Origin of the sequence: Prevotella lacticifex (assembly GCF_019973375.1) — a bacterium.
Classification (GTDB): Bacteria; Bacteroidota; Bacteroidia; order Bacteroidales; family Bacteroidaceae; genus Prevotella; species Prevotella lacticifex.
In genome coordinates, this window is sequence record NZ_BPTV01000002.1 from 295,228 (window position 1) to 352,898 (window position 57,671).

Annotated in this window: 50 protein-coding genes, 1 pseudogene and 1 riboswitch (1 of these 52 running past the window's edge); of the genes and pseudogenes, 16 read left to right on the forward strand and 35 right to left on the reverse strand. The window is 44.5% G+C overall.

Translation table 11 applies throughout. The features are described 5' to 3' along the window. Positions 1-310: 310 nt before the first annotated feature. From LDN30_RS11655 to LDN30_RS11670, 4 genes are read right to left on the reverse strand one after another with little or no spacing between them, the layout of a single operon-like run. Positions 311-2,089, reverse strand: coding sequence for a GmrSD restriction endonuclease domain-containing protein (locus LDN30_RS11655; protein WP_223927750.1), 1,779 nt, complete (start codon positions 2,087-2,089; stop codon positions 311-313). A gap of 44 nt (positions 2,090-2,133) precedes the next feature. Continuing rightward, a complete protein-coding gene (locus LDN30_RS11660; protein ID WP_223927749.1) occupies positions 2,134-5,445 on the reverse strand; it encodes a type I restriction endonuclease subunit R in 3,312 nt (1,103 codons plus the stop codon). 3 nt (positions 5,446-5,448) lie between these two features. Continuing rightward, positions 5,449-6,594, reverse strand: a complete 1,146-nt coding sequence (locus LDN30_RS11665) for a restriction endonuclease subunit S (RefSeq protein ID WP_223927747.1) — start codon at positions 6,592-6,594, stop codon at positions 5,449-5,451. Beyond that, a complete protein-coding gene (locus LDN30_RS11670; protein WP_223929587.1) occupies positions 6,581-8,179 on the reverse strand; it encodes an N-6 DNA methylase in 1,599 nt (532 codons plus the stop codon). The genes LDN30_RS11665 and LDN30_RS11670 overlap by 14 nt, the downstream gene beginning before the upstream one ends. 157 nt (positions 8,180-8,336) lie before the next feature. Here LDN30_RS11670 and LDN30_RS11675 point away from each other — a divergent pair, with 157 nt between their 5' ends. After that, positions 8,337-9,641: an IS1380 family transposase gene (locus tag LDN30_RS11675; RefSeq protein WP_223928390.1), complete on the forward strand. Its 1,305-nt coding sequence runs from the start codon at positions 8,337-8,339 to the stop codon at positions 9,639-9,641. A gap of 515 nt (positions 9,642-10,156) precedes the next feature. On the opposite strand, the gene LDN30_RS11680 is transcribed toward LDN30_RS11675, so the two are convergent. From LDN30_RS11680 to LDN30_RS11705, 6 genes are all read right to left on the reverse strand, one after another. Then, positions 10,157-11,356 carry an IS4 family transposase gene (locus LDN30_RS11680; RefSeq protein ID WP_223925691.1) on the reverse strand — a complete coding sequence of 400 codons (1,200 nt, stop codon included), beginning with the start codon at positions 11,354-11,356 and terminating at the stop codon, positions 10,157-10,159. A 130-nt stretch (positions 11,357-11,486) separates the two neighbouring features. Next, entirely contained in the window at positions 11,487-13,547 is a 2,061-nt protein-coding gene (locus LDN30_RS11685; protein ID WP_223929588.1) for an N-6 DNA methylase, read from the reverse strand. Between the two features lie 42 nt (positions 13,548-13,589). Continuing rightward, positions 13,590-13,889, reverse strand: a complete 300-nt coding sequence (locus tag LDN30_RS11690; RefSeq protein WP_223929589.1) for a hypothetical protein — start codon at positions 13,887-13,889, stop codon at positions 13,590-13,592. A 97-nt stretch (positions 13,890-13,986) separates the two neighbouring features. Beyond that, a complete protein-coding gene (locus LDN30_RS11695) occupies positions 13,987-15,891 on the reverse strand; it encodes an IS1634 family transposase (RefSeq protein WP_223929590.1) in 1,905 nt (634 codons plus the stop codon). A gap of 110 nt (positions 15,892-16,001) precedes the next feature. Next, complete coding sequence (locus tag LDN30_RS11700; protein WP_223929591.1) at positions 16,002-16,709, reverse strand: hypothetical protein; 708 nt, start codon at positions 16,707-16,709, stop codon at positions 16,002-16,004. A gap of 2 nt (positions 16,710-16,711) precedes the next feature. Beyond that, complete coding sequence (locus LDN30_RS11705) at positions 16,712-17,947, reverse strand: AAA family ATPase (RefSeq protein WP_306421531.1); 1,236 nt, start codon at positions 17,945-17,947, stop codon at positions 16,712-16,714. A 150-nt stretch (positions 17,948-18,097) separates the two neighbouring features. Between LDN30_RS11705 and LDN30_RS11710 the strand changes: the two genes are divergently transcribed. Then, positions 18,098-20,002 carry an IS1634 family transposase gene (locus LDN30_RS11710; protein WP_223925324.1) on the forward strand — a complete coding sequence of 635 codons (1,905 nt, stop codon included), beginning with the start codon at positions 18,098-18,100 and terminating at the stop codon, positions 20,000-20,002. A 54-nt stretch (positions 20,003-20,056) separates the two neighbouring features. On the opposite strand, the gene LDN30_RS11715 is transcribed toward LDN30_RS11710, so the two are convergent. The 6 genes from LDN30_RS11715 to LDN30_RS11740 all read right to left on the reverse strand — a co-directional run bounded on the left by LDN30_RS11715 (position 20,057) and on the right by LDN30_RS11740 (position 26,240). Continuing rightward, a complete protein-coding gene (locus LDN30_RS11715) occupies positions 20,057-20,407 on the reverse strand; it encodes an ATP-binding protein (RefSeq protein WP_223929592.1) in 351 nt (116 codons plus the stop codon). Positions 20,408-20,458: 51 nt separating this feature from the next. Continuing rightward, the gene (locus tag LDN30_RS11720; protein WP_223929593.1) at positions 20,459-21,472 is read right to left on the reverse strand and encodes a helix-turn-helix transcriptional regulator; all 1,014 of its coding nucleotides are present in this window, start codon (positions 21,470-21,472) and stop codon (positions 20,459-20,461) included. 123 nt (positions 21,473-21,595) lie between these two features. Further along, entirely contained in the window at positions 21,596-21,808 is a 213-nt protein-coding gene (locus LDN30_RS11725) for a hypothetical protein (RefSeq protein WP_223927735.1), read from the reverse strand. Beyond that, positions 21,806-21,913, reverse strand: a riboswitch (SAM-I-IV-variant riboswitch). It overlaps the preceding gene by 3 nt. 282 nt (positions 21,914-22,195) lie before the next feature. After that, positions 22,196-23,041, reverse strand: a complete 846-nt coding sequence (locus tag LDN30_RS11730) for a hypothetical protein (protein ID WP_223927733.1) — start codon at positions 23,039-23,041, stop codon at positions 22,196-22,198. A gap of 371 nt (positions 23,042-23,412) precedes the next feature. Then, on the reverse strand, positions 23,413-25,608 hold the full coding sequence (recD2, locus tag LDN30_RS11735) for an SF1B family DNA helicase RecD2 (protein ID WP_223928319.1): 2,196 nt from the start codon (positions 25,606-25,608) through the stop codon (positions 23,413-23,415). A 203-nt stretch (positions 25,609-25,811) separates the two neighbouring features. Beyond that, positions 25,812-26,240, reverse strand: coding sequence for an Hsp20/alpha crystallin family protein (locus LDN30_RS11740; protein WP_223927731.1), 429 nt, complete (start codon positions 26,238-26,240; stop codon positions 25,812-25,814). Positions 26,241-26,571: 331 nt separating this feature from the next. Between LDN30_RS11740 and LDN30_RS11745 the strand changes: the two genes are divergently transcribed. Continuing rightward, positions 26,572-26,817 carry a hypothetical protein gene (locus LDN30_RS11745; RefSeq protein ID WP_223927729.1) on the forward strand — a complete coding sequence of 82 codons (246 nt, stop codon included), beginning with the start codon at positions 26,572-26,574 and terminating at the stop codon, positions 26,815-26,817. Positions 26,818-27,270: 453 nt separating this feature from the next. Here LDN30_RS11745 and LDN30_RS11750 read toward each other — a convergent pair whose 3' ends face one another. Then, a complete protein-coding gene (locus tag LDN30_RS11750) occupies positions 27,271-27,654 on the reverse strand; it encodes a hypothetical protein (protein WP_223929594.1) in 384 nt (127 codons plus the stop codon). A 245-nt stretch (positions 27,655-27,899) separates the two neighbouring features. Between LDN30_RS11750 and LDN30_RS11755 the strand changes: the two genes are divergently transcribed. Next, a complete protein-coding gene (locus LDN30_RS11755) occupies positions 27,900-28,298 on the forward strand; it encodes an ISAon1 family transposase N-terminal region protein (RefSeq protein ID WP_223926852.1) in 399 nt (132 codons plus the stop codon). Continuing rightward, positions 28,288-29,376, forward strand: coding sequence for a transposase (locus tag LDN30_RS11760; RefSeq protein ID WP_223929572.1), 1,089 nt, complete (start codon positions 28,288-28,290; stop codon positions 29,374-29,376). Before LDN30_RS11755 ends, LDN30_RS11760 begins: the two co-directional genes overlap by 11 nt. Here the strand turns inward: LDN30_RS11760 and LDN30_RS11765 are convergent. Together LDN30_RS11765 and LDN30_RS11770 are read right to left on the reverse strand one after the other, a co-directional pair. Beyond that, the gene (locus tag LDN30_RS11765; RefSeq protein WP_223929595.1) at positions 29,373-30,488 is read right to left on the reverse strand and encodes a hypothetical protein; all 1,116 of its coding nucleotides are present in this window, start codon (positions 30,486-30,488) and stop codon (positions 29,373-29,375) included. The two genes, LDN30_RS11760 and LDN30_RS11765, sit on opposite strands and share 4 nt — an antisense overlap. A gap of 29 nt (positions 30,489-30,517) precedes the next feature. After that, the gene (locus tag LDN30_RS11770; RefSeq protein ID WP_223925384.1) at positions 30,518-30,802 is read right to left on the reverse strand and encodes a hypothetical protein; all 285 of its coding nucleotides are present in this window, start codon (positions 30,800-30,802) and stop codon (positions 30,518-30,520) included. A 498-nt stretch (positions 30,803-31,300) separates the two neighbouring features. Here LDN30_RS11770 and LDN30_RS11775 point away from each other — a divergent pair, with 498 nt between their 5' ends. Then, positions 31,301-31,915 (forward strand): porin family protein, encoded by a 615-nt coding sequence (locus tag LDN30_RS11775; RefSeq protein ID WP_223927725.1) that lies wholly within the window; start codon positions 31,301-31,303, stop codon positions 31,913-31,915. A gap of 71 nt (positions 31,916-31,986) precedes the next feature. On the opposite strand, the gene LDN30_RS11780 is transcribed toward LDN30_RS11775, so the two are convergent. From LDN30_RS11780 to LDN30_RS11825, 10 genes and pseudogenes are all read right to left on the reverse strand, one after another. Next, on the reverse strand, positions 31,987-34,263 hold the full coding sequence (locus LDN30_RS11780; protein ID WP_223928318.1) for a type IV secretory system conjugative DNA transfer family protein: 2,277 nt from the start codon (positions 34,261-34,263) through the stop codon (positions 31,987-31,989). A gap of 209 nt (positions 34,264-34,472) precedes the next feature. Further along, positions 34,473-35,390, reverse strand: coding sequence for a conjugative transposon protein TraN (gene traN / locus LDN30_RS11785; protein ID WP_498043770.1), 918 nt, complete (start codon positions 35,388-35,390; stop codon positions 34,473-34,475). 23 nt (positions 35,391-35,413) lie between these two features. Continuing rightward, entirely contained in the window at positions 35,414-36,622 is a 1,209-nt protein-coding gene (gene traM / locus LDN30_RS11790) for a conjugative transposon protein TraM (RefSeq protein WP_223927722.1), read from the reverse strand. A gap of 25 nt (positions 36,623-36,647) precedes the next feature. Continuing rightward, a complete protein-coding gene (locus LDN30_RS11795; RefSeq protein WP_223927720.1) occupies positions 36,648-37,106 on the reverse strand; it encodes a hypothetical protein in 459 nt (152 codons plus the stop codon). 13 nt (positions 37,107-37,119) lie between these two features. Continuing rightward, positions 37,120-37,716 carry a conjugative transposon protein TraK gene (gene traK / locus LDN30_RS11800; RefSeq protein WP_223927718.1) on the reverse strand — a complete coding sequence of 199 codons (597 nt, stop codon included), beginning with the start codon at positions 37,714-37,716 and terminating at the stop codon, positions 37,120-37,122. A 162-nt stretch (positions 37,717-37,878) separates the two neighbouring features. Continuing rightward, the gene (locus tag LDN30_RS11805) at positions 37,879-39,210 is read right to left on the reverse strand and encodes a TraJ family protein (RefSeq protein ID WP_223927716.1); all 1,332 of its coding nucleotides are present in this window, start codon (positions 39,208-39,210) and stop codon (positions 37,879-37,881) included. Positions 39,211-39,272: 62 nt separating this feature from the next. Further along, positions 39,273-39,965, reverse strand: a complete 693-nt coding sequence (locus tag LDN30_RS11810; RefSeq protein WP_223927714.1) for a DUF5045 domain-containing protein — start codon at positions 39,963-39,965, stop codon at positions 39,273-39,275. Between the two features lie 53 nt (positions 39,966-40,018). Next, on the reverse strand, positions 40,019-40,702 hold the full coding sequence (locus LDN30_RS11815) for a hypothetical protein (RefSeq protein WP_223928317.1): 684 nt from the start codon (positions 40,700-40,702) through the stop codon (positions 40,019-40,021). Between the two features lie 5 nt (positions 40,703-40,707). Continuing rightward, positions 40,708-41,520: a hypothetical protein gene (locus tag LDN30_RS11820; RefSeq protein WP_223927712.1), complete on the reverse strand. Its 813-nt coding sequence runs from the start codon at positions 41,518-41,520 to the stop codon at positions 40,708-40,710. Next, a pseudogene (locus tag LDN30_RS11825) lies at positions 41,502-43,157 on the reverse strand (TraG family conjugative transposon ATPase); the annotation flags it as partial. The pseudogene LDN30_RS11825 and the gene LDN30_RS11820, both read right to left, overlap by 19 nt. A gap of 245 nt (positions 43,158-43,402) precedes the next feature. On the opposite strand from LDN30_RS11825, the gene LDN30_RS11830 reads away from it, so the two are divergent. Genes LDN30_RS11830 through LDN30_RS11840 form a run of 3 tightly spaced genes read left to right on the forward strand, consistent with a single transcriptional unit; the run spans position 43,403 to position 44,386 of the window. Continuing rightward, the gene (locus LDN30_RS11830) at positions 43,403-43,573 is read left to right on the forward strand and encodes a hypothetical protein (protein ID WP_223929596.1); all 171 of its coding nucleotides are present in this window, start codon (positions 43,403-43,405) and stop codon (positions 43,571-43,573) included. Next, entirely contained in the window at positions 43,573-44,187 is a 615-nt protein-coding gene (locus tag LDN30_RS11835; RefSeq protein ID WP_223929597.1) for a GNAT family N-acetyltransferase, read from the forward strand. The genes LDN30_RS11830 and LDN30_RS11835 overlap by 1 nt, the downstream gene beginning before the upstream one ends. Next, entirely contained in the window at positions 44,168-44,386 is a 219-nt protein-coding gene (locus LDN30_RS11840; protein ID WP_223929598.1) for a hypothetical protein, read from the forward strand. Before LDN30_RS11835 ends, LDN30_RS11840 begins: the two co-directional genes overlap by 20 nt. A 1,287-nt stretch (positions 44,387-45,673) precedes the next feature. On the opposite strand, the gene LDN30_RS11845 is transcribed toward LDN30_RS11840, so the two are convergent. From LDN30_RS11845 to LDN30_RS11870, 6 genes are all read right to left on the reverse strand, one after another. Beyond that, positions 45,674-46,495: a hypothetical protein gene (locus LDN30_RS11845; protein ID WP_223929599.1), complete on the reverse strand. Its 822-nt coding sequence runs from the start codon at positions 46,493-46,495 to the stop codon at positions 45,674-45,676. 50 nt (positions 46,496-46,545) lie between these two features. Further along, a complete protein-coding gene (locus tag LDN30_RS11850; RefSeq protein WP_223929600.1) occupies positions 46,546-47,394 on the reverse strand; it encodes a hypothetical protein in 849 nt (282 codons plus the stop codon). Next, on the reverse strand, positions 47,391-47,888 hold the full coding sequence (locus LDN30_RS11855) for an HAD family hydrolase (RefSeq protein WP_223929601.1): 498 nt from the start codon (positions 47,886-47,888) through the stop codon (positions 47,391-47,393). The genes LDN30_RS11850 and LDN30_RS11855 overlap by 4 nt, the downstream gene beginning before the upstream one ends. Positions 47,889-47,910: 22 nt before the next feature. Next, positions 47,911-48,879: a DNA-processing protein DprA gene (locus LDN30_RS11860; RefSeq protein ID WP_223929602.1), complete on the reverse strand. Its 969-nt coding sequence runs from the start codon at positions 48,877-48,879 to the stop codon at positions 47,911-47,913. A gap of 52 nt (positions 48,880-48,931) precedes the next feature. Continuing rightward, positions 48,932-49,627 (reverse strand): phosphoribosyltransferase, encoded by a 696-nt coding sequence (locus LDN30_RS11865; protein ID WP_223929603.1) that lies wholly within the window; start codon positions 49,625-49,627, stop codon positions 48,932-48,934. 67 nt (positions 49,628-49,694) lie between these two features. Beyond that, the gene (locus tag LDN30_RS11870) at positions 49,695-50,234 is read right to left on the reverse strand and encodes a phosphoribosyltransferase (RefSeq protein ID WP_223929604.1); all 540 of its coding nucleotides are present in this window, start codon (positions 50,232-50,234) and stop codon (positions 49,695-49,697) included. Positions 50,235-50,336: 102 nt separating this feature from the next. On the opposite strand from LDN30_RS11870, the gene LDN30_RS11875 reads away from it, so the two are divergent. The 7 genes from LDN30_RS11875 to LDN30_RS11905 form a co-directional block, all read left to right on the forward strand. Continuing rightward, complete coding sequence (locus tag LDN30_RS11875; protein ID WP_223929605.1) at positions 50,337-51,734, forward strand: tetratricopeptide repeat protein; 1,398 nt, start codon at positions 50,337-50,339, stop codon at positions 51,732-51,734. Further along, positions 51,731-55,240 carry a CHAT domain-containing protein gene (locus LDN30_RS11880; RefSeq protein ID WP_223929606.1) on the forward strand — a complete coding sequence of 1,170 codons (3,510 nt, stop codon included), beginning with the start codon at positions 51,731-51,733 and terminating at the stop codon, positions 55,238-55,240. The genes LDN30_RS11875 and LDN30_RS11880 overlap by 4 nt, the downstream gene beginning before the upstream one ends. A gap of 141 nt (positions 55,241-55,381) precedes the next feature. Beyond that, positions 55,382-55,594 carry a type I restriction-modification system subunit M N-terminal domain-containing protein gene (locus LDN30_RS11885; RefSeq protein WP_223929607.1) on the forward strand — a complete coding sequence of 71 codons (213 nt, stop codon included), beginning with the start codon at positions 55,382-55,384 and terminating at the stop codon, positions 55,592-55,594. Beyond that, positions 55,533-56,159 carry a hypothetical protein gene (locus tag LDN30_RS11890; RefSeq protein WP_223929608.1) on the forward strand — a complete coding sequence of 209 codons (627 nt, stop codon included), beginning with the start codon at positions 55,533-55,535 and terminating at the stop codon, positions 56,157-56,159. Before LDN30_RS11885 ends, LDN30_RS11890 begins: the two co-directional genes overlap by 62 nt. Positions 56,160-56,166: 7 nt before the next feature. Then, the gene (locus tag LDN30_RS11895) at positions 56,167-57,051 is read left to right on the forward strand and encodes a caspase family protein (protein ID WP_223929609.1); all 885 of its coding nucleotides are present in this window, start codon (positions 56,167-56,169) and stop codon (positions 57,049-57,051) included. A gap of 11 nt (positions 57,052-57,062) precedes the next feature. Then, on the forward strand, positions 57,063-57,623 hold the full coding sequence (locus LDN30_RS11900) for a sigma-70 family RNA polymerase sigma factor (RefSeq protein ID WP_223929610.1): 561 nt from the start codon (positions 57,063-57,065) through the stop codon (positions 57,621-57,623). A gap of 26 nt (positions 57,624-57,649) precedes the next feature. Continuing rightward, positions 57,650-57,671 carry the 5' end (the start) of an anti-sigma factor family protein gene (locus LDN30_RS11905; protein ID WP_223929611.1) on the forward strand. 716 nt of this gene lie beyond the right edge of the window, so only the first 22 of its 738 coding nucleotides appear in the window; the start codon lies at positions 57,650-57,652; its stop codon lies beyond the right edge, outside the window.

A 57,671-nucleotide genomic window follows, 5' to 3' on the forward strand; every position in this document is an offset into this window, starting at 1 on the left:
GCCGCAAAGATAAGCAATCCCTACGACATTGCTGTGTTCTACATTGCGATTTTGAGCAGTTTGACCACGCAAACCCCTATAAACACTGGAAAAAATTCTGAAAAAAAACATTAGAGCGTCAAACTTGGGCTAACATTTTTTCTCCAGTTCCTGGCTCTAGGCTCCAAAAACCAATATACTCCTTCTGAAAAGTAAAATCATAATAGTCCATAGGATAGCCATTTTGATTTTGTAATACTCAATATTTTGTACTATTAGTCAATTTTAGGAAGCCACAATACTTTGACAAAGCATTGTAGCTTTCTAAAACCTACTTAGACAATTCTTCATATGCCTTCTTAATCAGGCCAGCCATGAGCACACGTCTCTTGTTCAAGAAGACAGGGTACTCTAGCTTTTCGAAGTCTTCTGGAAGAGCATTCTGTTCACATGCTTTCTTGTAGCCTTCCTCACCGAACCTCTTTCTATATTTATCAACATAAGTATCAGGCGGATTATCTGATATGTCAATATTAGTCGAGTAATCGAGGTAAGTGAAGTTTGCTATCTGATTTCTGTCACGATCATCGCTATACCCAATCAATGTAAGGTAATTCTTTGGGAAGATGTGATGAATATCAACAGCTGACTTCTTACCACTGGCTCCTACAATGAAATATTTGGAGGTTGGTGTCGTACTGAAAAGCATTGGATAGTTTAGCACGTTAAGTGCAGCAACATATCCATACCATATCGGTGAAGAAGTAGAAGAGGTTACAAGGTCATTCAGCAGAGTATACTTGAAGTAATCGTCTGTAAATACATTCCTAATTTCTGAATCAAGGTAAGCGACGAATCCCTCCGGGGTGCTGACTGAACGCAAATCCGCAAGTTGCTTCTCAACCTTAGACTCTGGAGAATCAGTGTAGTACCCAGTGATATTGGCCATAAAGATCCATCTTTGTATAATCTGTTTTAAAGCCATTGATGAAACTTTATACTCAGTCTTACCTATAAGAAAGAGAAGATAAGAGAAAACGACGGCGTTGTCAGAAGAAATAAGAGAGCTCTTAAGATAGCCAGAATCCGCTTCCAAATTAAGGAAGTTATGCCACAGATTCAAATTCATAACAATATCAAGGGCGTTTCTAAATTTCTCTAGGTTCTCCTCCTGGACATCTTTAGAGAATTTACCTGTCTGCAAATCCTTTCCTCTCAGGAGCATGTAAGCATATCTCAATCGTGCACGCTTAAAAGCCAACCCAACCGTCGTACGAATAACGTGCACGGGATCAACCTCTATAATATGGTTATATGAAGTTCCATCAGCAGGGATACGAGAATCCCTACAGAAATCATTGATCTTCTTGTGAATACTGTTATCATATACAGACAACAATGTCTCGATAAAGTTCTTCTCTGTAAGTTTTTGACCACCAGAGTTTACACGCACGAAAATCTCAGCTACATCTTCCTCACTGGCATTCGCTTTGATCTCCAATGTGGGAAGTGTGTAGTCTGCAAGGTTGAGAAGGTCATTAATATTGTTCTCTATCGAAAGTTCATCATCATCGGAAAGTTCCGGCAACCCATCCCTTACTAATTTTTCGTTAAGCTGCTTGATGTAATGCTTGCGAAACGTCGGTATAGTGTGATTATCATTAGCTGCAAAGACATCACTGATAGCACTGATCCATTCCTGAGAACGCTCATAAGCCTGGGACCATACCTGCACTTCTTTGGTTCTAGGATTATATGCTATTCTGATATTTCGCTCTTTATATTTGGAATCCTTAATCCTCACACCTTTAACCGCAGCCAACAATGCAGTGAGGCGCTGTTGACCATCAATGACGAGATCACGAGGCGACTTGTAGTCCTTATTGTTACTACCTATATGTCTTGTGTTGCCAAAGTCAACTGGTGATTCCCAAAGCATTACAAAGCCTATTGGAAATCCTTTCAGCATAGAATCGATTAAGTCTCTTACCTTATTGTCCTTCCAAACGAATGGGCGTTGCAAATCTGGCAAGCCGATACGGCCTGTTTCCACATCATTGAGTAGATCTCCGATATGTCGGTTTATTGGGGTAAATAATTCCTTTGCCATAATTCGTCATTTATGATTCCATTTTAATACCTATAACCCAGGAGCTATTTCCCTGCCGGTCCTGGTTCCGCAGCCATTGCATAGCTGTCGCCCTCCTCTTGATTTGGCTTATAATGGTTTTCTTTGTGATACTCCTTATAGTTCTCAACCTGAGAGAGTACACGATCATAGACCTCCTTATCCCACTGAGGTGGAAAGCCATTTAGATATAGAGTCTTGATGATGTCATTCTTCAGCTGAGCCTTGATGTTATAGTTATTCAGCCAGTCGGCATAGAAGTCATTGTTATCGATGAGCTTCTTGATCTCTGAGGCGAGTTTCTTGCATTTTTCGTCTGGATATTCAAACTTTTGCCGATCACGGATATCAACAAGAATATCATAGAATGCCTTCTCTTCGAAGGTGATACCGAGTTTCTTGAAAGCCTGGCGGTCAGTCTTCAACTCCTTGAAGATGTTCTTTAGCTTCTCTGTAAGGTCATCCACCTTCTTATGTATCATGCCATTGATCTCATCAAGGGTTCCATTGACGGTCTTGTTGACTTGCTCTATCTTGCGATCGTTATATTCATCGACAACCTGTTGGAGCATCAAGGCAAAGTGTTCAGCTTTCACCTTATTTGTCTTAGCATAATCTTTGATAGCACGTTTAAGCATCTTGACGAGGATCTGGAACTTTGTGTTCGGCATTTTCACGTCGTCAAGTTCATGCATGAAAGCATCACCGAAGATATCTTCTTCAGAGTTAATGTGCAGGATGGTCTCGACATTATTAAATCGCAGGGCCTCTTCCACCATCTTCTCTACATCACGGTTCATTTGGGCAGCAGATTTCTGACTGTCTGATATCTTTCTGAGATAAGAACTAATAGCCATGAATGTCTGACTATATGCAATATCCTCTTCGGTAAGTACACCGGCAGGATTGCATATCTCAAAGGCTTTCTTCAGTCTCCTCACATGAGCGAGAAATACTGTCTTAGGCTCCGGATCTTTCTTGTCGTTCTTAGTCAGTGACAACACAAACTCTACGGCGCTCTGTAAACACTGCAGGCGGATGAGAGGCTGACACTTAGGATCAAGGAAGGGAGTAAAGTCAAAGCCATGGAAGAATTCGCAAAGGATGCTGATCTCATTCTTCAGCACCTTGTAGGTATTCTCTATCTCATCTTCGTTGCTTTCCTGTTCGTTGCCGTACATCTTAAGAGCCCGTTTCATATTCTCGCGAATGCCGAGATAATCGACGATAAGTCCATAGTCCTTTCCTGGGCTCTTACGGTTCACGCGGCTGATGGTCTGAATCAGCGTATGTTTCTGCAGTGGCTTATCGTTGTACATCACCGTGAGCGACGGACAGTCATAACCGGTAATCCACATATCGACAACGATGGCGATGTGGAAGTTGCTTCGCTCATTCTTGAACTGCTTGTCGAGCCATTTGCGATGATCTTTATCACCGAAGGCATCATACATTTCTTTCTTGTCGTTAGCTCCCTGAGTTCCCACAAGATTGATGTATGCCACAGGCTCCAGCTGTTTCAACTCCTTCTCTGTGTATTTAGATTCGTCCATAGCCCTCTTTGGCTCTACCCATTCGGGGCGGAGCTGAGCAATGATGTTATATACCGTAAAAGCAATCTTGCGGTTGGCACAGACGATCATAGCTTTCTGCAGCTGCTCGGGCTGGTCGAACAAGCGTTTCTCCCAATGACCAATGATATCTTTGGCTACGCGCTCCAAGCGGTTTTTGTCGCCAATTATGATTTCCAAAGAAGACATAGCTTTTTTCGATTTCTCTATCTCCTCCTGTGTAGAACCTTCGTCGGCACACTTGGCATAATAGTCTTCTATCTCTTTCACCTTTTCGGGATCAAGATTTGCCTTTGCCATGCGGCCTTCATAATAGATAGGCACAGTGATGCCATCATCAACACTCTGCTTCATTGTATATCGGTCTACCTCTGCACCGAACACATGTACCACCTCATCAATTGGCGTTCCTGTGAAACCGACGTATGTAGCCCGTGGTAGGGCGTCACGTAGATATTTGGCAAAACCATAGGTGATGAATGCACCAACCTCACCTTTCTTCTCATCGGCATTCACCTTGAGATGAGAGCCTATATTGTCCTGAGTACGATGTGCTTCATCACTAAAGCAAATGATGTTCGAACGGTCGGATAAGAGACCTGTAGAGCTAGTGAATTTCTGAATGGTAGTGATATACATACCACCGCCTTTCAGTGCCCTCAGTTCTTTCTCCAATTCGTCACGACTCTCGAAGGCTTTGATATTATTATCGGCAAGATAAGTCTTGGAGTTAACAAAGAGTTTCGTACTCTGATCTTCCAGATCTTCCCGGTCCACGATAAGAAGAATCGTTGGATTGTCAACCTTGTTCAGACAACGCAGCTTCAGTTGACGCGCCAAGAAAAGCATCGTATAGGTCTTGCCGCAGCCTGTGGCACCGAAGTAATGACCACCCTTACCATCACCACCTCTGCTGTGGAGATGCTGTAGGATATGGTCACGAAGCTTACGTGTGGCGAAGAACTGTGGATAGCGGCAGACGATCTCCAACTCCTTGTCTTCCTTGTCATTGGTATCAGGATAATAGACGAAGTCCCGCAGTATCTCGCAGAGCCTTGAAGGTGACAATGCGCCTTTAACCAGCGTACGCAACTGATCGAGAGCTTTGGCTGGATTATCGTCATTCTCTACCTTCTTCCATGCGTAGAAATACTCGAATGGTGAGAAGATGGTACCCAGACGGCTATTGCTGCCATCGCTGATGACGGCAAGTGAACAGTATTTCAAAAGTGAAGGGATATCACGGCGATAGCGTATTGTAATCTGATCATGTGCATCACTGATAGTTGCGTTCTCGTCTGTAGGATTCTTCAGTTCAATGATACCGACGGGAATACCATTGATGAAAAGCATGATGTCCGGACGGCGGTTCTCATCGCCCTGATGATACTCAAACTGGTTGACACAACGGAAGATGTTACGCTCGGGATGTTCAAAGTCGATGAGGCTGAGATGTATTGTTGGCCGACCGTCGGCATAGTGATAGTCAAAACCGTTAGTATACAGCAAATAGGCATTGCGGTTGGCAGCATAGTCGGTCGTTCCGCTGATGTTCTCTAACTTTGCCTCAATGAGCGCCATATCTTCGGCGGAGAAATACTGGTCATCTTGATATTTGCTGTCGAGGAAAGCTTCGAGATCTTCCAAAAGCAACGGTTCAGTGAAGGGTCTATGGATATCCTCACCATAACTATATTCCCAGCCTTCTTGCTGCAACAGATCAATGAAGGCCTCCTCGTAATCGCTCTCAAAATATTTACCGGTCATAAGCTATTTCTTTTCTAATGAATTTAGTCTTAAACTGTTAACGGTCGACAATATACTTATTTCTTTCTCCAGTGAATATTGATATCTAAAGAGTTTTTCTATTATGCTTTGGAAATCAACAAGAAGTCCTTGGGGTGGTAAGACAACAGAATATTGTCCTAATGTTTTTCCCGAGACTTCAGCAAAAGTAGAGCCTGTATTCTGCGACGCGATCATCTCCTTCATATGCTTTAGCGTATAATACACATATCCATTCCCGATTTCTTTCTTCGGTATAATAGACTTAAATCCTTGATTTGTACAAACTTCATTGACTGCTATACCTAATAATCCTATTGGAGCTCGAGAAGAAAAGAGTACTGATCCGGTTGGTAACATTCTAGTACTGGCTGATTTATATCCAGCTTCAGTGATATCTCTGTCACCTCTACTAATAAACTTTTTATTTTGCTTTGACAAATCAGCCGGGGAAAGCCAATGAATGCCATCATTGGTCCAGTACTCAGGATGCTCTGTAGAAGGTGTTGCGCCACTTACAATTTCACCCAAGTCAGAAATATGCCCTACTTCCCACCCTTCTGGCGGATTATCTTGATCTATTCCTTCGACAAATGTATGTCGATAGAGAGTCATAGCGGTTTGCTCAAGCTTCTCAATAATCCGCTTGTTGACAGAAATACGATTATCTATAGCCTCGTATTCTGCTACAATGCGATTCTGCTCATCAATGGAAGGAACCGGTAACATTACATCGCACATTTCTTCCCAATTAAAGAACTCATGAGCACTTCCTTTTGACATGTATAACGCGTAGCGATCGAAGTCAGGACGCTTATACCACATCATTAAATATTTGGGATTCAGAAGTTTCTTATTCTTGATCCGAAACACTTGATATGCGGAAGATACAGTGCAGTCAGGCCCTTGGCGGTAAGCTATTGATATCTTATCGCCGTTACGGGTTGTTGCACGATTATAGGCAAAATAACCAGTACGAACTATCTTGTCAGCCCTCGAATTAGTTGCAACTTGTTTTGGCGCTTGAAAATATTTGTTATTATTAATTCCTTGTGCCAATTTTACTTTCAAGTCGCTGTTTCTTTCATCTATCGGCTCAATGAATTCCCCAAGTCTTTTATATGATGTCATAACCTAGCTTCTTAAAAACTTCTTCAACAGCCTTACGACTTTCTTCTTCCTCATACAGTAGTGAAGATAGTTCAGACTGTATCTGTTTCATCTCCGTGTCGTAATCCACTATCTCTTTACTGCTCTTGAATGGGATATATTTGCTTGGTACGAGCGACCAATTCTGCTTTTCTATTTCGTCAATAGTCGCAGAATAGCAGTACCCATCCTCGTTATGATAGTCACCATCGACAATCTGCCACTGATGAACAGTTTGGGATATTTTCTGAATTTCTTCTTCTGAGAATCGGATAAACTTCTTGTCATATACTTCGCCCAACTGACGGAGGTCCATAAACAAAACCTCATCAGTGCGGTCACGATAGCTGATTATTCGTCCATTCTGCCGGGCAGTACGAGCATGCTTATTTTTGTTTATAAGCCACAAGGTAACGCTAATGTCTGTGGAATAGAACATCTTATGAGGAAGAATTACAAGTCCTTCAACGAGATGATTCTCAATCAGCTTACGGCGTATCTCCAGTTCTACACCTTCTCCCGACAGTGCACCATTGGCAAGCAGGAAGCCCGCTTTACCGTTAGCAGAGAGCTTGGAGACGATATGCAGGATCCAAGCATAGTTAGCATTGGATGCTGGTGGCACTGCATAACCGTCCCAGCGATAGTCATCGGTGAGTTCATCATTGCCACGCCAGTTCTTCAGATTGAACGGTGGGTTCGCCATAATATAATCGAAGCGTTTGCCCTTATGCTGATCGTCAGTGAAGGTGGAAGCCGGTTTCTTTCCAAGATCATTACTGATGCCACGGGCGGCAAGATTCAGTTTGGCAAGGCGATAAGTTGCCGGTTCGCTCTCCTGACCATATACATTCACGGCTTTTGTGTTGCCACCTTTGCTGGCGATAAGCCGTACGCTCTGAACAAACATACCTCCAGAACCACAACAAGGATCATAAAGCGTACCATCGAAAGGCTCAAGGACATTAGCCATCAGTTCAACGACGCTCTGAGGTGTATAGAACTCGCCCTCCTCCTTATCCGAGTTGATGGAGAAAGCCTGAAGAAAGTACTCGTAGACGCGACCTATCAGATCATGATTGACATCAAACTTAGACTGGTCTATCTCATCAACATGGTCCACGACGGCTTTGATGATACGCGGCTCGAGGTTGGCCTGCGTAAAGAGGCCAAGGCGGAATGTTCCTTTCAGTTTTGGTTCTGTATTATCGAGCTTACGCAGACAGTTGTCAAACTCCACATTCATCACCGTTGGGTCGAGGTTGCGCAGCGTCTCCCATCGGCAGTCCTCATCGAGCCAGAACACCCCAGCCTTGTCGTAGCTGCTTCGTTCATTGAGCATCATCTGCTTGAAGTTCTCATCACCAGGGATTGTCTTTTCTGCATCCTCGGCAATAGCCTTCTGCTGCTGCTCAAAGTTGTATCCGGCAAACTTCAGGAAGACAAGCGTAAGCAATACGTCTCGCTTGTCTATCATCTGTGCCTTGCCTCGCAATGCATCACGGCATGCGAAGAGTATATCTTCAAGACTCTTGGTCTTCTCTTTCGTTGCTTTCTTCTTAGCCATATCTATTATCACCTTAATTCCGCAACTAATTGCGTAATTCTTTATTAATATTTTTTATAAGTCTCTGAGGAACAATAAGTTCCCCAGAGTTTTGCCATTTGCAGAATTTTCACTAACTTTATGGTGTCAAAACAAAAATAGTTCAATTCTAAATGACATGGCAAAAGTAGCAATAAAATATGATAACATAGTCCCCTACGGCGGAATTTTTTATGCTATGAACGAATTTAAACGCGCAGGACTGGACAAACTGGTAGACGGGCGGCTTAATCTCCGCTGTGCGAACTATGGCTATCAGTACAGCGATATCATGCTTGCGCTATTCTGCATATATCTCTGTGGCGGTGACCACATAGAGGATATTACAACCATATTGAACAAGTATCTGAGCACTGCCCCAGATGCGAGGATACCAAGTTCTGACACCATCGCCCGTGGGCTGAAGGAGCTGAGTGCCATGAGTATAGCCTATACGAGTAAAGCTGGCAACGTATATGCGCATGATCCTGCCATGAAACTAAATTCCTTGATGCTTGACATGGCATTGCTGCTTGGCCTTATGAAAAAGGGTCAGGGCATTGATGTCGACTTTGACAACGAGTTCATCCCCGCTGAGAAAAGCGACGCGCTGTATTCCTATAAAAAACAGCGCGGCTACTTCCCGGGCGTGATGACATCCGGTCCGCTGATAATCGGCATTGAAAACAGGCAGGGCAACTCGAATGTCAAGTTTGAGCAAGTGGAAGAGCTGACACGCATGCTGGACAATATCGAGGCTCACGGACTTTATGTGCGCATGTTCCGTGCCGATTGCGGCTCGTTCATCAAGGAACTTGTTGAGGAGCTCTTTCTTCGGACAGAGACGTTTTACCTCCGTGCCAGCAGCTGTGCTGACCGCAGGCAGATGTATGAACAGTGCAAGGATTGGCGTCACACGTCGGTAAATGGCCAGGATATGGACGTCGCATCATTTGAATTCACCGAATTCCTTTCCGACTGGCATTTACGGCTTGTAGTGCAGCGCACCAAGATGGACGCAGAACAGGGAGAGCGGTTCCTGCCCGGCATGGAATATATGTACCGCGCCATACTGACCAGCGACCATAACAGCACTGAAGAACAAGTCATTGACAAGTACAATCAGCGAGGCGCCTGCGAGAAAAATTTCGACGTTCAGAATAACGACTTCGGTTGGGCTCATCTCCCGTTCTCAACCATGGAGGACAACACGGTGTTCCTTCTCTTTACCGCCATGCTGAAGAATTTCTATCAGTACTTGTTGTCAAAGGTCAGCGCAATCTTTCCCGGTATAGACATGAAAAGTCGCCTTAAGCGCTTTGTCTTTGCCTTCATTGTTGTTCCGGCTAAATGGGTCCGTGTCGCCAGGCAATGGACTCTGAATATCTACACTAAGAACAGATGGTTGCACTACTGGACCATTTTCAACGCCAGCTACGGATGAGCCAAACGTTTTGGAGGTTAACAATGTAATATCCCTAATGGGGGTAAGGGGGCTTTGTACGCTCATATCAGTTAGGATATGGCAAAAAGCCAGTTTGAACAAGAGAAATTGCATTCTGGGCGGTTTTGACCGCAATGGCCTGAGACTATTAGTAGGGTTGCGGAATTGAGGTATCAATTTAATTCTTATCTTCTGTCGTTAAGAGCTTCTTAAGCAAAGCATTACGATATGCTTTGGCCGCAATTTGTTCTTCTGACAAAGCGAATTCTAATTGTCTAACAAGGTCATTGTATCTGCCCACAGAATTGATCAGTTGATTTTGAACTGTCAATGATGGCAGAATGAAACTAAACTCTCCCAGTATTTTGTTAGAGAGGTAGGGCATTCCGGTGCTTTTACTATTGTCAGAAACGAACTTCTGAAATAAAGGTGAGTCCAGAACTAATGACAAATATTTGGAATCACTAGTGTCCACTTAAATCCTTTAACATTCGGCTTTGCTTACTGATTGTAACTTACCATTCGTCGAAGGGTATTTCTAACTGAATATATTTGTTGGTGTTAATTATCTCACGTTTATTTTCAAGAAGTAATTCTTCTTGACAACTGCTTAACAGCTGTCTCAGTGGCATCTTTATCAGTAGTGAAGTCGACAAGACTCTTAGTACCTCGTATGTTGTCATTTCCTCAGCCATTTCTGTCTCTATGATAGACACAAGGCAATAGGTTGTGATAGCTGCGTATACTTGAATTTTTACTGCATTCTCTGTCGTGCCATAGAATTCCTTTATGCGTAGATGCTGCTTCATCCATTTGAAGAAGAGCTCAACGCTCCATCTGTATTTGTACAGCAGGGCTACGTCTTCCGCTGACACCTCAATGTTGTTCGTGTAAAAAACGAAGGTACGGTTCTTTTCTTTGTCATAGAATACGATTCTCCGCAATGGCTTAGAATATTGCTTCTTGGTCTTTTGACCGGTAAGCTTAATCAAAGTGTCTGACATGACCCCCGTCTTAGGATTGTTGTATCGCTTATCTTCTACTACTTCGTAAACCATCCTTTGTTTTTCTCTCACAACGAAGAATGCCCCAACCTTGTCAATGGCATATAATTGCTTTGTGTCCATGTATGCACGGTCAAAGATATAAAAACTGTCCACCTCATATGGAATCTGATCCATGACTTGCGAGTCGTGTATTTCCGCGCCAGTGATTATGGCAAACGAAGGAATGCTGTTCTTGACATCAAATAGTGTATGTACCTTTACGCCACTTTTTCCGTGATGAAGCTTCGTCCACCAAAACACAGACAAACATAAAGATATAGTGGTAGAATCAAACGCATACACATTGTTGCTAATGAAGAAGTCCTTTAAGCCTGTGCGTTTCTCTCTTGCTATTGATATAAGTTTGAGTGCATACTCCTCAAATATTCTTGGGTCGCGTTGCTCGTTAGCTTTGGACAAGTTGCTCCTCGTTACGTTGGCTCCAAACCCGAGGTGATGAAACATATTACGAAAGGGAGCGAGTGATGTCACCAAGTCTCTTAGACTTTCTCTATTGGAGAGTTGACCGTATATCAAAACAAGGAGATGATTCCAACAAGTGAATGACTTTACCCACTTATTGCCATCATATTTATTTACAAGACAATCAAAAGCTCGTTTGGGCAAGAACTTGCAGACCTGAGTGAAGATGAACTGACCTTTGTGCATATTTTACGATGTACTTACAATTTGTAACTTTTGACTATAGCCATGCAAAGGTACAAAATTGAAAAGTACACGTAAAGTATATGCTTGTAAATGTCTGACCTAAGGGCAGTTTAAGCGAATGTTAAAGGATTTAAGTGGACACTAGTGATTTGGAATCTATATTGTTGTCGAGTAGTTGGACCCTTACAAGCCCTTTGCCCATAACAATAGGCTTGTCAGATTTCGGTATCACCACAACCTTCCCTACAGTTCCAGTCGTGCTAATAACGATATCACCTTCCTGAAGTATGACGCATTTCTTCTTAATCATTGTTTCTTCAGTGATCTGCTTACACTTCTGAAAGTTTATTTTTCCATTCTCAATGGTACTAACCCATAACAGGTAAGCTCCACCATCAATTATGAAGTTCTGGGGGCTCACTTGTGTTCCCGATTGAATGGTACTGACAAATTTTAGTCTTATTTCCTTGCCCTCGACGTGCTGAATATCTTTAAGATTATTCTGACACTCAACTAAATTTTGGTTTAGCGTATTGACTCTCTTACGAGATTTATCAAGAGCATCAAGAGCCTGAGAGGAGGATATCTCTTCTTGATCTTTTTTGAAAAAGTCGTTAAACCTAATCTTGTAGCCTATCCTCGTCCCTGAAAAGTTAATCCAAGATTCCTCGTCTACATTAGGAAGAATTCTCTCCTCGAAGTAATGATTTGCATCAACAGAAAGAGGAGCCACTTCTGTTATCTGCTTATCTTTATTGGCTACTTTCTCTCCGTCTTTGAAGATGATTTCACCATCATAGTCTCTTTGGGGCTGGTTGACAGACAATAACAGTTCTCCTAAATCACTATTATAAACACGCTTTGAAATCTTCGTATTACTGTAGTTCTGATATAATGAAACAATCTTGTTGATAGCACCATTTGTCAGGATGTTCCGCTTTGCGCTGTCTGTAGAGAACATATCTCTTGCGTCTATGAGAAACACCCTTCCTTTTCTATTTGAAACTCTTTTTTGCTTGGAAAGCACCCATAAACAGGTAGAGATGTTTGTAGAAGGAAACATCTTACTTGGTAAGGCCACGACACAATCCAGCAGGTCATTTTCAATGATATACCTGCGGAGACTATTCTCGCCACTTCCAAAGTCGCCAGCAGTAAGAGAACTCATAGGTGCGACAAAACATGCCTTACCTGTCTCGTTCATATGGTCAAGAATATTTTGAACAAAATAAACGTTACCATTCTTCGATGAAGCGATACTGTACTTTGGGTCAAAGCTAAACAGATCCTGATCGTGAGTGATGGCCATATTGAAAGGGAAATTAGCTACCACATAATCAAATTTTCTCCCCTCAAACTTATCCGCAGTTAATGTATCACCCAACTGGATATTATCAGTAGTTCCAACAGTGAGTAAAGACAATATTTTAGCAACAGCCGCATTTCTTGGGTTGATATCTTGTCCATAAACCATTACATCACGAGAGGAAAATTGTGAAGTGAGTGCATCTTTTACAGCATAGAGTGTTCCTGCAGTTCCGCAAGTTGGGTCATATATGCTTGCAGAACTAGCATAACGACGTCTTGCTAACGATCTATAATACGGCGAAGTCAAAATGGCAGCCATCAATTCGGAAATATCGTGGGGTGTTGACATCTCTCCAAACTCTTTCCCCATTGTAAGGGTGAGTTGCTCTGTAAAATACTCTATAATGAGGCGATACTCGTCGCCAGTGATAGATTCATTTCCGATATTGAAAGACAGTATGATGTTTAGAGCGCCTTTCAGAATATTTTTCGAATTCAAGACACTGATGCTGTGATTAATATCAAACAATGCGAAGATCTGACGAACCTCGTCATTAAAACCTTCAATATAATTGAGTAGCTTGAAAGCTGTATTACCATCTTTCGTAATATCGGATAAAGTATATCCAGAGATGTTGTAGAAAGGTAACTCGGAAATGGCTTTCAATCCATCCTCGAGTTCTTTAGCAGGAAGATGTTGATTTTCCTTCTCATAGAACTTTCTCATATCGATAGCCTTCCTTGATAATAAATTATCGAGGATGCGCAAGAATATAAGGGGGTAGACCTCCATACCCATGGAGGTACCATTCAGATGGATGAACTCCTGAAGTTTACATCCAACCCTTCTCAGATTCTCAAAAAGTTCCTGTCTATATTCCATATTTTATTTTACAAAGGTACAGCTTATTTGTGCACTGTATCTTCACTGATCTAAAAATAATCTATTAATTTTGTCTCCGACGATAAATGCGCAAGGCACATTCATGCCTTTCTTTTTCTCAAAGATATCCTTTAGCCACTGAACTTGTTGCACCTGTAGCATCCTTACTGTGACCGGTGAGTCCAGGCCACCAGTGATGCTCTGTTCTTGCCCAATAGCGATTTTTTCAACGCCGCTCTCATCGATCACATTGAATCCTACACCCGACTGCAGATAGTCATAGTTGGTTACTATCTTCCTGTCGTGAGTAGTAGACTTGATTGTATGAGCAACGATTGTCACTTTTGTATTCTTGTTCAGACCGAGGGCTTTAACCCAACTTTGACATCGTATTTTGCTTAGTTGTTCTGTATCAGCAATTTAGTGTTTTTAAAAAGTCCTACTGTGTTCTACAGATTTTTATTTTTTTAAATGGCACTTTACTGATTTTCAACAACTCGTAGATTTCAGCTGCACTATCTGTAGGCACACTGCACAGTCTGGTCTCGACAGCCTCTCCAAGCGCATTTACTGCTGTGGTAGTAACTGCTTTTTGAGTCTTCATGATCCGCATGATCTCCGACCAGTACGGTGTCGAACGCTCCCGCCCATGCTCATCCTTGCCTTGCTTTCGCCGGGCAACCTTCATCTGATGGCGCACGGTGTTTACTATCCAGTAAGCCAGCAGCCCTAAGAAAAGGTGTGCGTCTGCCCTATTGTCAGTCTGGTGGTATATGAGCCTGAGGCTGAGGTCGGTTTTGAGCTGCCGGTTGGAGCATTCTATTTCACGTATAAGATTATAGTAGTTCCAGGTCGTTTCCTCATCTAATTTCTTCACATTGGTTCTGAGGAAGTATGTTCCGTATTCCACCTTGTCCGGGATGTTGACCTCCCATGTCATAGAAGCGACTTTGTCGTGTCCGTCATCCTCAACTTTTATATTGTAATATCGGCTTATAGAGGGATATTTTCCTTGCAGGGCACCGATCCTGTTTTGTACCTTGCCGTAGTTTTTTATCCCGTGTTTTGATTGGGTACTCTTTCTGATTTTTTTCAACCCTTCCTCAAAACGCTCACGGAATTTGCGGTTCATGGATTCTTCCTTCAACGCTTTTGCAGGAGAGTCTATTTTGAGGTAACAGTCGTCATTCTTGGCCGTTGTTACGCGTTGAAGCGTTATCTCGCGCTTCAAGCAATCGCAAACTGTGACTTTGGGAGCATTCTCGGGGGTGGTGTATTCGGTAAGAGCTTTGCGGGATACACAAAGATAGTTGTATCCTTTGTCCCTTATAGTCTTGAGGTTATCTTCAGTTGAGATACCTGCGTCAATGACTACAAGCACTCCCTCGTTATCGGGACATTTGGCCGGATTCTCAGCAATAAGCTCGTCCACCATGTTGGGAAGTGACTTTGGATCGGCGGTATTGCCTTCCAGTACCGCACTGTAACGTATGAAGCCGTCAGTATTGATGCATAGCGCGAGGACAAGCAGCTTGCAGTCGCTGCGTTTCTCCTTTGAACGGCCAAAGGCAGCCTTCTTGCTGCCGGTCTTGCGTCCCTCAAAATAAAAGTTGGTGAGATCGAAGAGCATAATGCGGTTGGTCGGTTTGAAGAGGTCGTCGGTCTTGTGGCAAAGATACTTCTCAAGCTTATCCTTTATGGAATAAAGGTCATCGGCAACTCGATATATCCTCCTTGGAGTTATTTTGGCCATAGGAAGGTCAAGGAGTTCGCACACTGCAGAGTTCTCTTTTATAATGGATATTGACTTTAATTCGGACGGAGTATAGGCCGCCCTCGTAATAAGATGGGCCAAAGTGACCTTCACCTTGTCCTCAGACCATCCCAAAGAACGGAGAAATGTATCCAGACCAAGTTTACGAATCGTTTGCAGGCATAGCCATTCGCAGCCGACTTCCCTTGCGTCTGTATGCCTCATAGTGTCAACATCTATCCGTTTCCTGGCCTTGGACTTGCTTCTCTCGTAGGCGTTGCCCACAATATCAAGTTTTTCCTCCTCGACAAGTCTGGCCCAGTACGCATGCACTCTGTCACGAACCACTTCCGAGTAACCTTGCAGTTTCTCATCCCAAAGTTGGACATCCTTCTGGTGATTGTACAGATACGTCAGTCCACGCGCAACATCTCTTATCTGCTCTGGGGATAGGTCATGTATAAACCCGACATTGAGCAATATCAAAGTACATACCCTACCGCTGGCATCGCGATAGGACTCCTTCAGACGGTAATACTTCTCGTCTTTACACGTCTGTGGGTTGTAACGTATTTGGGACGTAAAATTCATGCCGCAAAGATAAGCAATCCCTACGACATTGCTGTGTTCTACATTGCGATTTTGAGCAGTTTGACCACGCAAACCCCTATAAACACTGGAAAAAATTCTGAAAAAAAACATTAGAGCGTCAAACTTGGGTTAATCTCAGCAATCACTTCCTGAGCCCGTTCTTTCGTAAGCGTGGAATTCGAATTCTCTGCGAAGATTGTGATATGCAGGTCTTCCTTAAGATCCTTCGGTGCCATTGCCTTCAGAATAGCATAAAGGGATCTCTCCTTCCGTTGCTGGAACTTATCACCAAACAAGAAGTTATCAGAGATGATGATGGCATTCAGTGGAGGGAGTTTGAACGTTGCGAAGAATTCCTCCCAGCTGTTATGATACGTGATGTTCTTGTCTTCTATTTGGTCTGACTTTGGAACGAGGTTGAAGTAATGAACACGTCCCAGTCTCTCGAAATACAGAACATCCTGTTCCTCACCGGAGATTGCCAGGCAGCCCTTTGCTTCTCTTATCTTCTCACATTCCTTTCTCGTCTTACTGTCATAAAGATATATTTTATCGACATTATCAGAGAAGTCGACATTTTCCTTCCATGTAGGAATCGCTCTGAACGACAAATTTGCCCTTTTGAACAGTTGCTTATACAAAGGTTTTTCTTTGCATAATTTGAGAAAGTCTGTCTTCTCCATGTCAAGTACAATGTCGCACTGCTTGGAAAGGAACCTGTATAATATGCCATAGACTCCCTTCTCTTTTTTATTTTTATTAGCGAGAACTCTCTCAAAGAAGGAACTCTCACAATATGTTTTTTCAGCTACGTTCATCGTCAATCCTCCTCTAGCTCATAAAGTTCCACCTCAGAGTCGTCTGACACATTGAAGAAACCATCTCCAAAGTTCTTAACGAACTTTCCATTCTTCTGGAAGCCCATGTCATAGTATGGATTCTTTGAATTACCTGTGAGATAAAACACCTTAAACGGGATATTGACTTTCTCTGCCTTAAACATTCTGGCTGCAAGGACCTGCACATGTCTTACCAGATACTCTGAATGAGTTTCAATGATAAATCTAAATCCATATTTCTCATTCAGTTCAAGGAACAAATCAGCAAGCAGGCTCTGCACCGAAGGATGCAGATTCTGCTCAGGCTCCTCAATAATGACCAACGGCTTTGACTCGGTATATTTGTACTTACGGAGCAATGTAGCCATACGCCAAAGAAGCAGCATCAGCTGATTCGATCCCATTCCTTTATCGGCCAGTTCAATACCTTTATGATCTCCCCCGTTGAGATAGGCTTGTTTTCCTTCAAGACTATCAAAGAGTCGTACGCTGAATGCTGTTCCCTGCAGAGAAGAGATGTAGAAGTCGTAACCAATATTAAATCTCTGCATCCAAGTAGTTACGAATTTATATTCCTCACTATCTGAGTTTATCTTTGAAGTGATGAATTCATAAATGGTCTTTGCTGTATAGTCATTCTTATCCTCCGTAGAGAATACAGCTTTCTGAAAAGCAGCATGAGCTTGAATGTATTCTATAGAAGAACTATAGATAGCAGCATTCAGACGGCGGGCAGAGTCTTTAATGACTTGTTCGTTTGCCTTGAGTGTGTTTTTGTCTGACAGTTCTTTCTTATATACTGCAGACCTCTTGTCACCTTCTGCCTCTATATAGGCATAGTTAACTAGGCCACGAATGCGATTTACGAGCTCATTCTCATCAACAGTGTCAACGAATCGGTTCCCCAGACTGACCTGTACCTTGTTCTTTGGATCGTCATCTGTTCCCACTACAGCCACAAGTTTTTTTTGAAGTGATTGATATTGTGCCAACTCTTCATTTAGCTTTGCACCCTCAAGAGGTGACTTTACTTCCTTAAGCTGCTCAAGAAGATATTTAATGTGTTCATTTGTCTTCTCCAGATTAGCATTGGTATTTGTGGAGACTTGTTCATACTCAAAAGTGATAACACTCTTGGCATAATTGATGTCATAGCTGACATTCTGTTTACCATCAAAGATAACAGCCTCCGAAATAACAGCCTCAGGACTGTTCAGATTCTTATCCGTAAGCTTTAACCCAAGTTTGACGCTCTAATGTTTTTTTTCAGAATTTTTTCCAGTGTTTATAGGGGTTTGCGTGGTCAAACTGCTCAAAATCGCAATGTAGAACACAGCAATGTCGTAGGGATTGCTTATCTTTGCGGCATGAATTTTACGTCCCAAATACGTTACAACCCACAGACGTGTAAAGACGAGAAGTATTACCGTCTGAAGGAGTCCTATCGCGATGCCAGCGGTAGGGTATGTACTTTGATATTGCTCAATGTCGGGTTTATACATGACCTATCCCCAGAGCAGATAAGAGATGTTGCGCGTGGACTGACGTATCTGTACAATCACCAGAAGGATGTCCAACTTTGGGATGAGAAACTGCAAGGTTACTCGGAAGTGGTTCGTGACAGAGTGCATGCGTACTGGGCCAGACTTGTCGAGGAGGAAAAACTTGATATTGTGGGCAACGCCTACGAGAGAAGCAAGTCCAAGGCCAGGAAACGGATAGATGTTGACACTATGAGGCATACAGACGCAAGGGAAGTCGGCTGCGAATGGCTATGCCTGCAAACGATTCGTAAACTTGGTCTGGATACATTTCTCCGTTCTTTGGGATGGTCTGAGGACAAGGTGAAGGTCACTTTGGCCCATCTTATTACGAGGGCGGCCTATACTCCGTCCGAATTAAAGTCAATATCCATTATAAAAGAGAACTCTGCAGTGTGCGAACTCCTTGACCTTCCTATGGCCAAAATAACTCCAAGGAGGATATATCGAGTTGCCGATGACCTTTATTCCATAAAGGATAAGCTTGAGAAGTATCTTTGCCACAAGACCGATGACCTCTTCAAACCGACCAACCGCATTATGCTCTTCGATCTCACCAACTTTTATTTTGAGGGACGCAAGACCGGCAGCAAGAAGGCTGCCTTTGGCCGTTCAAAGGAGAAACGCAGCGACTGCAAGCTGCTTGTCCTCGCGCTATGCATCAATACTGACGGCTTCATACGTTACAGTGCGGTACTGGAAGGCAATACCGCCGATCCAAAGTCACTTCCCAACATGGTGGACGAGCTTATTGCTGAGAATCCGGCCAAATGTCCCGATAACGAGGGAGTGCTTGTAGTCATTGACGCAGGTATCTCAACTGAAGATAACCTCAAGACTATAAGGGACAAAGGATACAACTATCTTTGTGTATCCCGCAAAGCTCTTACCGAATACACCACCCCCGAGAATGCTCCCAAAGTCACAGTTTGCGATTGCTTGAAGCGCGAGATAACGCTTCAACGCGTAACAACGGCCAAGAATGACGACTGTTACCTCAAAATAGACTCTCCTGCAAAAGCGTTGAAGGAAGAATCCATGAACCGCAAATTCCGTGAGCGTTTTGAGGAAGGGTTGAAAAAAATCAGAAAGAGTACCCAATCAAAACACGGGATAAAAAACTACGGCAAGGTACAAAACAGGATCGGTGCCCTGCAAGGAAAATATCCCTCTATAAGCCGATATTACAATATAAAAGTTGAGGATGACGGACACGACAAAGTCGCTTCTATGACATGGGAGGTCAACATCCCGGACAAGGTGGAATACGGAACATACTTCCTCAGAACCAATGTGAAGAAATTAGATGAGGAAACGACCTGGAACTACTATAATCTTATACGTGAAATAGAATGCTCCAACCGGCAGCTCAAAACCGACCTCAGCCTCAGGCCCATATACCACCAGACTGACAATAGGGCAGACGCACACCTTTTCTTAGGGCTGCTGGCTTACTGGATAGTAAACACCGTGCGCCATCAGATGAAGGTTGCCCGGCGAAAGCAAGGCAAGGATGAGCATGGGCGGGAGCGTTCGACACCGTACTGGTCGGAGATCATGCGGATCATGAAGACTCAAAAAGCAGTTACTACCACAGCAGTAAATGCGCTTGGAGAGGCTGTCGAGACCAGACTGTGCAGTGTGCCTACAGATAGTGCAGCTGAAATCTACGAGTTGTTGAAAATCAGTAAAGTGCCATTTAAAAAAATAAAAATCTGTAGAACACAGTAGGACTTTTTAAAAACACTAAATTGCTGATACAGAACAACTAAGCAAAATACGATGTCAAAGTTGGGTTAATGTGACGGAAAAGTCAGACAGACCAAAAGAGAACACGATCTCTTGGTCTTTAGTTTGGTTATTCAGAGCACGACCGAAAGTATCCACGTGTACATCGTGGATATTGTTAAGGTCGAATCTGAAACTATTATTATTGTCGAGGGCAGCAAACATACTATCAGAGCTCACCAAATTGGGCACTCTGAGGTTCCTAAGATTGTCAGACACCAGCATCATCGCTTTCTCAACAGTGGATTTACCAGAGTTGTTGCTTCCGACAAGAATCGTGATGTCACCGAATTCCATGTCAGGAAAGTTGATGAACTTGCGGAAGTTCTTAAATCCTATATGTCGCATACTTCTTTGTCTTTTTAGTTTTTGTTTGCAAAGTTAATAATTTTCTGTGCATTATAAGTTCACAGATAAATATTTTTGTAGATTTTCTTTTATTTGGTTTTCCACTTCTTGCCTATACCATGCAGGAGAGAGCACTTCTATGTCTGGTAGAAAAGAGAAAACGACCTGATTAAGTTCTCTATTGGGTCTTACTTTTATCTGAATGATATTTTGCTTATCATCTATTATCTCTTGAGACCGATGAATGGGTTTTGATTTTACATAAGGGAAGCGTTGATCCGAGAAACGTAACTGTATTGTCTCAACTTTTACTTCCTCCGATGGTATAGTTACACCTATGACATCATCAAAATATGTAGAAAAATCAATAGTCTTGTTCTCTTTAAACGGTTTACAAGAAACGGAGAACTTCAGAATTCTGTCTAAGGCCATATTCTCTATACGATTGGTTTCGACGCAGAATCCCAAAAGGAACCATCGACTATTATACTCTTTTAGATAATAAGGGTATAAGGTGTCGTGATACTCTTTGCCATTGTAAGGTCTATAATCAATCTCTAGTGTCTTATGATGTACAGTGGCATCAATAAGGCCTGAAAGATGTTCGAGGCCTTTTAATCTTTCATTTTGTTCAAATGAGATGACATTCTCAGCATTAGGTTTAACGCCAAAACGATACTCCAAGTTGGAAATAACTTCTTCCAGCCACGCATTAGCAGGGATGCCTCGATAACGCTTAAGCATCTCTATGGTCGAACGTAAATTATTCACATCTTCAACGGATAATTCATTTTTGAAAATAGAAAAATCCGGATCTGTGTATCTGTAGTAGCATCTTTTACCATCTAAGGGATAAGCTTTTATGGGAGCATTATAAGCAACTCTGTCACGCATGTATTTGATATCATCACGTACTTGACGAACCCCAATTTGAGTACCATACAAATCCTCCAATCTCTCATTGATTTTGTCAATGAGATCATCTATGGTGTAGCGATGTGTAAAATCGCTGAAGCACCGGTCTAATATCTGATATCGCAGTTGAGCGTTCTTATTGGTGGCCATTATTTTTAGCTTTATAATGAATTTTCATTCTGTCCTCAAAGGTACGACTTTTCTTTTAAAAACCGTAATTTCAATGAGAAAATAAAAGCTATCCTTAATTTGGATAGCTTTTGGGACTATGTCTTACCAGCAATATTGCAGCTTACGGTCCCGGCAGACTTGACGGAGTGCAACTAAGTAGTAGCTGCGCTCACTATTCCAACCACTGCACTTCCGCTCTCTCTCCACGATGGATCTGACTTCATTGTCAGATTCATTGCTCAAACGGTTGTAGTACTCGTCGATCTTGCTCTTGGCGTAATCGTTCATCTCAGGAAACTTCTCACTCAGTCTCATAAAGATACATTTTAAAAGTTCAACATGCTTTTCACATCACTCTTACCACCGTGGCTATCTTCTGCTCGGTAGGTGTGCCATTCAAGGCATCTCTTGATGTTTACGGTTACAAAGTTACAGTCCTATTGTGCAGCGTATCTTCACAGCAAATATTTTCTTGAAAAAAGATTATTTTTGTGGAGCGGGGATTCTTGTTGTTCAAAGGTCATGAACACTTTGTGCATGACCTCTGCACACAACTTCAGAGCCGAAGACTGTATAAAATTTTGTCCTTTTAATACCTCTTTGCATTAAAAGGACAGATTTTTGAATGATTATTCGTAAGAGAATGTGTAGCAGCGGATGGCGAGATTGGCTCGATCATGTTGATTAAGTGAATAATGTAGATTACTTCCTTTTTGTGTTACGACGAATGGTTTGCTTTTGAGCTGTAGAAGTCGTTGAAGTCTTTAAGGTCAAGACAGGTCCCAAATTCAACCAATTGTCTGCATGCTCGGGATCCAACACTTCAGATTCCTCCACGGGACAGAAGATCTTTCCATAGTGTGGGGTCTCAAACAACAGACAGAGACGTGAGCCGGAGACTGTGCCGACATTGTCTGTCCAATCCTCGTTCTCAAGTGTCATACTTGTGTCATAGTGTACGGTATCCACAAAGACATCAATACACTTCAAGTCTTCAGTTCTTGAAATATCATTGTTGTGTGACGCATTATGAGGCTTACGGGTCACATAATCTCTGAAGAAGTCGAGACGGCGGGATAGTCCTGTAGCTCTGTATGTCTTGCCAACGCATGTACTTTTGGCAAGGTCATAGTGCTTCTGTACAATGAAATTCGTGTTGAGATCGCCAGAAGCGAAGATAGAGTCCGTCTTCCCAAGCTCAAAGAGACAGAGAGCATCAAGGCCTGCATCCACGACACGGAAAGACTTCAACTTCATTATGGATGCTTCCAGATCCTTGTATGGCCAGTAAGATTCTTCTGAGTTTGCTGCTGCCTGGTCATTGGTATAGAACTCCGTCTTGTCATTGATGCCAAGATACGTTACTGTCTGTCCGATCAGATGAGCGAGATTATACTCCCCATTGTTTTTCTGGAGGTCAATGTTGTGTTTACCATCGTAAACGACAGGCTTCACCTCCTTCTTGATCTGAGGAGCATCACCGAAATTGATTTGAGCGTTTGCATGGATAGCAATAGCTGCGGCTGCGAATAAGAGAAGTTTTTTCATCGTTGGGTCGTTATAGTTATTACTCTGATGCAAAATTAGTGAAAATATTTAAGAAATGTAAAGGGATAACCCTATAAAATATGGGAAATCCCTATTGCGTTTTTTATGCATGTTTGACTAGCCTAGCCAAATTATCTGTTGTATACGAAAGAATACTATTGAATATCTTTTAGAACTGAACGAATTTTTTCCGTATTATATTTTGGAGTTATAAGATAAATGATTAAATTTGCAGCAAAGACCTCCGAAAGGGCGCGATGACTTCAAGCTCGTGAGGCGATTAATGCCGTGATTTTCATCATGGCATTAATTTTACGTCAACCGAATTGATTCCCTTTTCATCCTTAGAGATATTCCGACCCAACAGTATACTATCTGCTTTTCTCTTCGGCTGCCATTTCAAGGTTCTCTTCATCATTCTTCCGCTGATATACAGCTACTATCTTCCCCTGTAGCCGTTCCTTGAGTAGGGTGTTGCGCTGGGTGACAGTGTTTTGGTTGACGGCATACCACAGTGCCTTGCGAGTGCCAATGAGAATGCATATCTTCTTGGCACGGGTCACGGCAGTGTAGATGAGGTTCCGCTGTAGCATGACATAGTTGGTGAAGTGGACGGGAATGATGACGATGGGGTACTCCGAGCCCTGACTCTTGTGGATGGTTGTGGCATAGGAAAGGCTGAGTTCATCGAGTTCAGAGGACTCGTATTCCACTGACTTGCCATCAAAGTCGACGGTCAGTGTGCGATCTTCCATGTTGACGAGCGTGACGATGCCCATATCGCCATTGAACACTTCTTTCTGATAGTCATTCTTGAGTTGCATCACGCGGTCGTTCTTGCGAAACGTATAACCGCCTCGCTGCAACCCTTCACCGACAGGGTTGACTGCCTGCTGAATGGATATGTTCAGGTTATTGGCTCCGATGACGCTGCGCTGCATGGGCGTGAGCACCTGGATGCTGCTCCGTGGTATGTTGTAGGCCTTGGGCAGGCGGTGGCTGACCAGGTCGACGATGGTAGAGGCAATCTGGTCGGGCTCCTCGCACTCCATGAAGAAGAAATCGGACTGCTTGCCGTTGCGGATGTCGGGCATGCGTCCGGCATTGATGGCATGGGCGTTCATGATGATGCGGCTGGTCTGTGCCTGACGGAAGATACGGGTGAGGCGCACCACGGGGACGACACCCGAGTCGATGATGTCTCGGAGCACGTTGCCAGCACCGACACTCGGCAACTGGTCCACGTCGCCTACAAGCAGGAGGCGCATGTCAGCAGGGACGGCCTTCAGCAGGGAGTTCATCAATACGATGTCAATCATCGAGCATTCGTCGATGATGAGTGCGTCGCCCTCCAACGGGTTCTCGTCGTTGCGCTTGTAGCCCTCGGCAGGGTTGAACTCCAACAGCCGGTGAATGGTCTTGGACTCCATGCCAGTGGCTTCGGTCATGCGCTTGGCGGCTCGGCCGGTGGGTGCGGCAAGGAGGATGTGCATTCCCATCTCTTTGAAAGCGGCGATGATGCCGTCCTCGGTGGTTGTCTTGCCAGTTCCAGGACCGTCCGTAAGCACCATAACCTTGTTGTGAACGGCGGTGCGGATGGCCTCGGCCTGAAGGTTATCATAGGTGATGCCGGTCTTCTTGCTGATAGCCGAAATGTCGGGCTCTTTCTCGAACATCTTCTGCTGTCGGGTGGCGAGCAGCGTTTTGAGCTTGTTGGCGGTACCGACCTCACTGAAATAGAACGGTGGCAGGTAGATGGCCTCGTCCTCAGTCTTCAGGTCTTCAGCGACAATCATCTGGCCAAGGGCGGACTCAATGGAAACTTTGTCGGCTTCCAAGAGCTTTACTCCGGCTTCCAAGAGCTGGTCGCGATGAGCATAGACATGGCCTTCGTTGGCCAGTTGGTTGAGGGTGTAGAGAATACCGCTGCGACATCGTCGCTCGTCGTTTTTGCCGTAGCCCATCTTCGCGGCGATGGAGTCGGCGGTCTTGAAGCCGATGCCCCAAATATCATCGGCAAGGCAGTAGGGATTCTGCTTCACCTTGTCGATGCTTTCTTTGCCATAGGCTTTGTAGATCTTCGCAGCATAGGCGGTGCTGACTCCATTGCCTTGAAGGAACACCATCACGTCTTTGATGTCGAGCTGCTTCATCCACGAGTCGTGAATCTTCTTGATGCGCTTGGGGCCGATGCCGTCCACCTCGCCGAGCCGCTGACAGTCCTTCTCGATGATGTCGAAGGTGTCCATGCCGAACTTGGCGACGATGAGCTTGGAGAACTTCGGGCCGATACCCTTGACGAGTCCGCTGCCAAGATATTTCTCCAGTCCGAAAAGTGTGGCGGGCATGGCTTCCTCGTAGCTCTCAACGACGAACTGGCTGCCGTATTGCCGGTTGACTTTCCACTGGCCGTCGGCGACGAGTACCGTGCCCACGGTCACGTCGAGCATGTTGCCTACAAGGGTGACGAGGTCGTCATACCCCTTCACCCGTGCCTTCAGTATCGAATAGCCGTTCTCGCCATTCTGATACGTAATCCGCTCTATGACCGCACGTAGCTTCATAATGATGTTACAAAAGTACGAAGTTTTGGCGAGAATATAGCGAAATACATATAAAAAGCCGGTACCATCAGTTGATAAGCTGACAATACCGGCTCGTTACAAATAGGATTTTGCTTATGTTACCCAAATGGGTTGATGTAGAATCAAAATAAAAAAGGGGCTGCTCAAAGAGCAGTCCCAGTGTATCAGAGCAGAACCGAAGCCGGTTAAGCGACCTCAATCTTCTTTGTCTCTTTCTCAGCCTTCTGCGTGCGAGGAAGTGTGATATGAAGCACACCGTCAGTAACCTTAGCCTCAATCTTGTCTTTCTCCACGTCGTCAGGCAGCGTCAGAGCCTGCTCGTAATTGCTGTATGAGAACTCGCGGCGCAGATAGTGCTCCTTCTTGTTCTCATCCTTATGCTCGTCCTTGTGCTCCATCTTGATGGTCAGGCAACCGTCCTTATCGACGTTCACCTTGAAGTCATCCTTGGTGGTGCCAGGGGCTGCAAGCTCAACTTCGTAAGCCTTGTCATTTTCCTTGACATTGATAGCAGGTGCTGTGACATTCATGCGCGGCATCCAACTTGTGTTCAACATATCGTCGAAATCATTGTCAAGCCAATTGTTCATGTCTTTTAAAACTGGATACAACATAAGTCAATACCTCCTAATTGTCAATTAATTCTTTGTTTATCTTGGAGCTCTTCCATCGTCCTCAGGCTTCTTTCGTTGCCCTCGTCCGACCTCCGAACTTCACTAACCATCATTGCAATATGCGTGCCCGAAGGCCAAAGATGACAAATCGTGCCATCGTTGTCAGTAATGCTTAAAATATTTACATTTTACTGCCAATATTACCTTTTTACGCTTAACTGTATTCTCTTTCTTTGCTTGAACACCATTACTTTGCCGCTCAGAAGACGCAAATTTCTATTGGGATTTCACAAAACAGTTGTACTTTTGTACCAAACATCTGAAACAGACAATGGATAAGACTACGTTCAAACAAGAAATAAGCGATTATACAGCTCGCGGCGGCAAATTTGCCTTCGCCTTTGGCGACATCCATCTCCCTGTCGTCTATCATGAGGCATTGAACATGTTGGGAGTGAAGATGCTGACGCACGAAGTATTTGTGCCTGTTGACTATTCACGTGACTTAGGCGACAATCTTGATGTGTTGATGAACAAGCTAATTGACAAGTATCCACAACTCACGGGCAACAAATAATTATCTAATAGGTATGAATATTATATAATGAACAACAATATTATTATAATATTAAATGCCATAAATGAAAGCATACATGTCCACCATTGGCTCAGAATTTTCTTTGCTTTAATCCTTTCATATGCTCTATTACAACTGCTTTTCATAAAAGGATAGAGAATAAGCCACGTTAGGAAAAAACAGATTAGTATGTTGAAAGTATTATATTCTACCCCACATACCTTTAAAAATCTATTAAAAAGTAGACTAATCGGAATTGATAGATAAAAAGAGCTCCCTAAATAAGGCATTGCGTTCCAAAAAGGATCGGTACAAGCAAGCCTATAATAAACGTATATTATATAGTCAAGTATCAACATCAAACTATTTTTATATAGTTAGTTGTAAAAATTATCTTCGGTCAGATTCTCTGCATCCCCCCAACCAGTCGGTATTAATGGATCAATACAAGAATTAGAGTTGTATCAACTGTAAGTGGTAAGGCTTTTCCAATGACCTAGTGGGTTTGACATTTTCCATATTACCAAATTGATATTCGCTGCTCTCGTAAGCATTGCCGGCATAATCGGAGAATTGAGCTTGCGCCATTTGCTTCTTCCTGCTTTCGCCGGGGTTGAACAGGTTGAGTGTTACAGATAACTTTCCGGTAGTTTTGTCTCCAACAGCAGACACGAAACTGTATTGATAGCCTTCGGTATCAGTAGTGTTCAGCGTCTGCTTGATGTCCAATGCCTTCTTGTACTCGGCATTTCGGTCTGCAAGCTCATTAAGACGGGACTGCATTGAAGCTATCCGACCGTTCTGCATTTCTAACTGACCTTTCAAGTAGGCTGTCAAAAATTTAAGCCGTTTTTCGTTTCTTACTTTTGAGGTCCAACATTCTCCTTACTTGCCAATTGTCAAGCAGAGTCATTTCTTTCCAATCCTTTATATCAGCCATTCTCACGCATTCCATTTTCTCCTTGAAGTCAATCTTTCTTGGCCCAAGGGGGATTGTCCGTGGCAGGCGGATGCCGCTGCCTAACCAAAGAACTTGATATGATAGCGTGCTAAAACTATTTTTTTTGCTTACCTTTGCGGTCATGGAACAAGAAAAGATAGACTTCTACAAAGGTTTAGCGATATATATCCTCCCCGAGGGCGTGACTAACTACTTTGACGTGGTGGACTTCAACGAGCAGCCAGCCAAAGATCACGGGAAGCTTTACAAGACCGAGCTTCACATATATCTTGATGAGAAGGACAATCGTCCAGAGGGCTTTGATGGCGTCAAGTCAAACGGCTTCGGTGAAGAGAGGATGATATACGACTTCCCTGTTCGCAACCGCAAGACGATACTTCATGTGCGTCGTCGGCGCTGGCTTACAGCTGATGGTAAGAGTGTCTCATTTCCTCTGGAAGAGGCAGCGAAGATAGTCTGCGAAGGTACGTCATACTCCAAGGAGCTGGCGCTTTTTTTAAAGAGAGCGGATGGACAATGAGCCAGTGACGGCCAAGAGCCTGAGCTGGACTTACATGATCCAGGGCAACACTTTTGCGCGTGCCTACAAGGATACTTTGAGCGATTTTCCCACTTGGGTTAAGAAAGAGAATGTCGATGATGGAATACTTATCGCCAAGAACCTCGGCCCGAGGCTCGGTATTGACGAGTCTGAGTTCGGGCATGAGGTGTACACGATTCTCCACAACAAGGATGCGCATGGCAAGAAGGGCGCCATCGTTGCTATTGTCAAGGGCACCGACCCCGAGACAGTTGCCAAAGCCCTGAGAAAGATGCCGCAAAAGGATCGGGAAGCGGTAGGGCTGGTCTCCATGGACCTGAGCGACAGCATGCGCTCTATCGTGAGAATGGCCTTCCCTAATGCCATGGTGGTACGCGACTGCTTCCATGTCATGAAACGAGGTGGTGAAGGGATCGAGGAACTGCGCATGAAATACAAGCGGGAAGCTGTCAAGGATGTAAACCGCCAGAAGGCAGAGTTCAAGAAACACCTGGAACAACTCGCCAAGCAACGCAAGTACTATCGTAACAGCAGGAAAAAGCAAGGTAAGAAGCGATGCAAGGGTAAGCGCCGAGGCCGCAAGCCAATGCGGCTGAATACAAGGTTTGAGCCCAAGAGGCTGAGCAATGGAGAGACCTTGGTAGAAGCTCTGACCCGGTGCAAGAAGCAACTGGGCAGAAGCTATGGCGACTGGAGCATAAACCAGAAGAAGAGGGCAAGAATTCTGTTCCGGCTCTTCCCGAAACTGAAGGAGGCGTATTGGCTGATAAACGATCTCAGAGCAATCTTCCGTACGAAGTCTAACACCAAGGCGACTGCGAAGAAAGCGCTTGAAGGATGGTACAAGAAGGTCACCAAATCTACCCTTAGAGAGATCAAATCCGTAAAACAGTCTATCCAGCACTACGAGGACGAGATACTCAATTACTTTATCAACAGAGACACTAATGCTTCTGCAGAATCGCTCAACTCCAAGATGAAAGCCTTCAGGTCATGCCTGAAGGGGATAAGGGATATACCCTTCTTTTTCTATAGATGTATTACCGTCTTTGGTTAGGCAGCGGCATCCGCCCGCCACGGACAATCCCCCTTGGGCCTCTTTCTTCTCTTTTTGCTGTCCGTAACTTTTCCGTACAGAGGCAAGGCCAGAACTATGGGCGTTATCCCACAGTGTTTGTTTTTCGGCTGTATGCTTTTATAAACGCCGAAAGTTGATTCTATGATATCCGACGTGATGTTGTGGCATTCGTCCTTTGATTTAAGAAGGGCGCACTCTTCATTTATGTAACGCCTTATGGCACGACCGACTCTTTTGCATCCTTCTGCTATTTCGTCCTTCCGCAACAGATTGATCCAGATGTAATCCTTGCAGTACTTTGCAGAGGTATGCGAAAGACCTTCTTTCTTTACTTTCGTGAATACAACGTCAACTGTTTCCATTACATGGTAGAGCTCTGTAACTAGCTCCTTATAGTCAAGCACAAACGTATAGGCAGCCTTCTGGCTTTCGCCAAGATCGTCATAGACTTGGAGTATGGCCCAAGCCCATTCCACCCACTTTGACATATTCATGAACCTCGATATGGTCCGTAACTTTGGCGGGAGCAGATATGCGTTAGCGGTAAGCTGATATGACAATCTCTTCTTGTTCATTATATCCATAAATTCCTTGAAATCAGTTCTTTCCTTGTATTCGTCCTCAAGAATAAGACCAATCGTGTGACTGATGTCTCGATGGCGCGGGACATCAGCTAACTCTGCTCCCTTCCTGAGATTATGCCCGTTGTCGCTGACAATATATTTTGGAGTCTTTCCGATTTTGTCCTTCAGTTTTATTATCTCCCTTTCTACGTCTCCGGCTTTCCATGATGACGATACAGCCATTGCCAGCACCTCGACATCCCCATGCTTCAATGTCTTGCCCTCGTGCTGTGCTGGAGCTGCGAGAATAACCAGCAACTTCTGACTTCCGACGGTGATACTCTCGTCTATAATGATAGAGTATTCCGTCCCTCTGAACTTATTACATGAGTCAAGATACTCTACGATACCAGCCTTGAGCAGCCAATTCTCAATTGTCTGGTGTGATGGTATTACACCGAGGGCACCGCCGAGAAAGTCATTGAATAACTCCAATCCGTTGACGATTGAACGAAATCCGCATCCCATGCGGATGTACATGCACACGGCCAAAGCTATCACTTCCGCCCAGAATGAGTGTCCTTTAACTGGCGTGAAAGCAAGTCGAACAATTCCTCCGTCGTGTTCAGACTCAAACGACGTTTTTTTTTGAGCTCTGTATCCTTGGCCTTGCTCTCCTTCTTCAACTCCTTGTACTTGTCTTTCCATTTTTTACTACTCTTGTCTTTAGCCATAATTGAAGCTTCTAATTTTTTAATCTTAGCCGATGCTGCCTTTTCCTTCTCGTTCTTCTTAGCGAGTAATGCTTCCAGTCTCTTTATTTTTGCACTTTCTTTTGTCATAATATTTTACTTTACATTGTTATATTTTCTATGCAAAGGTACTAATATTCAATGACTTATGCAAATTATTAAAGTTAATATATACTATGAAATATGTTTATATAAGTTAAGAATAAATCCTTGTAAATCAAAAGCAATTATGAGTATAAAAACTGACTAAATTTTTGACAGCCTACCTTTCAAGGTTTTGACATCTTCTTCGAGTGCCTTGACACGGCCTTCTACTTTTACAGTCTGTCCTGACACAGTGGCGGAGAAAGCCACACACATGAAAAGCGTAATGATTTTGTTCATAAGATACGTTGTTGATGTATGGTACAAAGGTAATGATAATTTTTATTTTTATCGAAGGAATATCCCTACAGGTTCTGTGGTTATCCCTACTTTCCGGACATAATTGATGTTCTTGGGAAATATTTTATAGATTTAGAAGGCAATTCTTGATTATATTCGTATCTTTGCATGTAATTATGAAACCATAACAATATTTATCCATTTATGAAAAAGATTCTCTTTATTGCTTGCCTACTGTTGGCATCAGTCGAAACCTTTGCTCAACATGCAAAAGGTTCGTTTAACATTCAACCCAAAGTGGGTCTCAACGTAGCTACGATGACAGACAATGACGGCAGTGATCCGCGCGTAGGGTTTGTCGGAGGTGCAGAGTTTGAATACCAGGCTACCGACCTGTTGTCACTCTCTTTCGGAGCTCTCTACTCTCAGCAGGGTTTGAAAGCCAATAGCGATGAAATGGACGGTACCATTAAAATGGACTACATTAATGTGCCTGTTCTCCTGAATGTGTACGTAACTAAGGGGTTGGCAGTGAAGGCTGGTATTCAGCCGGGCTTCAAGGTCAATAGCAAGGTCAAGGTCTCTGCATCTGGTGCTTCTGCTGAGGTAGATTTAGAAAAAGCTCTTCAAGCAGGAGGAGTAGATGCCAGTGTAAAGAGTGTAGACTTCGCTATTCCGATGGGTCTTTCGTATGAATATCGAAACTTCCAATTTGACGCTCGCTATAACTTCAGTGTCACTAAAGCCATAGAGGCAGAGGGTGAATCGACAAAGCACTCCGTATTCCAATTCACTGTAGGCTATAAGTTCGATCTATAACCAAACTATATAGAAACATGTCATGCCGCTCATATTATGCTATGGGCGGCATTCTTTTTTATTAATCCACGCTACGCTGAGTTAAGCAAACTCTTGATCATCTCGTCAATCTCGCGGTTTACCCGGGCAAAGTTGCGGTTGAGCATGACCTCCTTCTGACGAGCATCCTTGAAGGCGTATATCTTTGGGAGGTCAACGTATTGAGTCTCTTCCTTTTTGATCTCTGCCATATTGAAGTTAGTTTTGCAAAAATACTTGGTCGTCCTGAACTCAGGGCTTTCCTCAAGGTTGATGCCGCTGAAGGAGCTGCGCTCCGTGGGCGTGAAATCACGGGCAGCTTGTCCTGCGAGCCAACCAGTGGCCATATCGGCTATCTTGGCGGCAGGAACGAGGTTGTCCATCTTCTCGCTGATGGAGGTGCTGACCTTTGAGTCGTTGATGGTGATGGACTTGCTTGTCTGCTTGACCTTGCCGAAGACATCGTTCTGTGCCCATTCGAGGGTTTCCTTGTTGCGTGCCGCTCCCATGAAGATGTTGCCGCAGGTGGTGATAATCTTCTGCATACCGTTCTTGCCATAATCGGCTTCCAACTGAGGAAGTTCCTGGAAACCGAGGGTGACGGCGACCTTGTTGCTTCGCGCCGTACCGATAAGGCGGTCTATTTTGTGGAAGTAGAGTGTGGGCAGCTCATCGACGATAATGCTCACTGGCAGGTTACCTTTGCTGTTGATACGTGTGACGAGTCGATTGAGGATGAGGGCGTTGAGAGAGCCAATGACCTGTTCCTTTTCGGGGTCGTTGGCGATGACAAGGTAACTGGGGCTGTTTCTGTCGGAAATCTTCAAGTCGAAGTCATCGCCTGTGAACACCCAGTAAGCCTCAGGGGAAACAAGACGGGCGGCATTGACACGGAGCGTACCCACCATACCTTCCAGCTGGTCGTTGGCCTTGTTCTTGTAGGCAGACTGAAACGGTGCCATCAGTGACATGATTTTAGGGTCATCCATCAGAATAGCAAAGACCTCGCTGTAGCTTCGTCCGAGGAAACTGAGCACATGGGGCATGTCTGAATACTCACCGGTGATGGTGTCGGGTTCCACCTCATTACCTTCTTCGTCCTCGTACCAGCTGCGGGAGATGACAATTTCCTTTTGATTGCGGTCGAGATAGCTGAAGCCATTGAGGTCGACAAACATTCCATCGGCATCGGTGGAGACATTGTTGCTCTCTCGGTCGGTGAAGTCAAGGACTACATTACCCCGTTCGTCCAGGGCCTTATAGTCGCGCCACTTCCTTGTGACGAGTTTCAGTTTCCTGCCGTCGTACTCTACATATCGGGTGAGCTTCCTGCCGTTCTTGTAGCCAGTCGGATGGAAGTTGACAAAGAAGTAGATGATGGCGGCAAGGAAGTTCTCGGCAGAGTTCTGGAAGAAAGCCTCGCTGCCGCCTTTCTTCTCACCACCGCCCTTATTGAGGGATGACAGGAGTGTGGCGGCTGTCTCCGATGCAGCAGCAAGATCAGGGATGTACTTGCGCTGAATGGGGTTCACACGGTTGCTATACTCCACGTCGGTGAAGTTGACGATGCGGAAGCCGCAGTTATTGGGCAGTGTGCCCTGCTTTCGGTTCTTGCAGTACTGATAGAACAGGTTGCGGGCCAGTGCCGGGAACTTGTAGTCATAGACCATCATGGCGAAGCCCTTGGCACTGTGCTGGCGGATGAACGGGTCGATGATGCCGAAGGATTTTCCCGAGCCGGGTGTACCCAGGACGATGGTGGCACGGAAGGGGTTGATGATGTTGATCCAGCCATGGTTCAGTTTCTTTTTGTAGTAGTAGACCATGGGGATGTTGACGCTGTACTCGTTTTCTTCCTTGTTACGGCTCTGTTCGAAGCTCTCGTTGTCAAAATTCCATTTATCATCACCAATTTTCATGCCCAAGTACTGCGCAATGGCATCGAAGCCCTGGTGGATGAGCATCGTGCCGACAACGGAACAGAGAACATAGAGACAGCGGTTTAGGGGATAACCGGCAAAGGCTCCGTTGAGGGGCATGCCGTAGAAGACAAAGCACAGGACTATCATGGTCGCTCCGGCTATGACGGGATAGAGCACCATCGTCTTGAGGTTCCACTTCAGGCTCTTTCTTGCTTTCGTGCCGATGCAGGTAACGGTGATACAGATGAGCTCCATCACTTTGCAGGTAGCCACGGAATCGAAGACCTCGAAGCGGTGGAATACATCGAGCACGAAGGCAATCATGGAGTTGGAGGTCGTGACGGGAAGGTTCATCACAATCTCTACAATCAGTATCAGGTAGATGCACGAGCGGAACATGTTGTACATCTGCTGTTGTTCACGGGTTTCTTCCACGGTTTAATGAGTTAGAAATTAAGAAATAGGAGTTAGGAGTTTCGCACGGTTGGATTGTTGATGCACGGCATTTGCCAACGACATCGCTGGCCTTTGCCATGCAAGTCGTTGGCATTTGTCGCAGATTTCGTTGGCTTCTGCCACGCATCAAGACAGCATATTTGCTTAAACTTTGAAAAGTTCTATTGCAGGTTTATCAGCAGCTCCGGTGCAAAGCTGTCGGCATTGAGGATGTCACGGTAGTTGATGTCGAGATAGCTGACGCGGCCGCTTATCTGGTCCTCGGTGATTTCAAGGCGGAGCTTCTTTTCTTCAGGGAAGGTGAGCTTCTTGAGGACGATGACGTTGCGGTAGGCCTTGGTGAAGTGGTCGGCATGATTGACCATGTACACCGGTGTGAGCTCGATGGTCTGCGAGTTCGTGGCCTTGAGTTCCTTTTTGTCCATCAGCTTCAGTCGGATCTCGGCGATGTCGTACTTGATGTTGCTCTTGTTCTGCAACGAGAAGTCGATGAAGAAGTAGTCGCCGACGGTATAGATGTTGTTCACCTGCGCACGGATGCCGTACTGTTTGCTATGTACACGGAAGCACTTGCGACGGCTCGTGAAGATTGACCAGCAGAGACGGGACATATCGCTCTGCGTCATACTCACCTCCGGATTGGTGTAGTCGCGGATGTCGTCCTGGCCGACGGTATAGACGGAGTGGGCACGCTTCGGAGCTTTCGTGTAGTAGACGGTGAACTGGGCGATATGGCGCTCACCGATGACCGTTACTGTTCCTGCCAGTTCGTTGTCCATCAGCGTGGACTTGGGCTTCAGACGGACGATGTTGTCGGCACACTGGTTGCCGACGAGCTTGTCAGTGGAGATGTCCACGAGCTTGATGTTCTCCGGCATGATGAGGTGGGTGGTCACCTGGTCATTGACGTAGATAACTGTTTTCTGAAGGTTGCGCTCGAAGATACGGGCGTCATCCTCCGTAAGGCGGTGGATGTAACGGATACGGATGGTGTCGTTTTTCTCTTTCTTCTCACTATTTGTGAGGCCGTCAACTGTAATGGTGTTTTCTGCATGGGTTGGCAGGATGGCGACAGCCATCAGTGCCATGATAATAATCTTTTTCATTCGTTCTGTGTGTTTATAAGGTAGACAATGGTGTTGTACTTGATTTTAGCTTTGTTCTTACGGATGTTTTTCGACACGGCTGAGCTGGCAGACTGATACATGTTTTGCAAGGCCTGCAGGGCGATGATCTCAGGGGACAGGCCGCCGGTACCGTTCACGTCGAACTGGACACTCTGGCCAGCGACATTGGAGCCAGCGTCCTTCACCATCTCACGGAAGGTGGATTCGGGAACGTAGAAGCCTTCCATGCCGTCGTTGTCGAAGACGCTGAGGTCGACCTTGATGAACTTGTTGCCGACAAGGATGCTGGTGATGCTCGCCTTGACACGCTGCTGTCCAAAGCCGGTGACGATGCCGTAGAGGTAGGATCCTTTCTTCAGTCGGATGCCCTTCACGGTCACGTCGTCGAGGAGCTTGAAGCGGAGACGGGTACCCTCATGTGCCTTGGTCGTGCGATCTATCATAGCCTTGATGAGCGGCTCATCGACATTCTCGGTACTGGCAACGGTGTTGAACTTCTCGGAGTTGTCCTCCTTGACTTTCTCGACAATCTCGGCCTTTTCTTCCTTCTTGCCTTTCTTCTTGGTGTTGCCGGTGAGTGCGTCGATCATCTCCTGCCGCTGGCGTTTTTCCTCGGCTTCCTCTTCCTTGTCTCTGCGGTCCTGCTCGGCCTGGTACTGCCGTTGTCGTTCCAAGCTGCGGTTCTGGATGCGGTCGAGCTCACGGGCATAGGCGTTGAGGTCTTCCTGCTGGCTCCTGCCACTGCTGCCATAGCCGCCTCTGCCATAGCCGTTGATACGGTTCATGTTGGCACGCTGGCGCTCACGGAGGTCCTCCTCGGCTTTCATCTGGCGGAGGCGTTCGGCATTGATGGCATCGATGCGCTGCCGCTCCTCGTCGTTGTAGCCGCTGCCGGTGGTGTCCTTCTGCTCGTACTCGTCACCGATGCCGTCAACAGCGGTAAAGGCTCCATCCTCGGCAAAGTGCTTGTTCATCGCCGTCATCTTGTTGTCCATGCCCTCAGCACGGGCATCGGGGATGCTCATGTTGATGGAGTCGGTGACGACGTTCCCGGTGGTCTTGCCGTTGCCCTTGAAGGTCTCCATGCCGAAGTAGATGAGCCCCAACAGGGGCAGGAAGATGACCAGAGGGAAAATGTACTTGGGTTGTCTGAGGTTCAGACGCTTGAGTTTCTGTAAGTTCATATCATACTTTTTTATTGTGATTGGTTTATTGCTTATTGTCGAGGTACTTTACCACGAGTTCCAACTGGCGGTACTTCACCATGATGTCCACGGAGTCCTTATGGCTCTTGACGGGCAGACGGACGAGAGAGTCGAGGTCGTGCTTGAGCTGCTGGCCCTTGTTGGTGAGTTCTACGGTCTGGTCCACCTGCATGGACTTCAGACGCTGGATGCGGCGGATGCCGTCGAAGGCGGGCTTCACGTCGGAAAGACCGATCATCATGTCGGACTCGTTGTAGGTGGAGGTAAGGGTGAGCCAAGTGCCGACGATCAGTGAGAGCATGAGCATACTGATGGTGATGACGGACACTCTTTTCTTGTGTTTGTCTGCCCACTGGTTGGCCTTGGCTATTTTGTCTTTGAGCTTGAACTTATCAGTCAATGATTTAATGCCAGCCACGATCTTGGCATCTTTCTTTTCTTTGCTTCGCTTAAATATCTTCATAGTATTCAATTTATTAGTAATCCAAATCTTTGTTTTCAAGTGTACGCCAGTTCGTTATGAGCAGTCCATGTGGATTGTTCTGTGTTCTTGGCACGTTCTCAATCTCGCCCACGGTGATGATGGAACGTTTGAGGTCACGGCTGCGACGCTTGATGAGCTGCGTACCAAAGTACTTGAACTTTCGGTCGTGCTCGTTAAACTGGATGGAGTCGCACTTGATGGTGCAAACTGCGGAAGAAGAGATAATATCGGAGTAGAAACCGTTTTCTTCCATAGCCTGCTTCTGCTTCATCGCCGTTCCGTCAGCCATGTAGAGGGCCTTGCCGAGTGTCCATTTGATGTAGTCGTCGTCGGGAGGCAGGTTGAAGAAGTACTGATGGAAGAGTTGTATATGTGCTTTGGCCTCCATCACGAAGTTGGCCTCCTGCAAGCTGCGCTCGGCAAGGAAGGGAATGTCGCCGTCGAGGATATATATCTGACTACGCTCCTCACTGACAAGCTTTGAACTCTGATAGATAGTGAAGATGCAGATGGCAGTGCAAGCCGCCAGAGTGAGGATGACGGTCGTCAAGGCCAGTTTGGTTTTCTGTTCTAAGGATTGTATCAACATAACGTTATGTGAGTTAGAAGTTAGAAATTAGAAGTTAGGAATTTTTGTTGAGTTAGGAAGTAGGAGTTATTGTGGCTGGATCACATTTTTCTATCTGTGAGTTTTGAGATTGGGAGCTGCCTCGCGTTGGCTCGGCAACTCCTAACTCTTCACTTCTCACTCCTAACTCCCATCGGCTCCTCCGGGCTTATAGTTGGAGTCGGACTTGCCCACATTATTTATACTGCGGGCAGAATCCGCGCCACGGCTGTAGGAAGCTCCAAGGCCTGTCTGTGCCATGATGGTACGGGCAGTCTGGTTGAAGCCGCTGCCACCATCGCTGTGCGACTGCTGGGCCGCACCGATGATTGAGGCTGTTCCGGTGGCGACTGCCGCTCCTGCCGCTGCCGTCGTGGTTGCCGCACCCATCGCATAGCTTGCGCCACCAAAGACGAGGGTCTGTGCCATGCTGCCGGAAGCCGTGCCTGCGCTGGAGCTGATACCGCCGGGGATGAGCCATGAGGCTACTTCGGGCACGAAACGGAGGACATACGCACCCACGAGCATACCCATGGCATACATACAGTTAGAGCCGATGCCCTGCAATCCCAACGCGCCTATCTGCTGCCATGAGTTGACAGTTCCTCTCAATAGGGTGTCATAGGCCTTGATGTCCTCCATGAGGTTGTACATCAGGATGAAGTCGATGTAGTATAAACAGAAGTACACAACAAATCCCCATAGGGACAATGAAAGATACTTGCCCATCCACTGGGCCCAGGCATTGCTCCAGGGAGGTACGATACTGAGGGCGAACATAATCGGTGCAAAGGTGGCGAGGATGGTCATGAATATGCGCTGGGCGACGAGCATGCCGTAGTAGGACATCTGGAAGATGAGCTCGCCGACAAACCGTATCACGTCGTTGATCCACTCACTGACCTTGGTCTCGGCGGCAACGGCGGCACGCTGAGCGTAGTTGTTGATGGTGGAACCAAGATTCTCCATGTTATATATGAGCTTATCCCACCAGTGGGCATCCTCACCGATTTCTTGCACCTGCTTGGCGGTTTCGATACTGTCCTGCACCTGCCGGAGCCGTTTGAGATAGTCGTCCTGCTTTTGGGCGACCTTCAGCTCCAGTGCGGCGACCTCTCTGTTCTTGCTTTGAGCCATCTGCCGGGTCACCTCCTCCAGTCCCTTGCCGGGCATTTTGAGCGACTCGCAGATGTAGCTGCTGTAGGTGATACAAAGGGAGAGGCCGATGATGCGGGCGAGCTTCATCACGTCCATGCCACGGCGGCCGAGCATCATCATCCAGCACTCGTAGGAGCCCATGCAGAGGGCGAGCAACAAGCCGAGCATCTTGGCAAAGCTGATGGCACTGCCGAGAATAGCGGACTTGGGGAAGGTCTCCATGGCCGTCAGCAGACGCATCAGACTGTCGTCGATGGCAGGAAGTCCCATCGTCAGCAGCTGGTTGATGAATAGTGAAGATAATTGTAAGTCTATCATGGTATTCTACTTGATTAATTCTGCATAATGCTTTGATTTTTACTTTTTTACCTCTTTACCTTTTAGTAGTATTGCTGAGCCATCCCGACAAGGTGGGCCACACGGGAGACAAGCTGCTCCATTTGTTTTTTGTACTCTACATAGGCTTCCTGCCGTTTGGAGTTTTCAAGTTCATTCCCAATGCCCTGCTTGTGGGTGTAGGCGATGGACTGGCAGATCATGTCGTTCTGACGCTGGAGCTCGCTGACCTGTGGGGCCATCTTGCCCTTGCTTTTCGTCAGGCAGTAGGCGAGTCCCTCGGTGATGGACTTTTGCATACGTGTAAAATCGTCCTTGAAGGAGTGATAGACAAGGTCGACGTTGCGGTCGGCGGCACGGATAACTTCCTCGTCGTGCATCTCCTTGACTTTTTCACGTTCTTCCTCGACTTTCTTGATTTTCTCCTTCTGCGTCTCCTCCTGCGCCACACGGCGGGGCATGACGGTCTTGACATTGGACTTGTGCTCCTTGAAGCGGACACGGTAGCCGGACTTGAAGCCCGACCACTTCCAGTAGGTCTCGGCACCGGAGTATTTCTTGTGGAGGAAGTAGTAGTACCAGTCGGGAGCGAAGTCCCAGGGACCGGTCTCCATGCTCCGCCACTGCTTTTCCTTCTGCTTGTCGTGGACGACCTTCTGGGCATAAGCACTCCCGCCTTCCCCGACGGGGAAAGCGAGAGCTGAGAGAATCATTATGGAACCAATCTTGTTTTTCATGGTATTGTCGTTTTATTTCTTATTGGTTGATATTCAGTTCTTTAATAAAGGTCTTACGCATCGTACCACTTGTCGATGACTTTTTTCGCTATCTCGTCCTTCACGTCGCTGTTGAGGATGTCCCAAATGTAGTCATAGTGAAAGCCGCCCATGACAACGATGCTGCACCAGAGGTTGGCGGAGTCAATAATGCCGAGCATGTTGGAGATGTAGCTGTGGAGGGTGTTGACAAGCTCCAGTTTCTCGTCCATGCTGGCACGCATCACGTTCAGACCGCTGGCGGTGAGGGTGACGTACATCTGCTTGATGTTCTTTATCTCACGGGCACAGGCGAAGTTGGCCTCGGTATAGTACCATGCCACGGCAGGCTTCTTAAAGGCGTACTTTGCCGTGTTCTTCGTGAACTCGGCATAGGTATCAATGAGCCTGTAGAGGTCGGTGCCCGTCGATGCCAGTGCTGTGCCGAGGATGACGTAGCTGTAGGCGTTGTTGAGCTTGGAATTCAAGGTCATGCGCACGTCGTTGAACTTCGTCGCGCCCTTGGTGACAAGGCTCTGCTCGCCATAGCTTGCCGCCACCTTCTCCAGTGCCTTCTCCTCTTCCTTCTTGATGAGCTTGTGCAGCGAGATGAGTGCCTCGATGGTAGGCTGGTCGTTGGGGTAGTCTAAGGCATGGGCTTTCGAGGGGTAGAGGATGGCAATGGCCAGGATGCAGATTATAATGGTATGGTACTTCATAGCTTTCATGTTCCAAGGTTATTCCAGTCGTTGATAATGTCGTCCACCATGTTGCTTGCCTGATAGACGGAGGCCCAGCTCTCAGGGTCTATGGCAAAGAACACCTCGCCCCAGGTGCCGAACTGACACATCATCACCATCACGTCCATTTTGTACTTCATCTCCAACAGACGGCTATAGATTTTGTTGGCCAGCGTCAGACGGGTGTAACGATCCATGAAGTTGTAGCCGTCGCCCTGGCCCATATTGTAGCGTCCGCCGCCGTTGGGTATCTTCTGTCGGATAATGGGATTGTCGGGAAGGCGTATCTTGCCGTTGTTCACCACGTCGATGAAGTCATGGATGAGTCCTTCGGTCTCGATGACAATGTCGGCGAGCTCGTTCAGGCAGAGAACGTAGTTCTTCACGGGATTGGAAGCGATGTACTTCGTCACCGTGGGGATGCCAGAGAGGATGTCGGCACTTAGGAGGAAGATTTCCTTGTAGTAGGCCGACTCCTCACCGAAGCCGCGGACGTTGGTCATCGTCAGATGGTAGAGTTCCTTGATGCCTTCCATCGTGGCGGTGTACTGCAAGATTTTCTTCTGCTTTTCAGAGATGGTGTCGAGCCGCTCGTTGTGCTTGTTCTCGATGAGCTTCTGGGCGGTGGTGTTGGCACCGACCTGCCCGGTAGTCCAAGGGTCATAGACCAAGCGCCATCCGGCAAAAGCCTGAGAGGTGGCAAAGAGAAGCATGGCCGCCGTGATGACATAGCGATGGTTGCTATGATTGCGGCTGCCTTTTGGCATAGTCTGTCTTATCAGTCTGATTTGTCCCATAGTGGCATGATTTTCTGTTGTTTGTTCACTTTGACCGCGAAGTCAAGGTACTTCTTGATGCCCAACTTCTTGCGGTCTTCCTCAATTTTTGTGATGGCGGTCTGGATGTCTCCGTAATGCTGCTCATAGACTTTCAGCGCTTCTTTCTCGGCCCGTTCCGTAGTGTAGGCCCAGTAGCATTCGGGCGGTTCCTCCACGCCATAGACATCGGAGTACTGGCCACGGCATATCCACACCTCCTTGAAGTAGTTCCGGCCCTCGTGGTTGTTGAGGGCATTGACGGTGAAAATCTGCTGCTTCTGTACCTGCGTCAGTCCGAGAATGGCACTGATGGCATCGTATCTGTCCTTGAACTTAGACTGGTCGAGGAGGATTTTCACGTCAGAGTTGTTGATGATAGCTTCCTTGACAATCGGTGAGTCTATCACGTCATTCAATTCTTGAGTTACTACTCCTGCTATGCCGTGGAACTTTCTCACCGTCTTATAGAGGTACTTGATATACTCTGCCATGGTCGGTGAAGAGATGGCTTTCCATGCTTCCTCAATGATGAGTGCCTTGCGGCCTTTCTTGATGCGCATCTTCTGCAGGAACACGTCCATGATGATGAGCACGACGATTGGGAACAGCACGGGGTCGTCCTTGATCTTGTCAATCTCGAAGACGATGAACTTCTCGTCAAAGAGGCTGGCATCAACGTCGTTGTTCAGCGTGTGCTCAAGTTCTCCTCCTTTATAGAACTGCTCCAATATGGCAGCGAAGTTGTCGATGTCGAAGGTGATGCTCTTCTCCCTCATAATCTGCGGGATGCGCTCGATGGCAAACTCGTAGTAGCTGTTGAAGCTGAGGTTGTCAACGTGCATCTTCCGGCGCTGCTTCTCCATGCGGTCGATACGATGCTCGATGGTAATGAGGTAGTTGCCCTCGATGAGCTGGGGCATGAGGCGCATGAGCTGGCGGTTGGCGGCAACCTTCTCACCGTCGGTGGCGGCCTTGTCGTTGATGAGGTCGTGGAGTTTGTTCACCTTCCGCTGGATTCGTGCGTAGGCTTCCTTTTCCTCAGCAGTATGTAAAGGACCATCACCGGCCACACGACTGCCAGCAACAGTATGGAGAGAACTGTATTCAGTATCCTGTCCGCCAAAGGCAGATGGACCTTCGGGTGTTTCGGAAGTGGGGATGTTGGTTTCATAGTCATACTCTGTATGTTTGTATTTTTCTTCGAGTTCCTTGCTGTGCTTCTCGTAGGTGCCGTTCTTCTTGTCCTCTAAGAGCAAGCGTTTGCGGAGCTGGTCGCGCTCTGTGTCGGTGAACTCCTTGAACGGGGCGAAGTACGACTCGTAGTACTCGACAATGGTCTGGTTGATGATCTTGTCCTCTATCTTCGTGGGTGCCTCGCTGCCCTTGAAGATGAGGAAGATGAGCGACTTGAGGAAGTTCTTCTTCTCGCCGAAGTTCTGGGCATACTCGGTGTCCGTTATCTTGAACGGGTTCATCGAAATGGGCTTCTCCTTGGAGTAGGTAATGTAAGTGCCTTTGAAATAGCGGCATATACCCTCGTAGCTGTCGCCCGTATCGACCATGACCACATCGGTGTTCTGCTCCAGGAGCTGGCGGACGACGCTGTTCATGTGGAAATAAAATGTTACTTGATAATCAAACAGTTACAAGGTAAATGGTACAAAAATATTCACGTAGGAATCCAGTAAATTATTGACATTCTATGCTATTGACACGTTATCGCATTAGTAAACTTTAAAAGTTGGTACTTGAATTTTAAATATTATTTTATGTCAGAGATGGCTCCTATTTTAAGAAAATGGCCCTTTATGCTTGCCATTTCAAAACAAATAGTTACCTTTGCAAAAAAGAAAGGAAGATTATGGCAATAGAAATTAAGGCAATACCTACCTTGGAAGGTAAGGATGCAGAAAGATTCATAGAACGTGCTGATGAAGCAGAACGCAAGTTCAATGGCTTTGACGGCATAGAGAATACGCCCGCATTTAAGGCGATGCAGAGCATTCTGCGTAAATCAGGAATGGCAAAATAATGGGATTTCTTGACGAGCGCTGTTTGTTTCAAGAGCTTACTGACGAGAAGATTGCTGCCAGTAAGCCTTTTTATTGTGGGAATAACGATTTGGATGAGTTTTTCCATGAGGATGTAACAAAGTTCAGTTACAATCTCATGGGCAAGAGTTATTGCTTTGTCTTAGAGGAAGACCCATCTATCATCGTCTGTGCTTTCACAGTATCAAACGACAGCATACGTGTTTATGACCTTCCGCGTAGTAGGCGCGACTACATGAAGCATATGACGCACAAGCATATGCGCAGATACCCAGGAGTACTTGTCGGACGATTGGCGGTTAACCAAGAATACTCACATAAAGGTATAGGAAGTGAGGCCCTTCTGTTTATCAAGCAATGGTTCTTGTCTCTTGACAACAAGACTGGATGTCGGTTTGTCGTTGTCGATGCCGTAAATGATCCAAATGTCCTTCAATTCTATCAAAAGAATGGCTTTGTTTTCTTGTTCACTTCGGAGGAACAAGAGTTTATCTATACTGGCGGTAAGAAGGGCGAGCCCGTCGAGTTAGATACGAGACTGATGTATTTTGATTTGATGGATTTATCTACTTCAGATGCAAACAATAACAGATAAACCCGAAATAGAGAAATTGCTGTCAAGGCTCACAACGTACATTGCCAATAAGCTGCACCTGTCAACCATGGCAGCTGTCGGTGCAGTATGCATGTCAAAAGTGGCCAATGAGCTAGCTGGAGGAAAGATACCAGAAGGAACTTCCTTTGATGAGTTGTCTGAACGACTGCTCAGAGAGGTGACGATGGCTGGAAAATGATTCCGATTTTATTATTTGAGCATGCCATACCCAAATGTTTTCTATTCGATACCGTTCAGACAATCCTTATGATAATCTTATGAATAACAACTTTTTTACTTTGTGAAATAAATAATTCTTGAATTCAGTTGGATGTTATGGATGTTTTTTTGCTTTGCAAAAAGAGCCGCCAATAAGAATAGCCAAAAGGAGAGTTGTAGTAGTACCCTGGGTCTGGAACTAGTGCCATATGCCATAAGGAGGCCCCTATGTGAGCTGGCTTCTTCTTTTCTACTTCCATATACTGACCAACAAAAGTAGTACATGGAAAGAAAGAACGCACAATTGTCAACCTATATACAAGGTCTATGCAACAAGCGTCCACGTCTATCTCTTGGTATGCGCTCAAGGCATGATGCTGTAAATTGGCAAATGTCGATCCAAAGAAATGGATGCTTTACCTATTAAGCCACATCCACGAATACGACAATGACAACTCACGTGATATAGCGGACTTTCTTCCACAAAATCTAAATGAGAAGGGTCTTATATAGTCTCCATCCAACTTTATTGCAAAAATCTTTTGGTTGTTGGATATGAACACCAAGAATTCCAATAATCATCCAAATATTTTGGATGAACACAAATACAGAGTACCTCTAGTTGATACATGCGGGAGGCTGATGGCTTACCTTTAATCGTATCGAGTTGCGCAGAGGTAGGAGGAATGCACTGGTTGCTGTTGGGGATTCTTTGCTGAAATGCGTATATCGCGTGCTGACGGATGAGAGCTATAATGAACTTGGAGATCTGTATATAATCTGCAAAAACAAGAAATGAAGCTGGAACTACCTTAAAGCCGAACTCACAAAGTTTGGCCACAATGTCACTCTGACAAAGAAGGACAAGAAAGATAACCAAATAAACATTAGAGCTGGTTATCCACAGACTGATTTTTATTGGAAACCCCGAATCCGATAATGAAACTGGTTCTAACAGCTGAGAGACAGAGTTTGTGACGTAAGAGCACGTGTATGGAAATTACGGACGACAAAGTATTTTTGCAAGGCAAAATCAAGAAGGAAGAAGTTCGTTTCCAAGGCTCCCGAAAATCAATGCCCTCAAGAACCAACGAGACAAGGAAATCATGCTTAATCCCAACTTCAGCAGGGTAAATGCAGAAATTGACCAACTCATTGAGATAGTTCTTGACGCGACAAAGAATTCTGAAAATTGAAAAGAAGTCAAGCGAAGAGGGTATGTAACTATCTTATGACATACCCTCTTTGCTAACTTTGACACATGCTTTTAAACTTCTACTACTTTCAACTCGATAGATTGAACTTTATGCCCAATATGCCATTTATGACATTTGGAGCATTGGTAAGCTTGCATATTACCACTATCCTCGGGATGAGTAATATTCCATGTTTTTATTGCCTCCAAAGCTTCTTCGCGAGTCTGGTAAGTCATTTTCTTCTTGAAGACAATCTCCCCAGTTAACGGGTCGTACTCCTTTTTGTAATGAGTTGACAAGCCTCTTGAAACGTTCTTGACGTGTTCCACTTGACCAATGTTATGTAATTGGTATGATGTAGCCCTGTGCATCCAGTAGCGGTTACTGTTCGATTGCTCGTCTTTGCATAAGCCCTTATTTTGACGATGATATGCCTGGCACATCCTTTTCTCGACTATTCGCCTGACTTTTCTGGAATCGTTGGCATTTTCCGTCTCAATGTCGAAGTTTCTTAGGAGCATGCCATCCCTAAACTTCAATCTCTCACCAAAAATCCTATGAGTCTCAGCCTTGAAGCGTACGCTCTGTCCTTCAAAAAGTATGCGCCCGTTTTTCTTCTTTGTAACCATACATACATTGACTGTAGCTTTTGGCATGACCATTTCTAAGACTTCATCTATACAGCTCTTCAAGCTATCTGCATTGTAAGATGGACATATAGCAGAGTCACGAATTTGTCTAACTTTGTTCATGACGTTTCTATTGTCATCGTGGCTTCTTAGATAATTACCAAGAATGGAAAAACTCTCATTCAGGTTCCATGCATCTAACTTGCCGTAACGCTCAAGAGATGACCTCCAACTTTTTAGTACGTTTTTAACTTCCGTCTTCATATTCAATTTGTTTTTGTTTTCATCCCTTTATGACAGACTTACCCAAAAGGTTAACATTGTATAGAGGTAGAATACATGATTCTATTGCAATAGTCAAGAATCCAGTTCCCTTGTATCAGAATCTTGTTCCCTATTATTCCATCTATTTCATAGTTTGCGGTCTCTTTCCTTATTATTTTTCCGGCATTCTGTTTAATACCATAAATACCTTTCATGGCATAATTGATGGCCTTTCCATTATGCAGTAATATAATCTGCAGTGCAGTCTTGGTTTCCGCTATGGTCATTGTGCCGCCAATTCCCTCAACTATAGATAATGCACATGGGATTGAATCTGAGAGCTTTAAAGAACGTTCAATATCCTTACTAATAACATTCACCACTGAACCAGTATCAGCAATGAGGAAAAAACATTGACCTTCAATTATCGAAGCCATAACTGGTATGCCATAGCCCTTTAACCCCAGTTCCATTTTACATAAGGCGTATCTGTCCATTTGTCGAGATATAGAAAAAGACTTTCTGCCTTTATACAACGATTTCTTAGAATAATCAATTATAAGGTTGTTCCGAAGCAAGAAATCAGTTCCTATAATACCAATGGCAGAGTATTCTACTTTGGGAATTTGCTGACGTTTAATTCGTAAACAAGGAAATGGAAAACAAGTCTCGCAAATCATCAGTTTTGTGAAACTCCTTTCCCCATGCGAACCTTTACCGTCAATGCCTTGTATTTCCTCTTTTCCATTGGAAATCGAACCAGCATCAACAGAGACCATACTTCTTGAAGAACCTGTATCTATAATAAAATATCCTTCATGCCATTGGTCGTTTAATAAAACGGAAGTTTTAATCAAACTATATCCGTCTTTCGATACAATTATCTTAATTGCTCTCATCTTATAAGAGTCAGTATTTCTTGTGGTCTTACTATTATGTGCCTGTATGGAGAACGGAGAAGCTGATGTCTTTCCTTTGTCCCCCAAAGACAAGCGATACTCTCAATGCCCGCTGCATTTGAGGCTTGTATATCAATACACCTATCTCCAAAACTGACTACATTCATCGGGTCTGTATTCATTAGCTGCAAGGCTTTAATCATCTGTGCAGGATGCGGTTTGATTGGCTTAGCATCATGATAACTGACTATGAATTGAGCCGGAATTTTGTAATATGCGACAAGCTTTTCCACGTATGTTCTTGGTGCCGTGCTCACGATAGCAGTTTGAATGTTGTTCTTTCCTATCAAGTCCAAAACATCCTTTATGCCATCATACATTCTCGTATTGGGTATCAGAGAGTATGCTTCTTGCCAGTTTCTGTTGTGCCTCGCATCTTCAAGGCATGTCGTGTCAACCAACGTGAGGTCTAAATCAAAGATAACACTTTTCATAGCCTGATGTTTTTAGAGAATGTCATACAGTCGCAAAAAGCAAGAGTTCCTTTTGCAAGGGTTGATAACTGGCAGCTACTTCTTTGATACGGAGTATGGTCTTATCAACATTGGAAGAACATAACGGCATAGCTTTTCCGCCTTTCAGAAGTTTGGAATTGCCTTGTGTTTTCGGATTATCCAAATCCTCATCTCTCTTAAACTTAACGACATAAAGTGGCTTGTGAGCTTGCAGAGTAGCGTTGACGGCATGCATGGTGCCACCATGAATTCCGGTTTGAACAACTACTGTAGCATAAGATAAGCCTGCCTGAAGTCGGTCTCTCTCTACAAAATTATACCTGCCGGAGTGTTGCCCTATGGCATACTCTGACAATAAAAGTCCACCGTTTTCCACAATTTTCTTGGCCAACTCCAAATTCTCTTGCGGATAAATGTCATCCCATGCAAGGCTTGTTGCAAGAAAAGCCGTTGTCACCCCACCTGCATCCAATGCACCTTCATGCCCGGAGGTATCGCAGCCTACTGCGAGTCCCGAAACTATATTGAACCCTCTTTCTGCTAACTTGCCAGAGAAGTATTTGCCAGCGTTCACTCCAGTTGATGTTGGCTCACGAGTCCCTATGACAGCGACTCCTGGCAAGGATAAGATTTTAAGGTCTCCGCGGTAATACAACACCAGAGACGGGTCAACTTTTCCCTTCTCATTGACGCAATCTTTCAATAATTGTGGGAATGCGTCGTCGAAGTATGAGATAATGCCAATGCCAAGTTCCTCACTTGTATTAATAATCTGCAAGGCCTTTTGATTAGCATACATTAGGTCATCTCGAGTAATCTTCTTCAACCTTGGGGCTTTCAAAGTTTCCCAGTTCTCCAACAATTCATCCATAGATGTTGCGGAAATACTTCTTGCAATTGAAAGTATCGTATGCTTGCCAACCCCCTTCAGTTGTTGTAATGTTATTATTATTTCAGTGCTTAATGCCATAATATTCATTCTTATGGCAAGAGAGGTTCTACGCTCCCTTGCCTTATTGTTGTTAGTCGATATTCCAGTATGCGTCAGGCTCACCGTCGAGGACGGTGTCTATGTCCTGGTCACTCCAGCCCTCCACGTCTTGTACATACGTTCCGTTGTAATCGTCGTATGTCTCAGGCTCGTCATAGTAGTCGGGCTCGTAGTAATCCTCCGGGTCGTCATAGTAGTCGTCGTTGGCGTAGGGATGGTAATCCGGCTCAATAGTCTTGGCCAAGAACAACCCCGTGACATTGGATGCACCGTCCGATTTCAGCTTGTCGGCAACCATGTTGAAAGTTCTTCCTCGTGTGATGATGTCATCAATGAGTAGCACCTTCTTCCCTTTGACATCATCATCCTCAAAGCCGAATGACTCAATAGGGTTGCTGGTTTTGCCGGAGATGTGCTCTGCATCCTTGTCGAACTTGTTGTAGATGGCAGTGTCATCAACGGTGTAACCTTCACTTCGGAATGCCGATGCAAGCTTTGAGAAGCGGTTACGCGTCTTATTGCTTGTCGAAGCCGGAATGAAGCAGATTATCCAATTCTGCTTGTCATCGCCAACAATACTGGCAGCCTTTTTGATGAAGGCGTTCTTAACTGAAGTGGATAATACTCCGTCTTTAAAAGCGTAGCACATTTCTCTGTCTGCCTCTTGCTGGGCGGTAGCGTCGTATCTCTTAGGAAGATACTCGGTGATGTAATAATAGTTGTTCATCTTTATATGTTGTTTAATAATTGCTTTGCCTCTTTATGTCATTTTCCCCTTAAAGGTTAACATCGCATTAAGCATAATTACAAGCAATTTGTGGATGCACTGTCTTTGCAAGGAACAAGCCGATGACATCATTGGCTCCATTAGCTATGAGCTTGTTAGCGGTCTGGGCGAATGTGTTGCCTCTTGTAATCACATCATCTATTAGAATTATGTTTACGCCTTTGACATCATCCGCCTTTATCTTAAAGTTTGCAGCAGGATTAGACGGCTTAACGCCATAATGGCCAGGCTCTGTATCGTTGATTGTAGATATAGTGCTTATATCGCATGGGCAACCTGTTTGCTGATGGATATAAGGTGCGATACGGCTGTATCGCCTTATAGTCCTTATGCTACTTGAAGCGGGAATGAAGCAGACTCGCCAATCACGACTCGTGTCAGCCCGCATAATGGTTTTCACCATGTTCGTCAATCTCTGTTTGACACTTTCTGAACAATAACCATCCTTGAAGTCGAATACGGTTTGACGTGCAGCTTTCTGCTCGATCGTTGCTGAGTATCTTACCGGAATGTACTCCAGCAGATGTACATATTTGTATGTCCTCATAACTTGATATTTTTAAAATTCAACTTTTTATGGCAGAAAGTTGGATAAGGTTAACATCGTATGAAAAATAATTCGTAAATTTGGGGCAAAAATTACATTGCTATGAGCAAAACAGAAACTCAATATAGTGTGATACACTCTCACAAATATAGAATGCATAGCCATTTAGTCAATGGCTATGGGTTAAAAGTCCTTTTTCTATTTTTAGCATTATTATCCGTACAGATAGCAAGACCTCAAAGTAAGCTAAGTCAACAACTGGATAGTATCAACAATGTTATAGAATCTGATAATTTTGACGAAGACTACAAACCTGTACTTCAATATCTTGAGACGATAAAGGCGCAAGGATTAAGTGAAAAAGATCTTATAACGAGAACTCGCTTTCTGAATTATTATGCAGCCGCCTTATACTATTGTGGTAAGTACAAAGAAAGCATACCTTATTTCAAGATGTATATCAAGAGGGTAGAAGAAGACGGTTGGGGTGAGATGTCCTGCGAATGGTTGGCTGTATATCAGAGCATGGCTGATGCTTACTATCAACTAGAAGAACTTGATAGTGCGGAATCCGCATTACGCCATGCTATCATTTGTTATGAAAACGCTTTAGATTCTTGTCCCAGTGGTTATCAATGTTATGAACTCCTTTCAAATATTGCTGTGGCGAGACATGACAGCACGTTGCTAACAGACATTCATCATCAGACGCAACAATGCTTTTACAACTATATGGTAATCGAAGACCCATCAGACTATCATAAACAGCTAAAAAAGACTTTTGAGAATTATTCAGAGATTGTGAATGAAGCCTTGGCTTTAGGCGAAATGGACACGTACTACAAAAACCGTGAGTATCGAGCAAACTTTCTAAAAAATACAGGATGGTATGAAGAGGCTGAATTTGAGCATAAACAATTGATATTGGACATGCTCAAAGCAAATAATGTCAACAAGAGTATCTTGCAAGATGCTTATCTTGGCCTCTTTATAGCATATAATAAAGAAAATGCCTTTTGTAAAGTAAAAGAAGAAATGCCTCACATGGTTGGCTATTTCTCAAAGTATTGCGATAAAGAAAGTAACTTGAATTATAGTTGCGTACTAAACCAAGCCGCGATGACATATGAACACAGCGGTGATTCCTTGACAGCAGAGAATCTTTATAAGCAGGCCATCAACCTTTGCCCCGTAGACAGCATTAAGAACTACTTCGTTCTTAACTATGCCTATATGATTAATCGAGTTGGAGTAAGACTCCTACTTGCTAACAAACCAGACACAGCCCTTGATTACTTCTCGAAAGTTCAATTGGTTTCACAAGACAAGAGACTTAATGGTACAGTTTTACATAATATCGGACGTGCAAACATGCTAAAAGGCAACTACAAGGTTGCTTTGCAATATCTTAACGAATCAGCCGCCATCCAAAAAGAAACAGATGGTAAGATTATGGATAAAACTTTATCATACATAAAAGAATGCAAGGATAAAATATGAAATACTTGACAAAAATAATGGCCTTTTGTGTGCTCTGTTTATATGTAATTAATGCAGAAGCGCAAGACAGCATATCCTCACGTTTCGTAGAACTCTTCAATCACAATCAATACGAAGAATCTGAAAAATATTTACGAAGCAATAAGCAGAACTATATATACCGATATGGCATATACAGCTATTCATTTGGTGTGTCGTATTCTCGAATGAAAAAGTATTATCAGGACAAAGCAATAAACTTGAAAGACAGCATTATAGAAGATGTCCATGTGGTTTTGAATAGTTTGTTGGCTGGAAATGACACTACCATAAGCTATCAGAACGACTGGGGGGACTTTCTTGTCTTTTGCTCTAATACAGCTGCTGCCAATGGCAAATACATAAAATTATGCGAGGATGCAGCAGACTGGTATTACCAAGAAATGGGAATAGACAAATTATTTAATTACTTACTGATATTAAATCCTTTAGCGCAATACTATCAATCTCTTGGACAGGCGGATAGTGCAGTTGCCATTATTGGCAAAGCTCAACGACTGGCTAGGCAATACAACAATTACCCTGTTCTTGCTGAGACTTATTACTTACAAGGAACTTTTTTATATAGTAAAAATGATTTAGGAGGGGCTTCTGATTATTGGGATTACTCCTTAGACTACTTCGACAGCATACCAGATAAAGCAAATTATGCTGACTATATTAAAACCCTTAATGGACTTACTTCGGCCTATTTCATGATAGGAAATTATTCTAAGTCTTTATCTTATGCTAAGCAATACCAAAAGGCAAGTGCTGAAAAATATGGAGTTCAAAGTTCTTATTACGCTGCAGCCTTATGCCTTATTGCAAAAAATCAGTATAATTTGCAAGAAACTGATTCTGCCATCGTTAATCTAAAAGTTGCGGTTAAGATCTGTGAGAATAACCCTTCGATAGATTCTCAATTAAAGTCTGACATCAGTCAGACTTACAGGCAAATCAATAATATTAACGAAAGTACCACTCCTATAATGTCTGGCATAGACAATAATGTGGCATTGAATGATTCAATAGCATCTTTATTAGATACAGATGCTACATCAATGACTGTTGCTCGTAAAGACAAAGATGCTCTTGAAATATATGAAAAACTATTCCCATATTATGAGACTCGTCTCAACAACCAAAATGTGGAAACATTCGTGAGAATTACTTCTCAAATGATAGGATGCTATGAAAGTATAGGAGAATATGCTAAAGCCGAGATAGTAGTTAACAAATGTTTGGAAGACCTTTTTAAAAATAACCTGAAAACCTATCAACTGCGTGCTCTATATGCATCATATGGCTTGGTTAGTTTTTACTTGCAGAATTATGGAGCCGCTATTAACAACATGACTATTTCTAAACAACTCTATGAAAAGGTGGGTGATACGCGAAGCATAGAATATGCAAAAGTCTTGGCTAATTTAGCCTTGTGCTTCACACAGACCAATCAACTTTTAAAGGCGAAACTTTATGTGGACGAAGCGTATAATATCTTGTCAGTAGATAGTACTTTAAGCAATAGATCTTTAGCTTTAGTGGCAAACACGTTGGGACTAATATACACTAATCTGAAATACTATGAAAAGGCATTGGACATATATCAACATCTTGTCGATTTTACGAAGCGGAATAATTTCAACGAGGAGTACAGTCTTGCTGCTGGCAATTTAGGAGATTTATACCTGCTCAAAGGCGAATATGCCAAAGCAATGGAGTTGCTGCGTTCATCATTACAGAGTGCAACTAATGCCAATACCCGACGTACGATGTGGCGTGAATACCTATTTGCAATGATACTATCTGATTCCCCTACTTTCATAACAGAACTTCAGAGATTCAATAAAGAGGAAAGAATCAATTTAGCCAATTTAATTGGAACATTTTCAGAGAACGAGTGGGAAAACTATTGGATTGAAGGTTCGCAATCGTTAGTAAGTTTAAACAACGTAGGACTAAATAAGCCGAGTTGTAGCTCTGATCTGCGTATCATGGCCTATGACAACACTCTATATGTAAAGAACATGCTTCTCAGTTCCTCCAATATATTTGACAGGATTTCACGCACATCCACAGATTCTAACGTTAAGGCATCTTATATGCATATCAAAGAATTGAAAAACAAGTTGAGCGATAAATTAACGCCAAAAGACTCCCTTTCCAAGATTAGGCAATTGATCTCGGTAGAGCAAAAGAATATTTCCCGCAGTATAAACTTAGAGAAGTATTTAACTAACGTCTCGCCAACATTCAAGGATGTTGTATCTTCCCTTAATGATAATGAGGTAGCCCTAGAATTTGTCCATATACCATTTATTAAGACCCTTTCCAATTACCAAGCCGATTATGGAGCTAACTATGGGGCCTTAGTATTTAGAAAAAGATTTGACTCTCCATCAGTAGTGATACTTTGCAATGAAGATTCACTCAATGACTTGTTGGAAAATGACAAAGGAGAATACGACCTTGCAATATACGACACTGACAGTACTAAGTTATACGGGATGTTGTGGAAACCATTAGAGAATATTTTGCACAAAGGTGATATTGTCTATTATTCTACAACTGGTGAACTTGGTAGAATAAGCCATGAAGCACTATCGATGGGTAAGAAAAGATTGGATGACTATTATGACTTACGGCCTGTGACATCTACCGCTAACATTATCAACCTTAAAAACAAACAGGTAAAATACCAAAGTGCAGTGGTTTATGGGGGAATAAACTTCGATGAGCCAATTGTGGATATGGTAGCAGAATCCAAAAAGTATGAGAAATTGGAGCCTGACAATAATAACTTATTAGCGACAAGAGGAGCTCTTGACCGTCAAGGGTGGCATGAATTACCGGGAACTTTGGCAGAAGCCAATAATGTCAGTAAGAAACTTGAGGAAATGCCAATAAAAGTTTCATTATATGAAGGGAATGCCGCAAATGAGGAATCGTTTAAAAGTATGGACGGCAATGCCCCTGACATTCTACATATTGCAACTCATGGATTTTCTGAGGCCTCAATAGAAGATACCAAATCAACTTATCTGCAAAACGCTACTTCGAACTCTAGCATGAACTTATCAATGCAGCTAAGTGGGCTCCTGTTTGCCGGTGCAAATAACACTTGGAAAGGGAATTTTCCGCAGAATGCAGAAGATGGGATTTTGACAGCTGATGAAATATCACGACTTGACTTGTCCAATTCCAAATTGGTTGTGTTGTCAGCTTGCAAAACGGCTTTAGGCGTAACAGATTACGTTGACGGCGTATTTGGCTTGCAAAGAGGCTTCAAACGTGCTGGTGTAGGGAGCATGGTAATGAGTTTGTGGCCTGTAGATGACAATGCGACTGAGAAGCTGATGGATTTGTTCTATGATAACATTTGTCATGGCAAAGAAGCACATCAAGCATTTAGGGAAGCCCAACAATTTTTGAAAAAACAAATGCCCTCCCCTTATTATTGGGCTGGTTTTGTAATGATAGACTAATATAGTCTTTTTTCAATTATCAACATATTTGGGGAAGGAAAATCACATTTTCTTGCACTTTTGCGTTAATATCTCGGAATTTTGTTGTAAATTTGTGGATAAAATGAGCTTGTACTAAAGCTCCTGACAACAATACTCGATATGGAATCATCATATAATCAGATAGTTTCGCTCATCTGGAACATCGCAGATGATGTGCTACGCGACGTGTATCTGAGAGGGCAATACCGGGATGTGATACTGCCTATGGTCGTGTTGCTTCGTCTCGACGCATTGCTCGAACCTACCAAGGATGAGGTGGAGGAAGAACTTCAAGAGCATCTACTCCCGTGTAGCCGCCATCATGGACTTTGAGATGGTTGATTGGGAGAAGATGTACTGGTTCCTGCGCTTGCTCATACCCGAATTGAAGGTTGACGGCCCGGAAAGCGATGACATCAAGGATTTGCTCGATGATGTTGACCTTAATACCTACGGACTGCGACGTACCGCATTGAACGAGCATATAGACTTGGCAGCCGAGACCGCCGTCATCGACCCGACAAAGGCGAAGATGGTGAATGCCGGTGAGCCAGACGATACGAAAGACCCACTTGACAAGATACTTGACGAGTTCAACGAGCATCACTTCAAGGGTTGGGAGGCTACGTCCGATGACCAAAAGACGAAACTCATCAGCATTGCCAAGTCTGTTGCAGAGGACAGCGACTACCTGACACTAGTAGTCGGCAACTCTGACCAGAATGCCACGGAAGCTATCATGACGAAAATCATTGACCGCATCATCCGGCAGAAACGCAAGGGCGATATGTCGCTATACAGAGAGTATCAGAAGAATGATGACTTTAAGTACAACATGCGGAATGTCATCACACGGATGCTTGGCAATGCCGACTATCTTTTCTCCTACCAAAGATAAAGAAAGAATGAGACTACGAATATTCATCATATTGACATTGACATTGTTCTGTCTGCAATCTGTATTTGCAGGCAGCAAGCGGGCTTTGCTCATTGGACTGTCAGATTATCCCAAATACAAACAGACTCAGTTGGACTGGCACAACATCCACGGAGCTAATGATGTGGCATTGATTGGCGGAACGCTAAGAAAGCAAGGCTTTACTGTTACCACGTTGACAAACAAACAGGCAACGGCACAAGCTGTAAGAAAGGCATTCGCACGATTGGCAAAGCAGACAAAACCTGGCGATTTGGTGTATGTCCATTTCTCCGGTCATGGACAGCCTTTTGAGGACAGAAATGGTGACGAGGTTGACGGGTGGGATGAATCCATAGTACCTTACAATGCCGGGCAACGGTATGTCGCCAATGTCTATGATGGTCGCAACCATATCATTGATGACGAGTTGAATGTCTATATTACCAATATACGGAAGAAGGCAGGTGTGAAAGGCTTCGTCTATGTCGTGCTTGACGCTTGCCACATGGGTGGAGCGTCTCGCGGTGACGAAGATGACGAGGACAGCGTATATGTAAGAGGTTCCAATGTCGGTTTCTCCAGAAGCGGCAAGACATTCATGCCTCGTATAGATACTCGTCCTGTAATAAAAGTGCCAGTCGGCACAAATATGGCACCGACATGCTATCTTGAAGCCTGCCGCTCTTACCAGACTAACACAGAAATCAAAGAAGGAAAACAATATTATGGTCCATTATCCTATTATATTAATAAGGTGTTGAGCCATAATAAACTGAACTCAAATACTGCTTGGATAGACAACGTGCGTAAACAGATGAACGCAGACAGAAGACTCGTCAAGCAAAATATGGTTGTAGAAAGGAGCAAGTAATGACAATACAAATGCCTACCTACAGCGAAAAGGTGCTGAACCAATTCGCGCAAAAAGAATGGGGAAAGGTACAAACCTTCCTTAAAAAACAATACACTCTACCGGACGATGACTGCAACGACATCTTCCAGGAATCCTTTATCATTCTTATGAAGAATGCCAAAGAGGGGAAGTTGAAGGATATGACATCTTCCCTCTCGACTTACTTCCTAGGCATATGCCGAAATAAAGCACGCGAATTGCTCAGAAGCAAGAAACATGGTGTGAACATTGATGATGACTACACATTCGATGCTATGAGCGATGTCAAAGATGAAAAGATCAACAACCTGTTAACATTAGACTCCGCCAAGTCATTAATAGAGCAGAAGGAGGCTCTTGCAAGACAAATAGTGCATGACCTGCCCAAGCCTTGCAATGAGTTGCTTTGGGGCTTTTTCCGCGACAACTATTCCTTGCAGACTCTTGCCAATATGCTGAGCAAGACGGTCGGATATGTCAAGGTGACTAAACACCGTTGCCAGGAGAAGTTCCGTAAACGCTACGGCGATTTGGTTAAGGCACTGTTATAAATCAACATCAAAACAATTGTGAAGAAATGAGTGACAACAATATGGTTA

Coding starts and splice junctions, on each gene's coding strand:
- LDN30_RS11675 (WP_223928390.1), top strand. CDS start 8,337: ATGGCAAAAGTAGCAATAAAATATGATAACATAGTCCCCTACGGCGGA.
- LDN30_RS11760 (WP_223929572.1), top strand. CDS start 28,288: ATGGACAATGAGCCAGTGACGGCCAAGAGCCTGAGCTGGACTTACATG.
- LDN30_RS11885 (WP_223929607.1), top strand. CDS start 55,382: ATGGAATCATCATATAATCAGATAGTTTCGCTCATCTGGAACATCGCA.
- LDN30_RS11740 (WP_223927731.1), bottom strand. CDS start 26,240: ATGTTGTATCCAGTTTTAAAAGACATGAACAATTGGCTTGACAATGAT.
- LDN30_RS11830 (WP_223929596.1), top strand. CDS start 43,403: ATGGCAATAGAAATTAAGGCAATACCTACCTTGGAAGGTAAGGATGCA.
- LDN30_RS11890 (WP_223929608.1), top strand. CDS start 55,533: ATGAGGTGGAGGAAGAACTTCAAGAGCATCTACTCCCGTGTAGCCGCC.
- traN (WP_498043770.1), bottom strand. CDS start 35,390: ATGGCTGTCGCCATCCTGCCAACCCATGCAGAAAACACCATTACAGTT.
- LDN30_RS11865 (WP_223929603.1), bottom strand. CDS start 49,627: ATGAACAACTATTATTACATCACCGAGTATCTTCCTAAGAGATACGAC.
- LDN30_RS11670 (WP_223929587.1), bottom strand. CDS start 8,179: ATGGCTAAGAAGAAAGCAACGAAAGAGAAGACCAAGAGTCTTGAAGAT.
- LDN30_RS11745 (WP_223927729.1), top strand. CDS start 26,572: ATGGATAAGACTACGTTCAAACAAGAAATAAGCGATTATACAGCTCGC.
- LDN30_RS11715 (WP_223929592.1), bottom strand. CDS start 20,407: ATGCGACATATAGGATTTAAGAACTTCCGCAAGTTCATCAACTTTCCT.
- LDN30_RS11880 (WP_223929606.1), top strand. CDS start 51,731: ATGAAATACTTGACAAAAATAATGGCCTTTTGTGTGCTCTGTTTATAT.
- traK (WP_223927718.1), bottom strand. CDS start 37,716: ATGTTGATACAATCCTTAGAACAGAAAACCAAACTGGCCTTGACGACC.
- LDN30_RS11660 (WP_223927749.1), bottom strand. CDS start 5,445: ATGACCGGTAAATATTTTGAGAGCGATTACGAGGAGGCCTTCATTGAT.
- LDN30_RS11725 (WP_223927735.1), bottom strand. CDS start 21,808: ATGAGACTGAGTGAGAAGTTTCCTGAGATGAACGATTACGCCAAGAGC.
- LDN30_RS11820 (WP_223927712.1), bottom strand. CDS start 41,520: ATGGGACAAATCAGACTGATAAGACAGACTATGCCAAAAGGCAGCCGC.
- LDN30_RS11895 (WP_223929609.1), top strand. CDS start 56,167: ATGAGACTACGAATATTCATCATATTGACATTGACATTGTTCTGTCTG.
- LDN30_RS11855 (WP_223929601.1), bottom strand. CDS start 47,888: ATGAAAAGTGTTATCTTTGATTTAGACCTCACGTTGGTTGACACGACA.
- LDN30_RS11730 (WP_223927733.1), bottom strand. CDS start 23,041: ATGAAAAAACTTCTCTTATTCGCAGCCGCAGCTATTGCTATCCATGCA.
- LDN30_RS11755 (WP_223926852.1), top strand. CDS start 27,900: ATGGAACAAGAAAAGATAGACTTCTACAAAGGTTTAGCGATATATATC.
- LDN30_RS11770 (WP_223925384.1), bottom strand. CDS start 30,802: ATGACAAAAGAAAGTGCAAAAATAAAGAGACTGGAAGCATTACTCGCT.
- LDN30_RS11860 (WP_223929602.1), bottom strand. CDS start 48,879: ATGGCATTAAGCACTGAAATAATAATAACATTACAACAACTGAAGGGG.
- LDN30_RS11805 (WP_223927716.1), bottom strand. CDS start 39,210: ATGATAGACTTACAATTATCTTCACTATTCATCAACCAGCTGCTGACG.
- LDN30_RS11870 (WP_223929604.1), bottom strand. CDS start 50,234: ATGAGGACATACAAATATGTACATCTGCTGGAGTACATTCCGGTAAGA.
- LDN30_RS11680 (WP_223925691.1), bottom strand. CDS start 11,356: ATGCACAAAGGTCAGTTCATCTTCACTCAGGTCTGCAAGTTCTTGCCC.
- LDN30_RS11900 (WP_223929610.1), top strand. CDS start 57,063: ATGCCTACCTACAGCGAAAAGGTGCTGAACCAATTCGCGCAAAAAGAA.
- LDN30_RS11835 (WP_223929597.1), top strand. CDS start 43,573: ATGGGATTTCTTGACGAGCGCTGTTTGTTTCAAGAGCTTACTGACGAG.
- LDN30_RS11875 (WP_223929605.1), top strand. CDS start 50,337: ATGAGCAAAACAGAAACTCAATATAGTGTGATACACTCTCACAAATAT.
- LDN30_RS11845 (WP_223929599.1), bottom strand. CDS start 46,495: ATGAAGACGGAAGTTAAAAACGTACTAAAAAGTTGGAGGTCATCTCTT.
- LDN30_RS11665 (WP_223927747.1), bottom strand. CDS start 6,594: ATGACATCATATAAAAGACTTGGGGAATTCATTGAGCCGATAGATGAA.
- LDN30_RS11850 (WP_223929600.1), bottom strand. CDS start 47,394: ATGAGAGCAATTAAGATAATTGTATCGAAAGACGGATATAGTTTGATT.
- LDN30_RS11700 (WP_223929591.1), bottom strand. CDS start 16,709: ATGAACGTAGCTGAAAAAACATATTGTGAGAGTTCCTTCTTTGAGAGA.
- traM (WP_223927722.1), bottom strand. CDS start 36,622: ATGAACTTACAGAAACTCAAGCGTCTGAACCTCAGACAACCCAAGTAC.
- LDN30_RS11795 (WP_223927720.1), bottom strand. CDS start 37,106: ATGAAGATATTTAAGCGAAGCAAAGAAAAGAAAGATGCCAAGATCGTG.
- LDN30_RS11775 (WP_223927725.1), top strand. CDS start 31,301: ATGAAAAAGATTCTCTTTATTGCTTGCCTACTGTTGGCATCAGTCGAA.
- LDN30_RS11695 (WP_223929590.1), bottom strand. CDS start 15,891: ATGAATTTTACGTCCCAAATACGTTACAACCCACAGACGTGTAAAGAC.
- LDN30_RS11655 (WP_223927750.1), bottom strand. CDS start 2,089: ATGGCAAAGGAATTATTTACCCCAATAAACCGACATATCGGAGATCTA.
- LDN30_RS11720 (WP_223929593.1), bottom strand. CDS start 21,472: ATGGCCACCAATAAGAACGCTCAACTGCGATATCAGATATTAGACCGG.
- LDN30_RS11710 (WP_223925324.1), top strand. CDS start 18,098: ATGAATTTTACGTCCCAAATACGTTACAACCCACAGACGTGTAAAGAC.
- LDN30_RS11765 (WP_223929595.1), bottom strand. CDS start 30,488: ATGGGATGCGGATTTCGTTCAATCGTCAACGGATTGGAGTTATTCAAT.
- LDN30_RS11815 (WP_223928317.1), bottom strand. CDS start 40,702: ATGAAGTACCATACCATTATAATCTGCATCCTGGCCATTGCCATCCTC.
- LDN30_RS11840 (WP_223929598.1), top strand. CDS start 44,168: ATGCAAACAATAACAGATAAACCCGAAATAGAGAAATTGCTGTCAAGG.
- LDN30_RS11780 (WP_223928318.1), bottom strand. CDS start 34,263: ATGTACAACATGTTCCGCTCGTGCATCTACCTGATACTGATTGTAGAG.
- LDN30_RS11810 (WP_223927714.1), bottom strand. CDS start 39,965: ATGAAAAACAAGATTGGTTCCATAATGATTCTCTCAGCTCTCGCTTTC.
- LDN30_RS11685 (WP_223929588.1), bottom strand. CDS start 13,547: ATGGAATATAGACAGGAACTTTTTGAGAATCTGAGAAGGGTTGGATGT.